The organism is Pseudomonas sp. TWR2-1-1 (assembly GCF_049897045.1).
Taxonomy (GTDB): Bacteria; Pseudomonadota; Gammaproteobacteria; order Pseudomonadales; family Pseudomonadaceae; genus Aquipseudomonas; species Aquipseudomonas versuta.
This window is the reverse complement of record NZ_JAFCVM010000008.1, coordinates 55356-110251: the sequence shown is the minus strand read 5'-3', so window position 1 is coordinate 110251 and position 54896 is coordinate 55356. Positions and strand designations below refer to the sequence as shown.

The window sequence follows — 54896 nt, the reverse complement described above, 5'->3', positions numbered from 1 at the left end:
ACGCGGATGCTGGTCGATGAATTGCTCAAGGCTGCCGATCGCGGGGTGCGGGTAAGAATCCTGCTCGACGACACGGCCAGCGATGGCCTGGACGATATTCTGGCCACCCTGGCAGCCCATCCCAATATTCAGATCCGCTTGTTCAACCCGCTGCAATTGGGGCGGGGTACGGGTGTGACCCGGGCGGTGGGACGGCTATTCAATCTTTCGCGCCAGCACCGGCGCATGCACAACAAACTGTGGGTGGCTGATAACAGCGTGGCAATTGTCGGCGGGCGTAATTTGGGCGATGAGTATTTCGATGCCCAGCCGGACCTGAATTTCACTGACATCGACCTGCTCTGCGTGGGACCGGTGGCGCAGCAGCTGGGATACAGCTTCGATCAATACTGGAACAGCGCCCTGAGCCAGCCCATTGGTGATTTTGTCTCTGCGCGCCTGTCCAGGGGGGAGCTGGCCAGGGCGCGTCAAACGCTCGAGGCGTCTCTCAAACTGGCGCAACAACGTAATAACACGCTGTACCAGCAACTGGCGTCGTATGAAACCAGCCCGCAGCTGGATACCTGGCGTAAAGAGCTGATCTGGGCCTGGGGTCAGGCATTGTGGGATGCCCCGAGCAAGGTGCTGGCCAAGGACGAGCCGGATTCGCATTTGCTGTTGACCACCCAACTGGCGCCGGAGCTGGCTGGCGTGAACAAAGAGCTGATCCTGGTCTCGGCCTACTTTGTGCCGGGTGAAACCGGGTTGGTGTACCTCACGGGCCGCGCGGATGCCGGGGTCGATGTACGTTTATTGACCAACTCCCTGGAGGCCACGGACGTGCCGGCGGTGCACGGCGGCTATGCCCCGTATCGCAAGGCGTTGCTGGAGCACGGGGTCAAGCTCTTTGAGCTGCGCCGCCAGCCCGGCAGTAACCCGGGCAGCGGTCCGCACCTGTTTAAACACGGGATGAGCAGCGATTCGAGCCTGCACAGCAAGGCGATGATTTTTGACGGGCAAAAGTCGTTTATCGGCTCGTTCAATTTTGACCCGCGTTCCGGCTTGTGGAACACCGAGGTCGGGGTGCTGGTGGACAGCCCGCAGCTGGCGGCCGAGGCTCGCAGGCTGGCGTTGCAAGGCATGTCCCCGGCACTGAGTTACGAGCCGAAACTGGACCAGGGCAAGATCGTCTGGGTGACCGAGGACAATGGCCGTTTGCATGCTCTGAGCCACGAGCCGGGCAATTGGTGGCGCCGGCTTAATGCATGGTTCAGCAAGAGTGTGGGGCTGGAGAAGATGTTGTAACCACCCTGCCCCTTTGCTCTGTAGGAGCGAGCTTGCCTCGCGATGATCAGGTTTGAGCGACTATCGCCAGGCAAGCTCGCTCCTACAGTTTTATGCGGCTGTTTGCTCTGCGCCAAAGGCGCCCTGGCGCAACACGAGAATCACCAGCACCAGCGCTCCGGCCGCCATAAACAGCGGCAAGGCATGCCCGCTGATCCACTGGCTGCCGGCGCCTGCGGCCAGCGGTCCGATGAGGCAGCCAATGCCCCATAGCTGGGCTATATGGGCGTTGGCCCGTACCAGCGCATCGTCGCGGTAGCGCTCGCCGATCAGAATCAATGACAAGGTAAACAGGCCGCCTGCGCTGGCGCCGAAAATCACCCACAGCGGCCAGATCAGCAGGGTATCGAGCAACAATGGGACCGCCAGACTCGACAACATCAGCAGCACCGCGCAACCGGTAAACAATGAGCGGCGCGATAGGCGGTCGGCCAGCGCGCCAATTGGCAGTTGCAGCAGGGCATCACCCACCACCACGGTGCTGACCATTGCCAGGGCGATGTCGGCGGTAAAACCCTGGCGCAGGCAATAGACCGGCAGCAGGGTCAGAATCATGGCTTCAAAGGCCGCAAATAGCCCTACAGCCCAGGCAATGGCCGGCAAGCCTCGACAGAACCCCAGCAGATCCTTGAAGGTCACGCTGTACGCTTCGGTGACGGGGGCACCCTCGCGGCCCATCAGCAGCAAGGGCGCCAGGGTCAGCAACGCCACGCCGATCCAGAATCCGTAGTCGCCTTCAGAGCCGACCAGGCCCAATAGCAGGGGCCCGGACAGTTGGCTCAAGGCATAGGCCGAGCCATACAGCGCCACCAGGCGGCCGCGCCATTGTTCGACCACCAGTTGGTTGATCCAGCTTTCACCGAGAATAAAAATGATCGTGAGCACCACACCGATCAGCAGTCGCAACGCCAGCCACACCGGGTAGCTGGGCAGTAACGCCAGCAGCCCGATGGATATCGCGCCACACCACAAACACAGACGCATCAGAGCTGGCGTGCCAAAGCGCGAGGCCAGTTTGCTGGCCAGGCTGGCACCCACCAGAACGCCGATTGCCGGCATGGCTGCCATCACGCCAATCGCGAACCCGCCATACCCCCAGCTTTCGAGCCGGAACGACACCAGCGGCATGCTCACGCCCAGCGCCAGGCCGACGCTGAGTACCGATGCCAGTACGGCGAAGTAGGTCGCCCAACGCATCTGTGTGCTCCTGTGGATAACTAAAAATAAAGGTTTAAAGCAAATGTGGGAGCGGGCTGCCCGCGATCAAAGCACCAAAGTCCATCAAGCAGACCGGGGTGCAATTATCGCGGGCAAGCCCGCTCCCACAGAGTGTTGCGTGTGCGCTGTTACAGCTTGATCCAGGTGGACTTCAGCTCGGTGTATTTATCGAACGCGTGCAGCGACTTGTCACGGCCGTTACCCGACTGTTTGAAGCCACCAAACGGCGCCGTCATGTCGCCGCCATCGTATTGGTTGACCCACACGCTGCCGGCGCGCAGGGCCTTAGCTGTGAGGTGAGCCTTGGAGATATCGGCGGTCCAGACCGCAGCCGCCAGGCCGTATGGCGTGTCGTTGGCAATCTGGATCGCCTCTGCGGCGGTGTCGAAGGAAATAACCGACAAGACCGGGCCAAAGATTTCTTCCTGGGCGATTTTCATCGCGTTGCTCACGCCGTCGAAAATAGTCGGTTCGACGTAGGTGCCGCCGGTTTCCTGCAGGATTCGATTACCACCGGCAACCAGTTTTGCGCCTTCGCTATGGCCGGACTCGATGTACGACAGCACGGTGTTCATTTGCTGAGTGTCGACCAGCGCGCCAACGGTAGTGGCCGGATCCAGCGGGTTGCCCGGCTTCCAGGCCTTGAGGGCTTCGATGACCAGTGGCAGGAACTTGTCCTTGATCGAGCGCTCGACCAGCAGGCGCGAACCTGCGGTACAGACTTCGCCCTGGTTGAAGGCGATGGCGCTGGCAGCGGATTCGGCAGCGGCTTGCAGGTCGGGAGCATCGGCGAAGACGATGTTCGGGCTCTTGCCGCCGGCTTCGAGCCAGATGCGTTTCATGTTGGATTCGCCGGAATAGATCATCAGCTGCTTGGCGATTTTGGTCGAGCCGGTAAATACCAGGGTGTCGACATCCATGTGCAAGGCCAGGGCTTTGCCGACAGTGTGACCGTAACCTGGCAGGACGTTCAGGACGCCAGCCGGAATGCCGGCTTCAACGGCCAGTGCAGCAATGCGGATGGCAGTCAGCGGCGATTTTTCGGACGGCTTGAGGATCACCGAGTTGCCGGTCGACAGCGCAGGGCCGAGCTTCCAGCAGGCCATCATCAACGGGAAGTTCCACGGCACGATGGCGGCGACTACGCCGACCGCTTCGCGGGTAACCAGGCCCAACTGGTCGTGCGGGGTGGCTGCAACCTCGTCGTAAATCTTGTCGATGGCTTCACCGCTCCAGCTCAGCGCACCGGCTGCACCGGGTACGTCAATGTGCAGTGAATCGCTGATCGGCTTGCCCATGTCCAGGGTTTCAAGCAGGGCCAGTTCTTCGGCGTTTTGCTTGAGCAGACCGGCAAAGCGGATCATGGCGGCTTTGCGCTTGGCCGGTGCCAGACGCGACCAGACGCCCGATTCAAAGGTCTTGCGTGCCACTTCTACGGCGCGTTGGGCGTCTGCTGCATCGCAGCTGGCAACTTTGCCCAGCAAGCGGCCGTCGACCGGGCTGAGACACTCGAACGTTTCATTGGAGACCGCGTCGGTGTATTCACCGTTGATGTAGGCGCGACCTTCGATTTTCAGCTGTTTGGCCCGTTGTTCCCAATCAGCACGCGTCAGGGTGGTCATTCGAGTGTCCTCCTCTTATTAAAAATAGAAGCGCTCAGGCTTTAGCATGGCGCGTCATGGATGCTGTCCGATCCACTAAAGTGATCGGTACGAGACTTGCGCCACCCTAAACCAGTGGCCCTGGAACTTTCAATATATTTGACACATGTGTCGCAAACGGCAAGGCTTGTTCGTTTTAATAAACATCGCCTTTTGCCTTTCTGACCACACACGCAGCAATTTCGGGGGTACAAAAAAAATGAGCATTGCCACTATTGTCGACTTCAGCACTGCCAAAACCCAGGCTGATCGCTTCAGCCCTGCACCGGAAAAAGTGCTCAAGGGGAACCCCGAGCAAGTTATCCACAACCATTACGACAGCCCTTGTGGGCAGATGAGCGCGGGGGTGTGGGAAGGCGCTGTGGGTCAGTGGACGGTCAATTACACCGAGCATGAATATTGCGAAATCCTGCAGGGCGTTTCAGTTCTGCGTGACAAGGAAGGTAATGCCAAGACTCTGCGGGCCGGTGACCGTTTTGTCATCCCTGCCGGCTTCAGTGGCACGTGGGAAGTGCTGGAGCCATGTCGCAAGGTGTACGTGGTGTTTGAGCAAAAGCCCTGAGCCGATAGTTGGCGGCCGGGCGATCGTGGCGCAGGCGGGGGGTGTGACCATGACGCTGGGTCAGATCGGGAAGTGGATGTGAGAGCGGTTTCACGTGCGACAGTCAGCACGCGGCAACAAAAAAGGCCCGTATCGTGAGATGCGGGCCTTTTTTGTAAGAAGTAAAACCAATTACTTGATTTTGGCTTCTTTGTAGATCACGTGCTTGCGAACCCGCGGATCGAATTTTTTGATTTCGATTTTGTCCGGAGTGGTGCGCTTGTTCTTATCTGTGGTGTAGAAATGGCCTGTACCAGCGCTCGACACCAAACGGATCAATTCACGCATGATTAGCTCCCTTAGATCTTGCCATCGCGGCGGATTTCGGCCAGCACGACAGTGATGCCACGCTTGTCGATGATGCGCATGCCTTTAGCAGATACGCGCAGACGAACAAAACGTTTCTCTTCTTCAACCCAGAAGCGGTGATGCTGCAGGTTCGGCAGGAAACGACGACGGGTTTTGTTATTTGCGTGGGAAATGTTATTCCCAGTCACCGGACCCTTACCGGTAACTTGACAGACTCTCGACATGCCTCAGCCCTCTAAAACCACATGCCCAACCCGGCATGGGTTGGCCGCTTAATCTCTCAGTCATGGCGCCAGGCGCCGCGTTTCTTTAAGGGTCTTACCGGCTACACCTACAAACGAAGGAACCGGGCCCCTAGAAAAGAGCGCTGCTTTATACCAGAAAGACTAAAGAGCAACAACACGAACTGTGGTTTGCTGTAATTAATTAAGCCGGCAGTCTAACGACAATTCACGCTAAAGCCCATGCCTGCTTGAGTTTTACCGCTCGTCGCGAGGTGAAAGGTTTCAGTGCGAATTTTGTGCTTTGACGCTGCTGTCGAAGGCCGCGATGAGGTCGGACGGGTCTTGATGTGGCCGAAAAAACGCCCGTTTCGTGCTCTGCAGGAGCCTTCGGCAGCCGCTGCAGGGAACGGAGCGTATTAAAAAGTAGTCATTTGTCTATCAGGTCACTAGGGTGAGTCTTTTCCAGACTGCGCCTGCAGATGGGCCACATCGACTTGCAAAGGAAACAGATCATGCGTCTCGCTGCCGCCCCCTTATTGCTCACCTTTTGCCTGAGCCCGCTGGTTCAGGCGGCCACCTTGAGTGTTTGCACCGAGGCCAGTCCCGAAGGGTTCGATGTGGTGCAGTACAACTCGCTCACGACCACCAATGCCTCGGCAGACGTGCTGATGAATCGCCTGGTGGATTTTGATGCCCGGGCGGCCAGGTTGGTGCCCAGCCTGGCGCAAAGCTGGTCAGTGTCCCCTGACGGCCTTGTGTACGACTTCAAATTACGGCCAGGCGTCAAATTTCACAGCACGCCCTATTTCACCCCGAGCCGGGAATTGAATGCCGATGACGTGCGTTTCAGCTTCGAGCGCATGCTTGACCCGAACAATCCTTGGCACAAAGTGGCGCAAAGCGGTTTCCCCCATGCGCAGTCCTTGCAGTTGCCGGATCTGATCAAAAAAATCGAAACCCCTGACCCGTTGACCGTGCGCTTTGCCCTCAGCCGTCCTGATTCAACGTTCCTGCCGGCGTTGAGCATGGGCTTTGCGTCGATCTATTCGGCCGAATATGCCGACAAACTGCTCAAGGCTGGTACGCCGCAGCTGATGAACAGTCAGCCGATCGGTACCGGGCCTTTTGTGTTCACGCGTTTTCAGAAAGATGCAGTGGTGCGTTACAAGGCCAACCCGGACTATTTCGCGGGCAAGCCGGCCATCGACGGGCTGATTTTTGCCATCACTCCGGACGCTAACGTGCGTCTGCAGAAATTACGCCGCAATGAATGCCAGATTGCGCTCTCCCCCAAGCCGCTGGATGTAGATGCCGCGACCAAGGACCCGGCACTGAGCGTTGCGCAAACCCCGGCCTTCATGACGGCCTTTGTGGCCATCAACAGTCAGCACCCACCGCTGGACAAGCCCGAAGTGCGTCAGGCGATCAATCTGGCATTCGATAAAGACACTTACCTGAAGGCGGTGTTCGAGAACAGTGCGCAGACTGCCAATGGCATTTATCCACCCACGACCTGGGGTTACGCCAAGGATTTGCCGGGTTATGCCCATGATCCGCAAAAAGCCAAAGAGCTATTGGCCAAGGCTGGTCTCAAGGACGGCTTCAAAACCACCATCTGGACCCGCCCTACCGGTAGCGTGCTGAACCCGAATCCGAGCCTGGGGGCGCAGTTGCTGCAGGCGGACCTGGACAAGGTAGGAATCAAGGCGGACATCCGGGTGATCGAGTGGGGCGAATTGATACGCCGCGCCAAAGCCGGAGAGCATGACCTGCTGTTTATGGGCTGGGCCGGCGATAACGGTGACCCGGACAACTTCCTGACCCCGCAGTTTTCATGTGCGGCAGTGAAGTCAGGGACTAACTTTGCGCGCTATTGCGACAAGACTCTGGATAGCCTGATCAGCGAGGGCAAAACCCTCACCGATCAGGACAAGCGCAGTGCGCTGTATCAAAAGGCCCAGGCATTGATTCAGCAGCAAGCGCTCTGGCTGCCACTGGCACATCCAACTGCCTACGCGCTTACCCGTAAAGACGTACAGGGCTATCAGGTGAGTCCATTCGGGCGTCAGGACTTTTCGACGGTCAGCATCAAACCCTGAGGGCTACATCCAGCCATGTTCGACCATTGAGAGGGGCTCACCGTCTCCGACGATAAAGTGATCCAGCACTCGCACTTCGATCAAGTCCAGGGCCTCGGTCAGGCGTTTGGTCAGAGTGCGGTCGGCCTGGCTGGGCTCAGTGATGCCAGAGGGGTGGTTGTGGCAAAAAATGACCGCCGCAGCGTTATGGGCAAGGGCGCGCTTGACCACTTGGCGCGGATATACGCTGGCGCTGTCGATGGAGCCCCTGAACAGCACCTCAAAGGCCAGCATCCGGTGTTTGGAGTCCATAAACAGGCAACCGAACACTTCGTGGAGTTCGTGGCGCAGCAACGACTTGAGATAGTCCCGAACGGCCTGCGGGCTCTCCAGTGCCGAGTCGCGGCGCAGGCGTTCTGCCAGGTGGCGGCGACCCATTTCCAGCACCGCCTGCAACTGGCTGAACTTGGCTGGCCCCAGCCCCAGCTGACAACAGAACGCAGCGACATCTGCTTCCAGCAAGGCCCTCAGGCTGCCGAATTCAGCGAGTAAATGCCGCGCCAGGTCGACCGCGCTTTTGCCTGAAACGCCGGTTCGCAGGAAGATTGCCAGCAGTTCGGCGTCCGAAAGACTGGATGATCCGTGTTCTAAAAGTTTCTCGCGCGGGCGCTCTGCCGCCGGCCAATCTCTAATGCTCATAACACCTCCATGTAAGTGGGCGCCGCTGTTCCCTGGCAGGCGCTGTGTTATCTTAGCCCATCATTTTTGCGTGGCATTTGGCCATTTACCGCGCAGTCATCATCGAACTAAAAGGCAGGCCTATGCAGCGGCTGTATCGAAAACGCATTGTTTTGGGCGTCGGCGGCGGCATCGCGGCTTACAAGAGTGCAGAGCTGGTTCGTCGTCTGCTGGATCAAGGCGCCGAAGTGCGGGTTGTCATGACGCGCGGCGGTAGCGAGTTCATCACCCCGCTGACCATGCAGGCCCTGTCCGGGCACCCCGTTCATCTGGACTTGCTCGACCCGGCGGCTGAAGCCGCAATGGGCCATATCGAGCTGGCCAAGTGGGCCGATCTGGTATTGATCGCGCCAGCGACGGCGGACTTGATCGCCCGTCTTGCTCAAGGTCTGGCCAATGATCTGCTGACCACGCTGGTGCTGGCCACTGACGCAACGGTCGCCATTGCGCCAGCGATGAATCAGGCCATGTGGCGTGACCCGGCTACCCAGGCCAACACCCGATTGCTTGAAACCCGCGGCCTGCGTGTGTTCGGCCCGGCCTCCGGGAGCCAGGCCTGTGGTGACGTGGGCTTTGGCCGCATGCTTGAAGCTGATGACCTGGTGCACTGCGCCGCCGAGTGTTTTCAGCGTCAGGTGTTGACCGGCAAGCATGTACTGATCACGGCGGGTCCGACTCAGGAAAACATCGATCCGGTGCGCTACATCACTAACCACAGCTCCGGGAAAATGGGCTTTGCCCTGGCAGAAGCCGCGGTTGAAGCCGGTGCCCGGGTGACCCTGATTACCGGTCCGGTGCACTTGCCGACCCCGGATCGGGTAAGCCGAATCGACGTGGTCAGTGCCCGCGACATGCTGGCGGCCTGTGAAGCAGCGATCCCCTGTGATGTATTTATTGCGTCTGCTGCGGTTGCGGATTACCGCCCTGAAGTCGTTGCCCCGCAGAAACTCAAGAAAGACCCTACCAAGGGTGACGGCCTGTTGCTGCAGATGGTGCGCAATCCAGACATTCTGGCCACCATCGCTTCGCGCCCTGACCGCCCTTTTAGTGTCGGCTTTGCCGCAGAGACCGAGCACTTGCTCGATTACGCCGCGCGCAAGCTCAAAGACAAAAACCTCGACCTGATTGTGGCCAACGATGTGGCTAACCCCAGCATCGGTTTCAACAGCGAAGAAAACGCGTGCAGCGTGATTGACCGTCAACTGCATGCCACTGTGTTTGCCCAGACCAGCAAGGGCAAGATTGCCCGCCAGCTGATCACTTTTATCGCCGAACGTCTGAACCAGGTTTAACTCGTATGCACGCTTTGCAAGCCAAAATCCTCGATCCACGCATTGGTAACGAATTCCCGCTGCCGCAGTACGCCACGCCTGGCTCCGCCGGCCTCGACCTGCGCGCCATGCTTAAACAGGACACCGTTCTTGAACCGGGCCAGACCCTGTTGATCCCGACCGGTCTGTCGGTCTACATCGGTGATCCGGGCCTGGCTGCCTTGATTCTGCCGCGCTCCGGGCTTGGTCATAAACACGGCATCGTGCTGGGTAATCTGGTAGGCCTGATCGACTCTGATTATCAGGGCGAGCTGATGGTTTCGTGCTGGAACCGTGGCCAGACCGCCTTCAACATCACTATTGGTGAGCGTATTGCTCAACTGGTGCTGGTACCGGTGGTACAGGCTCACTTTGAGCTGGTCGAAGAATTCGACGAAAGCCAGCGTGGCGCTGGCGGCTTCGGTCATTCCGGCAGCCTCTGATCCTACTCAGGTCAGGCGCCCTGCCTGACCTGGCCCGTTAGCGTGGTAATTCAGGATGAAGCTCGCGCCAATGTCGTCACTCTTTTTATCGCCTAAATCCATGGCAGCCTTGTGCCATACGCCCCGTAATGCCAATTGGCCTCACGAACTCTCGCGTCAAAAGGCCGTCCAAACCTGCAGCTTGCGCTCGACCGCACTCCGTAAACCGGGTATTGCCTGCCGTAGGGCAAGGTCGAACTTCGTGTGTCTGACAGCTTCAGTTCACAATCCAAATTTTCTGAAAATGGAGTACCCCTTGTAATGAGCAGTCCGGCATCGGTCGCACCGCAATTCCCTGACAGCATTTTTCGCGCCTATGACATTCGCGGTGTGGTGCCTGAAACGTTGACAGCTGAAACCGCCTACTGGATTGGCCGCGCCATTGGCGCTGAAAGCCTGGCCCAGGGCGAGCCCCATGTGTCTGTAGGTCGTGACGGGCGTTTGTCGGGTCCGGAACTGGTGGAGCGTTTGATTCAGGGTGTGGCTGACAGCGGTTGTCATGTCAGCGATGTGGGCCTGGTGCCGACGCCTGCCCTGTATTACGCGGCCAGCGTGCTGGCAGGCAAATCGGGGGTGATGCTCACGGGCAGCCATAACCCGTCCAATTACAACGGCTTCAAGATTGTGATCGCGGGCGACACTCTGGCCAATGAGCAAATTCAGGCGCTGCATACCCGTCTCAAGAGCAATGATCTGACCTGGGGTGAAGGCAGCATCACGCGGGTTGATATTCTGCCGCGCTACTTCGATGAAATTACCCGTGATATCAAGCTGGCCAAACGTCTCAAAGTGGTCGTTGATTGTGGTAACGGTGCGGCAGGCGTGATTGCTCCGCAATTGATCGAAGCGTTGAATTGCGAAGTGATCCCGTTGTTCTGCGATGTGGACGGTAACTTCCCCAACCACCACCCGGATCCGGGCAAGCCCGAGAATCTGGTGGATCTGATCGCCAAAGTTAGAGAAACCAATGCCGACCTCGGCCTGGCCTTTGATGGCGACGGCGACCGTGTCGGTGTCGTAACCAACACGGGCACCATGGTGTTCCCCGATCGTTTGTTGATGCTGTTCGCTCAGGATGTGCTGGAGCGTAACCCGGCTGCCGAGATCATTTTCGATGTGAAATGCAGCCGTCGTCTGGCGCCATGGATCGAGGAATGTGGCGGTCGGCCACTGATGTGGAAGACCGGTCATTCGTTAATCAAGAAGAAGATGAAGGAAACCAGTGCCTTGCTGGCTGGAGAAATGAGCGGGCATATCTTTTTCAAAGAGCGCTGGTTCGGTTTTGATGACGGTATTTACAGTGCTGCACGCCTGCTGGAGATCCTCAGCAAGCGCCAGGCGACAGCCGAAGAGCTGTTTGAGACCTTCCCGAACGATATTTCTACGCCAGAGATCAATATCGATGTGACGGATGAGAGCAAATTCAGCATCATTGACGCCCTGCACGATGCCCAATGGGGTGAAGCCGCCGAGCTGACGACCATTGATGGCGTGCGGGTCGACTATCCACACGGCTGGGGCCTGGTTCGCGCCTCCAACACCACTCCGGTGCTGGTGCTGCGATTCGAGGCAGAGACCGAGGCCGAACTGCAACGTATCAAGGATGTCTTTCACGCCCAATTGAAGCGTGTGGCGCCTGATCTCCAACTACCGTTTTGATCGATTTGTTCTACCGGAGCCCTGAATGACCCTCGAACGTGATGCTGCCTCCAACGTCGCCAAGGTTTTGTCCGAAGCGCTGCCCTACATTCGCCGTTACGTCGGCAAGACGCTGGTGATCAAGTACGGCGGCAACGCTATGGAAAACGATGAGCTGAAAACCGGTTTTGCCCGTGACATCGTGTTGATGAAGGCCGTGGGTATCAATCCGGTCGTGGTACATGGTGGCGGTCCGCAAATCGGTGATTTGCTCAAGCGCCTGTCCATCGAGAGTCATTTCATCGACGGTATGCGCGTCACTGACTCGCAAACCATGGATGTGGTTGAGATGGTGCTCGGCGGTCATGTGAACAAGGAGATCGTCAACCTCATCAACCGCCATGGCGGTAGTGCCATCGGCCTGACCGGCAAGGATGCGACGCTGATCCGGGCCAAGAAAATGGTGGTTACCCGTCAGACGCCAGAAATGACCAGCCCGGAAATCATCGATTTCGGGCATGTGGGTGAAGTGGTCGGGATCAACACGGACTTGCTGAACATGCTGACCAAGGGTGATTTCATCCCTGTGATCGCGCCGATTGGCGTGGGTGAAAACGGCGAGTCCTACAACATCAACGCGGATCTGGTGGCGGGTAAAGTCGCTGAAGCGCTGAAAGCTGAAAAGCTGATGTTGCTGACCAATATCGCGGGCCTGATGGACAAGCAGGGCAAGGTGTTGACCGGGCTGACCACGGCCCAGGTAGATGACCTGATTGCCGATGGCACCATCTACGGCGGCATGCTGCCCAAGATCCGTTGCGCGCTGGAAGCGGTGCAGGGCGGCGTGACCACGGCGCACATTGTCGACGGTCGTGTACCGAACGCGGTGCTGCTGGAAATCTTCACCGATACGGGTGTGGGTACGCTGATTACCAACAGCAAGCCGGCCTAAGCAGAACTGAAAAAGCCCCGCCCGGCGATTGCCGGGCGGGGCTTTTTTTTGCGCGGTGAGGGGGTTAGATCCCGTACTGCGCCCGGTAGGCCTCAACGGCCGGCAGGTATTGCTTGAGCGTTTCGTCTTCGGCCAGGTACTGCAGCACCTGGTTCAGCGAAACGATACTGACTACCGGAATACCGAAGTCGCGCTCGACTTCCTGGATGGCCGACAGCTCGCCATTGCCACGTTCCTGGCGGTTCAGGGCGATCAGCACGCCTGCGGCTTTGGCGCCCTGGGCCTGGATGATTTGCATGACTTCACGGATGGCGGTGCCGGCGGTGATCACGTCGTCGATGATCAGGATATTGCCTTCAAGTGGCGAGCCCACCAGGCTGCCGCCTTCGCCGTGGGCCTTGGCTTCCTTGCGGTTGAAGCACCATGGCAGGTCGCGGTCGTGGTGTTCAGCCAGCGCCACTGCAGTAGTTGCCGCCAGCGGAATACCTTTGTAGGCCGGGCCAAACAGCACGTCGAAGGAGATACCGCTGTCAACGATGGCGGCGGCATAGAAGCGCCCCAGTTGAGCCAGTGCGGAACCGGTGTTGAACAGGCCGGCGTTGAAGAAGTAAGGACTGGTGCGCCCGGACTTCAGGGTGAACTCACCGAAGCGCAAAACGCCGCGATCGATGGCAAAACGGATGAAGTCGCGCTGATACGCTTGCATGTAAAGGCCCCAGATGCCACGGATTTAGCTAATTAGTTAGACGGCGTGTATCATACACGCACGTGATTTTTGGGGCCATTTATGCGGATCATCAGTGTGAACGTCAATGGTATTCAGACGGCAGTCGAGCGCGGTTTGCTCAGTTGGCTGCAAGCTCAGAATGCCGACGTTATCTGCCTGCAGGACACCCGCGCCTCCGCCTTTGAACTGGACGATCCAGCCTACCAGCTGGATGGCTACTTTCTTTATGCCTGCGAAGCTGAAGTCCCTGCCCAAGGTGGTGTGGCTTTGTATTCGCGGTTGCAACCGAAAGCAGTCATCACTGGGCTTGGCTTCGAGACGGCCGATCGCTACGGGCGCTACCTGCAAGCCGATTTCGATAAGGTCAGCATCGCGACCTTGCTGCTCCCTTCGGGGCAGAACGGCGATGAAGACTTGAATCAAAAATTCAAGCTAATGGACGACTTTGCACGCTATCTGGATAAACAGCGTCGCAAGCGTCGTGAGTACATCTACTGCGGCTCGCTGTATGTGGCGCAGCAGAAACTCGACATTAAAAACTGGCGTGACAGCCAGCAATCTCCTGGTTTCCTGGCGCCTGAGCGGGCCTGGATGGACGAGATTGTAGGCAACATGGGTTATGTCGATGCCCTGCGTGAAGTCAGTCGTGAAGGCGATCAGTACAGCTGGTGGCCAGATAACGAACAGGCCGAGATGCTTAATCTGGGCTGGCGTTTCGACTACCAGTTGTTGACGCCGGGCCTGCGCCGCTTCGTACGAAGCGCTCGCTTGCCGCGTCAACCACGCTTCTCGCAACATGCGCCATTGATCGTGGACTACGACTGGACACTGACTATCTAAGTGTTTTTTCGAAGCAACAAAAAAGCCGACATCGCTGTCGGCTTTTTTGTGGATGCCGGTTTACTTGATCGCACGCCAGGTGAACGGATAGCGGTATACCACTCCGTCATTGGCCTTGACGCCAGCAATGACGACCAGCACTACCGCGCCGATCAGCACCAGGCCGAGCAAGGCGAAACCTATCAGAACGAACATCAGCACGTAGCAAATGGCAGAAGCAATCGCCACAGTGATCTGAAAGTTAAGGGCTTCCTTGCCCTGGTCATCAATGAACGGATCGCTTTCGCGTTTTACCTGCCACAGGATCAGCGGGCCGATCAGGCTGCCAAACGGAAACCACATCCCGAGGAAGGCCGAGAAGTGACAAAACATGGCCCATTTACGAGCGTCACGGCTCGGCTCGGGTTTTGAAAGGTCTAGCTCGCTCATGGCGTTCTCCAGATGATCGGGGACGGCCTGGCTATAAAACCAGACGGTTTTAGTCGGCCAGTGCTGCTTGCTGCAGGGCGAAAATTTCGGTCATGCCCTTCTGTGCCAATGCGAGCATGGCATTCAGCTCTTCAGGCTGGAATGGCGCGCCTTCGGCAGTGCCCTGAACTTCGATGAAGCCGCCGGTGCTGGTCATAACAACGTTCAGGTCGGTTTCGGCTGCCGAATCTTCAGGATAGTCGAGGTCGAGCACGGGCTCGCCTTGATACATGCCAACCGAGACCGCCGCGATCATTTGCTTGAGTGGATCGCCGCCCTTCAGGCCGCCGCGTTTCTTGATCAGTTTCAGCGCGTCGACCAGTGCAACCATGGCGCCGGTGATCGAGGCTGTGCGAGTGCCGCCGTCGGCCTGGATCACGTCGCAGTCGACGTACAGGGTAATGTCGCCCAGCTTGGACATGTCCAGTGCGGCGCGCAGCGAACGGCCGATCAGGCGCTGGATTTCAAGTGTGCGACCGCCTTGCTTGCCACGGCTGGCTTCGCGCTGGTTGCGGTCGCCGGTGGCGCGGGGCAGCATGCCGTATTCGGCGGTCAGCCAGCCCTGGCCCTGGCCTTTAAGGAAGCGCGGTACGCCGTTCTCGACGCTGACGGTGCAGATGACTTTGGTGTCACCGAACTCGACCAGTACAGAACCCTCTGCGTGTTTGGTGTAGTTGCGGGTGATGCGGATCGGGCGGAGCTGATCGGCAACGCGACCACTTGGACGTTTCATGTGGGATACCTGTACGAGACGGAAAACTGCCGAGCATTATAAAGGCCATGGTCCAACAGGACACGCCTAATAATTACGCGCCTGGCTCGTCGCTCCCGAGGGCGCGCCATGACACCGGGTACTTTTACGACAGACGTCATTTGGGGCCGCCAGCTGCACTGCGTTACAATCCGCCGCCTTAATAGCCTTCGGGCTTAATTCATTGAATCGCGAGGTACCGTCCATGGTGCATAGCATGACTGCCTTTGCCCGTGTCGAAAGTGCCGGCACTCAGGGCACCCTGAGCTGGGAGCTGCGCTCGGTCAATAGCCGTTACCTGGAGCCGCACCTGCGTCTGCCCGAGTCTTTCCGTGACCTCGAAGGTGCTGTGCGCGAAGCGCTGCGCCAGGGTATTTCACGCGGCAAGCTGGAATGCACGTTGCGTTTCACTGAAGAGTCCACGGGTAAACCGCTGCAGGTTGACCGTGAGCGCGCGGCGCAACTGGTGGCCGCTGCCGAGACCATCGCCAGCCTGATCAAGCAGCCGGCTGCGCTCGATCCGCTTAAAGTGCTGGCCTGGCCCGGTGTTCTGGTGGCTGATGCGAGTGATCCGCAAGCCCTGAACAGTCAGGCTCTGGAGCTGTTTAAACAAGCCCTGCAAGAGCTGAAAAATGGCCGTGAGCGTGAAGGTGCCGAGCTGGCTCGCCTGATCAGTGAGCGATTGACCGCGATTGAAGGTGATGTCGAGACTTTGCGTGAACTCGTACCGCAGATGCTGGCCACCCAGCGGCAAAAGGTGCTCGATCGCTTTGCTGACATGAAAGCCGAGCTCGATCCGCAGCGCCTTGAGCAGGAAATGGTCATGCTGGCGCAAAAAAGCGATGTAGCCGAAGAGCTCGACCGTCTCAGCACCCACATTCTTGAGGTGCGTCGCGTGCTCAAGTCCGGTGGTGCCGCCGGTCGGCGCCTCGACTTCCTGATGCAAGAACTTAACCGTGAGGCCAATACCCTCGGTTCCAAGGCATTCGATCCGCGCAGCACACAAGCAGCGGTCAACCTCAAAGTGTTGATCGAGCAGATGCGCGAACAAGTACAGAATATTGAGTAAGGCTCTCCCTGACATGACCCATAGCACCGGCACCCTTTATATCGTTTCTGCCCCTTCGGGCGCAGGCAAGACCAGCCTGGTCAAGGCATTGATCGACCTCGAGCCGCAGATTCGCGTTTCGGTTTCGCACACCACCCGCGCCATGCGTCCGGGCGAGGTCAACGGGGTGAACTATCACTTCGTCGAGCGCGAAGAGTTCGTGAAAATGATCGAGCACGGCGATTTCCTGGAGCGCGCCGAGGTCTTCGGCAACCTTTATGGCACTTCGCAGAGCCATTTGCAGCAGACGCTGGATGAAGGTCACGACCTGATTCTGGAAATCGACTGGCAAGGCGCCGAGCAAGTTCGCCAACTGATGCCGCAGGCGCGTTCGATCTTCATCCTGCCGCCAAGCCAGCAAGCGCTGCGTGAGCGTCTGGACAATCGCGGGCAGGATAGCGACGAAATCATTGACGGGCGCATGCGTGAAGCCGTGAGTGAAATGAGCCACTACGTCGACTATGACTACCTGATCATCAATGACGATTTTGCGCTGGCGCTTGAGGACTTGAAGGCGATTTTTCGCGCCAATCGTCTCCAGCAAAAACGTCAGCAGCAGCGTTTTGGCAAGTTATTGGCCGAATTGCTTGGTTAAAGAGCTCTTCCCAAAACCCCTGTAAGGGCTTTACATTGGCGCTTACAGAGGGTTTCGGGCAGTGCTTGAAAAATCAGCGCTTCCCTAATGGCTGGTGATTTTTTAAACTGTTGAGTCCGCTCGCCCATCCGGGCAGCGCGCATATTGCATTTGCTACGAGGAAGACCATGGCCCGCGTAACCGTTGAAGACTGTCTAGAACACGTGGATAACCGCTTTGAGCTGGTCATGCTCTCTACCAAGCGTGCCCGTCAACTGGCCACCGGCGGTAAAGAGCCTTTGGTTGAGTGGGAAAATGACAAGCCTACTGTTGTTGCCTTGCGTGAAATCGCTGCAGGCCTGATGAGCTACGAGTTTATCGCCAACGCTGAAATCGTCGAAGACGAACCGCTGTTCGCAGCGTTCGAGGACGAGTCCAACGAGGCGAACTAAGCCTATGCCCGGTCGACGTAGCACGGCGAAGGGTAAAAAGTTTTGGCAGGGGGTTCCCTCATGCCGAGCATAGACGCCCTCGCCGATCGCTTGTCGACTTACCTCAGTGCGGACCAGGTCAATCTGGTCCGACGAGCGTACTTCTACGCCGAACAAGCCCACGATGGCCAACGCCGACGTAGTGGCGAGCCTTATGTCACGCATCCGCTGGCAGTGGCCAATATTCTTGCCGACATGCATATGGACCATCAAAGCCTGATGGCAGCCATGCTGCATGACGTGATCGAAGACACCGGTATTGCCAAGGAAGCGCTTGTTGCGCAGTTCGGTGAAACCGTGGCCGAACTGGTCGATGGTGTCAGCAAGCTGACCCAGATGAACTTCGAGACCAAGGCCGAAGCCCAGGCTGAAAACTTCCAGAAAATGGCCATGGCCATGGCGCGGGATATCCGCGTGATTCTGGTCAAGCTGGCTGATCGTCTGCACAACATGCGAACCCTCGAAGTACTGTCCGGCGAAAAGCGCCGGCGGATTGCCAAGGAAACCCTGGAAATCTACGCACCCATTGCCAACCGGCTGGGTATGCACAGTATTCGTATCGAATTCGAAGATCTCGGTTTCAAGGCGATGTACCCGATGCGCTCTGCGCGCATCTATCAGGCGGTCAAGCGCGCCCGGGGCAATCGCAAGGAAATCGTCAACAAAATTGAAGAGTCGCTCAGCCACTGTTTAGCCGTAGACGGCATTCAGGGTGAAGTCAGCGGCCGTCAAAAGCACATTTACGGCATTTATAAAAAAATGCGCGGCAAGCGTCGGGCCTTCAACGAGATCATGGACGTTTATGCGTTCCGGATCATCGTTGACAAGGTCGACACCTGCTACCGGGTATTAGGTGCTGTACATAATTTGTACAAACCCCTGCCGGGTCGTTTTAAAGACTACATCGCCATTCCCAAAGCCAACGGCTATCAGTCGTTGCACACCACGCTGTTTGGCATGCATGGCGTACCGATCGAAATTCAGATCCGTACCCGTGAAATGGAAGAGATGGCCAACAACGGCATCGCCGCCCACTGGTTGTATAAGTCCAGTGGCGACGAACAGCACACGGGTACTCATGCCCGGGCGCGGCAATGGGTCAAGGGCGTGCTGGAGATGCAGCAGCGCGCCGGCAATTCCCTCGAATTTATCGAAAGCGTGAAGATCGACCTGTTTCCGGACGAGGTCTATGTGTTCACGCCTAAAGGCCGGATCATGGAGCTGCCCAAAGGCTCCACGGCAGTCGATTTCGCCTACGCGGTGCACACCGACGTCGGCAACAGCTGTATTGCCTGTCGCATCAACCGGCGTCTCGCTCCGCTGTCCGAGCCGCTGCAAAGTGGTTCCACGGTCGAGATTGTCAGCGCGCCAGGTGCCCGGCCAAACCCTGCGTGGCTGAATTTTGTCGTCACCGGCAAGGCCCGTACGCACATTCGTCATGCTCTCAAGTTGCAACGCCGTTCCGAGTCCGTGAATTTGGGCGAGCGCTTGCTGAACAAGGTGCTTAACGGTTTCAACAGTGCACTGGACAAGATTCCGGCCGATCGCGTGCAGGCAATGCTTCAGGAATACCGCCTGGAACAGGTTGAGGACTTGCTCGAAGATATTGGCCTGGGCAATCGCATGGCTTACGTGGTTGCCCGGCGCCTGATGGGTGAAGGTGAACAGCTGCCGAGCCCTGAAGGGCCACTGGCGATTCGCGGCACCGAAGGTTTGGTACTCAGTTACGCCAAATGCTGTACGCCGATCCCGGGCGACCCGATTGTGGGTCATTTATCTGCCGGTAAAGGCATGGTCGTGCACCTGGATAACTGCCGCAATATCAGCGAAATCCGGCATAACCCCGAAAAATGCGTCCAGCTTTCGTGGGCCAAGGACGTTACCGGCGAATTCAACGTCGAGTTGCGCGTCGAGCTGGAGCACCAGCGTGGCCTGATTGCATTGCTGGCCAGCAGCGTTAACGCCGCCGACGGCAACATCGAAAAAATCAGCATGGACGAACGCGATGGTCGTATCAGCGTGGTCCAACTGGTGGTCAGTGTGCACGACCGTGTGCATCTGGCCCGCGTAATCAAAAAACTGCGCGCCCTTAACGGGGTCATCCGCATCACTCGTATGCGTGCGTAGCCATCCAATTACAAGGAGTCACCCATGACCAAGACTGTTATCACCAGCGATAAGGCACCTGCTGCTATCGGTACTTATTCCCAGGCGATCAAAGCTGGCAATACTGTCTACATGTCCGGTCAGATCCCCCTGGACCCAAAAACCATGGAACTGGTTGAAGGCTTTGAGGCCCAGACCATTCAGGTATTCGAAAACCTGAAGTCGGTAGCTGAAGCGGCAGGCGGTTCGTTCAAGGACATCGTCAAGCTGAACATCTTCCTGACTGACCTGAGCCATTTCGCCAAGGTCAACGAAATCATGGGCAAATACTTCGAGCAGCCATACCCGGCTCGTGCTGCCATTGGTGTTGCCGCCCTGCCAAAGGGTTCGCAGGTTGAGATGGACGCTATTCTGGTAATTGAGTAACACCCCTCGGCGCAGCGCCTTCATGCTGCGCCAACCCCTCGCTTGCCCCGCTTTAAAAGGATTCCGCCATGCGCAAAGCGCTCGCATTCTCACTGCTCACCATTTTTCTGGGTGGCTGTGCCAGCGGCCCCGCCCATCGCGATATCAGTGGTGTCTGGATCAACCAGGCCGCAATAAATGAAGCCGCCAAAGGTGGCAATTTGCGTGAAGCCCTGCTTGCCAACGGTCCAAATCTTGAGTGGCAAATTGATGCCAAGCACGCCAAAGCCAACTACACCAATGGTTTTGAGTGGGTTGAAGGCAAGCTGATGCCGGAAAACGACGGCGTTTGGCAGGTCAATATCTATGGCAGCGTTGCCACAGACTTGAGCCTCAATGGTGACGAGTTGATACAGGCCGCAGGAGAGTCCGATCCGCAACAGTCCTTCGTACGCTCATCCATAAACTTGGCAAGTGATGCGCCTTTGGGTACCAACTTCGAGCACGCGCTCAAGTCTGCCTACCTGGGCGGTCAATGGCGTGTGGTCAGCGGTAAAGGGCAAGGCAATCAAGTGACCTTCTTTGCAGATGGCCGGATTACTGGCTTGCCCGATGCCAACGCCTACGCCCTGTGTCTGGCGGGCGACTGTGCATCGATGAGCGGCGAGTACGACAGCCTCTGGCTGGAGCAGGATGAGTCCGGTGCGGCGCACATTTTTGTACGTAATGGCCGCCAGTTGGAAATCTTCCAGGCGCTGGATTCTGCCAAGCCTGACGAAATGCCCCAGCTTTACCCGGGCAAGCGTGAATGGTTGCTGGAGAAGCAGCCTTAAGTCCAAGCCAGGCATCGCTTACCGCAGGAACGAGCAAGCTCGCTCCTGCGGTAGGTGTCAGTTCGCTAGCATCTCGCCGTACCCTTCGCGATAACTCGGATAACGCGGTTCCCAGCCCAAAGCTTTGGCCCGTGCGTTGCTGCAACGCTTGCTGCCAGCCCGGCGAACGCTGGCTTCGGCGGCCCATTCGGTTATACCCAGGCGTTCACGCAACCAGTCCACGACTTCAGCCAGGGGTACCGGTGCGTTATCTACGCCGATGTAGCAATCGTCCAGAGATTTGCCCTGCAGGTCGGCCTGGAGCAGGAAGGCTATAAGGCCGCCCGCGTCATCGGCGTGAATACGGTTGCCATACAACGGCGGATCTACAGCAACGCGGTAGCCCTTGCGTACTTGCCCCAGCATCCACTCGCGTCCTGGTCCGTAGATCCCTGTCAGGCGCACCACGCTTGCAGGAATGCCGCTGCGCAGTGCTACCTGCTCAGCCTCAAGCATGATTCGCCCCGAGTAACTCGAGGCTTCGGCGGGTGACGTCTCATCCACCCATTCGCCGCCTTTTTGCCCATAGACCCCACTGCTGGATACAAATATCAGGCGTTTTGGCTGCTGGTTGTGTTGCTTGAGCCAGTCGAGCGTGTGTTTGAGCCCGTCAACATAAGCCGCCTGATAGCCTGCTTCGTCGTGTTCTGTGGCAGCAGCGCTATACACCAGATAATCAATATTGCCCTTGGGCCATTGGTCTGGGCATTGCTCGCTGAACAGGTCGCCTGCTACACCAATGACACCAGCAGGCAGCCGGTCGATGGAGCGCCGCAGCCCATAGACCTGCCAGTCATTGGCCAGTAATTGAGTCGCGAGACGACTTCCGACATCACCGCAACCGGCGATCAGAACCGAGGCTTTGGGCATCTCAAAACTCCTAATATAAAGTTACAAAATTGCATGTTCAGACCCGACCAAGGTCGTGACTTTTTAAAAAAACAGATGCAATTGCTTTTGTTAACAAGAATTACTTGCAATAATAACCCATCATTTGCCCTGGGTCTCAAGACGCGTTGTAGGGCATAACCTTATTACTTTTCTCAGGTCCGGCTAGCATGACACGCAATCATCCCACCGCTTCGCCAACCCCGCTTTTGAGCCCCGCACGTGTATGGCGTGGGCTTGCGGCGCTGATGTTCAGCCTGTTGCTGGCGCCTGCTGCAGCGTTTGCCGACGAGCCTGCTGCGCCGGCCGTGCATTCTGCCACTGAGGTTGCAGCACCGGCACCTGTAGCTACGCCAGGGGCAACCGACCCGTCATTGGTCGAGGGTGCTGTTGCTCCGGCCGACGACGCTCCGCAAGTGCTTGAAGAAGACAACACTCTGGGCATGGCCCACGACCTGTCGCCTTGGGGCATGTACAAAAACGCAGACATCATCGTCAAGATCGTAATGATCGGCCTGGCTATTGCCTCGATCATCACCTGGACCATCTGGATTGCCAAAGGCTTTGAAGTCCTGGGCGCCAAGCGTCGTCTGCGGGTTGAAATCGCCAATCTGAAAAAAGCCGGCACCCTCAAGGAAGCCAGCGAGTCTGCTACCAAAAAAGGCACCCTGGCACACCTGCTGGTGCAGGACGCACTTGAAGAAATGCGTCTGTCGGCCAATAGCCGTGAAAAAGAAGGCATCAAAGAGCGCGTCAGCTTCCGCCTCGAGCGTCTGGTTGCCGCGTGCGGCCGCAACATGAGCAGCGGCACCGGCATCCTCGCCACCATCGGTTCCACCGCGCCGTTCGTAGGTCTGTTCGGTACCGTATGGGGGATCATGAACAGCTTTATCGGTATCGCCAAAACCCAGACCACCAACCTGGCCGTTGTAGCGCCGGGTATTGCCGAGGCCCTGCTGGCCACTGCACTGGGTCTGGTTGCTGCGATCCCTGCGGTAGTGATTTACAACGTCTTCGCCCGCTCTATCACTGGCTACAAGGCTCAAGTGGCAGACGCATCTGCAGAAGTGTTGCTGTTGGTTAGCCGTGACCTCGATCACCTGCCGCCCGAGCGCAGCTCGCAACCGCATATGGTGAAAGTGGGGTAATCGGCCATGGGCCTGCATTTAAAAGAAGGCGATGACGATCTCGCCGAGAACCACGAAATCAACGTCACCCCTTTTATTGACGTGATGCTGGTACTGCTGATCATCTTCATGGTGGCAGCACCGCTGGCCACTGTAGATATCAAGGTTGACCTGCCCGCTTCGACCGCCAAACCGGCGCCGCGCCCTGAGAAGCCTGTGTTCCTCAGCGTCAAGGCTGACCAGCGCCTGTACCTGGGTGAAGAGCCGGTCACCGTTGAAGCCCTGGGCCCGACCCTGGATGCCAGGACTCACAACAAAAAAGACACGACGATCTTCTTTCAGGCCGATAAAGGCGTGGACTACGGTGACTTGATGAGCGTGATGGATGCACTGCGCGCAGCCGGTTACTTGAAGGTGGGTCTGGTCGGACTAGAGACGGCAGCCAAGAAATGACCATAGCGCGCCAAAAGATGACGCGTTACGCAATCAGCCTGGTCGCGGTGTTGGCCATCCATGCAGTGGCAGTCATTCTTGCCATGCAATGGTCCAGCCCGCGGAACGTCGAACTTCCTCCGCAAGCGATGATGGTTGATCTGGCTCCGATGCCAGCACCGCCACCGCCAGCACCGCCGAAAGTGGTGACACCACCACAACCGCCGGCCCCTGTGGAAGAGTTGCCGATACCCAAGCTGGCCGAAGCGCCCAAGCCGAAGATTGCTGTCCCCAAGCCGGTCAAGCCCAAGCAGAAGCCACAACCGCCCAAGCCTGTGGAAAAACCTGACCCGGTTAAAGAGAAGCCTTCAGAAGAGAAACCGAGCGACGCCACACCGACCAAGGCGCCGAGCGAGAAGTCTGCTGCCCCGGCCCCTGGCCCGTCGGCACAACAGCTGGCCGCCAAAGCCAGTTGGGAAGGTACTTTGCTGGCCCACCTGGGCAAGTACAAAAAGTACCCGGCTTCTGCACAGTCGCGCGGCAAGGAGGGTCTGAACCGTCTGCGCTTCGTGGTGGATGCTGAGGGCAAGGTACTGTCCTATGAGTTGGTAGGACGCTCAGGCAACGCGGATCTGGACCGGGCTACCCTGGAAATGATTCGTCGGGCCCAGCCATTGCCCAAGCCACCGCCTGAAATGCTGACCAATGGCACCATCGAGATCGTGGCACCCTTCGTTTATTCCATCGATAAACGTCGGCGATAAAACCTTGGCTCGGATAAAAGCCCTGTAAGAGCTGGTTTGCCAGCGACAGCAACAGTGCAGTCTCCCGCAACACAGGGGCGGCTGCATCGCTGCTAAACCCGCTCTCGCAGTATTAAACCTCCTTTGCCTTGATTAGCGACTGTAGCTCTGAGGGTAATGTCTGATAACGTGCGTCTATCGATTGCAGCCGCTATGCTTGGCCCGCAACCACAGGGACGCCCGCTATGACGCTTACAGAATTACGCTACATCGTTACGCTCGCCCAAGAACAACACTTCGGCCACGCGGCTGAACGTTGCCACGTCAGCCAGCCGACCTTGTCGGTGGGTGTGAAAAAACTGGAAGACGAACTCGGTGTGCTGATTTTTGAGCGCAGCAAAAGTGCCGTGCGCCTTACCCCGGTAGGTGAAGGCATCGTCGCCCAGGCGCAAAAGGTACTGGAGCAGGCCCAGGGCATTCGCGAACTGGCCCAGGCCGGCAAGAACCAGCTGACCGCCCCGCTCAAGGTCGGTGCCATTTACACCGTCGGCCCGTACCTGTTTCCGCACCTGATTCCGCAACTGCACCGGGTCGCCCCGCAAATGCCGTTGTACATCGAAGAAAACTTCACCCATGTGCTGCGCGACAAGCTGCGCAATGGCGAACTGGACGCGATCATCATCGCTCTGCCGTTCAACGAAGCCGATGTACTGACCCTGCCGCTCTACGACGAGCCGTTCTATGTGTTGATGCCGAGCGAGCATCCATGGACGCAAAAAGAAACCATCGACGCCAGCCTGCTCAACGACAAGAGCCTGCTGTTGCTGGGCGAAGGTCACTGCTTCCGCGACCAGGTGCTGGAAGCCTGCCCGACCCTGGCCAAAGGCAAGGACGGATCGCAACACACCACGGTTGAATCCAGCTCGCTGGAAACTATCCGTCACATGGTGGCTTCAGGTCTGGGCATTTCGATCCTGCCATTGTCGGCCGTCGACAGTCATCACTATGCCCCGGGCATATTGGCTGTGCGCCCGCTGACTCCGCCGGTACCTTTTCGTACAGTCGCCATCGCCTGGCGTGCCAGCTTTCCTCGGCCCAAGGCGATTGAAATCCTCGCCGACTCGATCCGTCTGTGCTCGGTGGCCAAGCCGCCTGCCGCGAAGTAAGCCTGCCGATGACCGAGTTGTCGAAAGTGTCGGTCACCGCGCTCAAGGGCGTTGGCGAGGCCATGGCCGAGAAACTGGCCAAGGTGGGTCTGGAAAACCTGCAGGATGTGCTCTTCCATTTGCCGCTGCGCTATCAGGACCGCACTCGCGTGGTGCCCATCGGCGCCCTGCGCCCTGGTCAGGATGCAGTGGTCGAAGGCCGGGTCATCGGCGCGGACGTGGTCATGGGCAAGCGCCGCAGTTTGCTGGTGCGGATCAATGACGGTACCGGGGGCCTGAGCCTGCGGTTCTATCATTTCAGCAATGCGCAAAAAGAGAGCCTCAAGCGTGGCACTGAAGTGCGCTGCTATGGCGAGGCACGTCCCGGCGCGTCGGGGCTGGAGATCTACCATCCCGAATACCGTGCAATCACCGGTGATGAGCCACCTCCCGTCGATACCACGCTGACACCGATTTACCCTACAACCGAAGGTCTGACCCAGCAGCGTCTGCGCCAGCTCAGCCAGCAAAGCCTTGCCCTGCTTGGCCCGCGCAGCTTGCCTGACTGGTTACCCCCGGAGTTGGCCAAAGAGCACCAGCTAGCGCCGCTGGACGCAGCCATTCGCTATTTGCATCAGCCACCGGCCGATGCCGATGTCGAGGAGCTCGCCTTGGGTCATCACTGGGCACAACACCGCCTGGCGTTTGAGGAACTGCTCACCCATCAGCTCTCGCAGCAGCGATTGCGCGAGAGCCTGCGCTCCCAGCAGGCGCCGGCCTTGCCCAAAGCGCAAAAGCTGCCGGCGCAGTTTCTGGCCAACCTGGGCTTCCCGCCAACCGGCGCCCAGGTCAGAGTCGGCAACGAAGTGGCCTACGACCTCAGTCAGCCTGAACCCATGTTGCGTCTGATTCAGGGCGATGTGGGGGCAGGCAAGACCGTGGTGGCGGCGATGGCCGCTTTACAGGCGCTTGAGGCTGGCTATCAGGTGGCACTGATGGCACCGACGGAAATCCTTGCCGAGCAGCACTACATCAACTTCAAGCGTTGGCTGGAGCCGCTGGGGCTTGAAGTTGCGTGGCTGGCCGGCAAGCTCAAAGGCAAGGCCCGGGCCAGTGCGATGGAACAAATTGCCAATGGCGCACCGATGGTCGTCGGTACCCATGCCTTGTTTCAAGATCAGGTGCAGTTCAAGAACCTGGCCCTGGTGATCATCGATGAGCAACACCGTTTTGGCGTGCAGCAACGTCTGGCCCTGCGCAACAAGGGGGTTGGCGGGGTGATGTGCCCACACCAGTTGATCATGACGGCCACCCCGATTCCGCGGACCCTGGCCATGAGTGCATACGCCGATCTTGACACCTCGATTCTCGATGAGCTGCCGCCCGGCCGAACGCCGGTCAATACCGTACTGGTGGTCGACACACGGCGCATCGAAGTGATCGAGCGGGTGCGTGCCGCCTGTGCCGAAGGCCGGCAGGCCTACTGGGTATGCACCCTGATTGAAGAATCCGAAGAGATGACCTGTCAGGCCGCCGAGACCACCTTTGAGGACCTCTCAAGCGCTTTGGGTGAGTTGCGGGTAGGTCTGATTCACGGCCGTATGAAGGCGGCAGAAAAAGCCGCGGTCATGGCGCAGTTCAAGGCCGGTGAGTTGCAACTGCTGGTCGCAACCACGGTGATCGAGGTCGGCGTCGACGTACCCAATGCCAGTCTGATGATTATCGAAAACCCGGAGCGCCTGGGCCTGTCCCAGCTCCACCAGTTGCGTGGCCGTGTGGGTCGGGGCAGCGCCGCGAGTCATTGCGTGCTGCTGTATCACCCGCCGCTGTCGCAAATCGGGCGTCAGCGCCTGGGCATCATGCGTGAGACCAATGATGGTTTTGTGATCGCCGAAAAAGACCTCGAGCTGCGCGGCCCCGGCGAAATGCTGGGCACCCGGCAAACCGGCCTGCTGCAATTCAAGGTCGCCGACCTGATGCGCGATGCCGACCTGCTGCCTGCTGTGCGCGATGCTGCCCTGACACTGATTGAACGCTGGCCGGGCCACGTCAGTCCGCTGCTGGATCGCTGGCTACGCCACGGACAGCAATATGGGCAGGTGTAAAAATTCGTTCAGTAATCAGATTTGCGGCCGATCAATAGACGCTTACCAAATTTGAGTTGCAGGAATCGAATGCAGACCTTCAATGAAGTCGCCAGCGCTCCAACCGTTTTGAGCACACCGCTTGCAGTCCGGCGGCTGCTTGAAGATTTGGCCGTTACCTGGCGCGAAGTCCACGACCATCCGGGGCTCAACCCGGGCTGCAAGGTGCAGGCGGTGTTGCTCGATGACTCGGTTGGCGCCCTGATGGTGCTGTTTGCGCAGAGCCACCTGCTCGATCTCAATCGTCTCGCTGACTTGGTCGGGCGTCGCATGACGGCAATCGCGCCTGATCGCCTGCAGCAGATACTCGGCAGGCACAACTTGAGCGTGTTGCCGGGCTTGCCTGCATTCACCAATTCACCTTGCCTGTACGAAGAGCAATTACTCCAGCAACCCCTGTTGTTGATCGGTGCGGGTGAGCCCGGTTTGTGGCTGGAGATTAGCCTGGAAGATTTCAGGCGCCTGCTGATCAACGCCAGCGGGGGACGCTTTGGCGAGTCCCTGAGCGCTATCAGGCTTAACCTTGATCAAGCACAAGATGATGGCGAGGCGATCAACCGGGCAGTCCAGGCATTCACGGCGCGCCGTATCCAGCAACGGCTGGAAGGCACTATCGAGCTGCCGCCGCTGGCAGAAAGCGTGCGTAAAATCATGCGGTTGCGGGTCGATCCAAACGTCACCATCGATGAAATCACCAGTGTTGTCGAAACCGACCCGGCACTGGCGGCACAAGTCATGAGCTGGGCATCGTCGTCGTACTACGCTTCACAAAGCAAAATCCGCTCGGTTGAAGACGCTATTGTCCGGGTGCTGGGGGTTGATCTGGTGATTAACCTCGCCCTGAGTCTGGCGCTGGGCAAAAGCCTGAGCGTGCCCAAGGACTACCCGCACTCGAGTGCCCCTTACTGGCAGCAGTCGATCTACACCGCAGCGGTCATTGAGGGGTTGACCCGGGCCATGCCTCGGGCCGAGCGCCCGGAAGTCGGCCTAACCTACCTGGCCGGGCTGTTACACAACTTCGGGTATTTGTTGCTGGCTCATGTGTTCCCGCCGCACTTCTCGTTGATCTGCCGTCACCTTGAAGTCAACCCGCATGTCAGCCATAGCGTCATCGAACAGCATTTGCTGGGTATCAGCCGCGAGCAAATGGGAGCCTGGGTGCTGCGGTACTGGAGCATGCCGCCAGAGCTGGTGACGGCATTGCGTTTTCAGCACGATCCGCATTATAGCGGCGCCGATGCACAGTTCCCGAACCTGGTCTGTGTGGCACTGGGGTTGTTGCGTAGCCGGGCAATCGGCACCGGATCATGTGCGCCACTTCCAGACGCGGTGTTCGAACGTCTGGGGATCTCCCGCGAAAAGGCGGAAGACGTTGTCAGCAAAGTGCTGGAGGCGGAAGTGCTGCTTCGCGAAATGGCAGCGCAGTTTAGCCGGGCGTAGCCCGCCGTTACCTGTAGGAGCGAGCTTGCTCGCGAGCTCTTCTAAGCGTAAACAGCTCGCGAGCAAGCTCGCTCCTACAGTTGAAGTATCAGGCCGTGGGCTTTTTACGTGGCTTGAGGTACTTGGTCAGGCCCTGGAACCAGATCACCAGGGCCGGATTGCCTTTGATCTGAATCGATTTGTCCTGAATCCCGGTCATGAATGCCAGTTGCTTGTTCTTCGCTTGCAGCGTGGCGAAGCCGTAGGCTGCATCTTTGAAGGCGATCGAAAAGGCAGGCTCGGGGTACAGGCCCGAGTGGCTGGTGATGCGCTGATTTTTGACTTTGAAGTGACGGGCCACTTTGCCATCGAGGGTTTGCAGCTGGAAAACCAGGTCCTTGTCGACCAGTTGCTGCTGAAAAGCAGGGTTTTTACGGCTGGCTTTGCTCATCAAAAAGCCCAGCATCCAGAGCAGGAAACGAAATTTCATGTAGGCGGCCTCGGGAGAAATTAAATGGCCGGCGCAGTTTAACGATTTGAACGAAGAACGCCATATATGAGCATGGACTGGCGTAGATGGTGGGGGTTTTGCCGCTTATGGCCGCACGATTGTGTGGTCGGGTGTCAAGAACGGGCCGCTAGCCGAGCCAGCTTGCCCATTCTTCAAGGCCGTTGCGAGCAGCGGCCCATTCCGGACTTATGGATTGACGCTGTCTTTCAAGAACTTGCCCGGCTTGAAGGCTACGGTGTTGCTGGCCTTGATTTTTACCGGCTCGCCGGTTTGCGGGTTCTGTCCGGTGCGAGCACCACGATGGCGCTGAATAAAGGTGCCGAAGCCGACCAGCGTTACGCTGTCTTTGCGATGCAGGGCATTGGTGATTTCTTCAAGCACTGCGTTAAGGACGCGGCTGGCTTGCTCTTTGGTGAGGTCAGCCTTTTCAGCGATAGCGTTGGCGAGATCTGGTTTACGCATGATGAAGCCTCTTTGACGGTTTTTTGTTGTTATGTCCGTGCTGCTCTCTCTGGAGCAGCGCCAAGGCGCCGCAGGCTCTACTCTGCGGCAGACCGGTGTGAGGATGGCACGCGGCCAAGGCCGGCGCCAGCCTCTGGGCCGGCTTTGTTGTCTCAAGTTGGTGGTATAAGCGACAGAGTGGGCTGCATTTACGCCAAAAGTGCAGGCAGCTCTTTGTTCAGCGCCAGTTTTTCGCGAACCGCCTCACCTGTCAGGGCATAACCGAGCAATTTGCCTTCACTGTCCCTGCACAGTGCCTTGATATCTGCGCCTTGACCCTCCACGGTCCACACGCCTTCATGCCCACGCGGCACGGGGGACACTACAAGCGGGCAAACCGGGGTTTTGACGGTAATCGGCATCGCACCGTAGCTGACGGCCGTGGGGTTGCCTGCCAGGGTTTGCGCCAGGGCCCGGGCACAGCTCATCAGCGGCATGACATACAACAGGCTCAAGCCATCGACCTCGGCACAGTCGCCCAAGGCATAGATGTTGTCATGGGAGGTTTTGAGCTGGCGATTGACCTCGATTCCCCGATTGACCCGGATCCCCGCGGCAGCGGCCATATCGATGCGCGGGCGCAGACCAATGGCAGACACTACGACATCGCAGTCGATCACGCTGGCATCCGACAAATGCGCCTGGAGCCCATCTTCAGTGCGTTGCAGGCGAGTCAGTACCGGGCCCAGGTGCAAGCGCGCGCCCAGGCTCTCAAGGCCGGCCTTGACCGCTGCAGCGGCGGCGGGATGCAACAGGGTCGGCATGACCTGCTCGCAAGGTGCGACCAGATCAACTTCATAACCGCCTGCGATCAAGTCATTGGCAAACTCACAGCCGATCAGGCCTGCGCCCAGAATCAATACCCGGCGCTTGCCTGCGGCGGCGGCGCGAAAGCGGGCGTAGTCTTCCAGGTCGTTGATCGGGAAGATCGCGTCCTGGGCATCACCTTCTACCGGCACCTGCACCGTTTGCGCGCCCCACGCCAGAATCAGGTCGCGATAGGGAACGGCTTCTTCGCCGATCCACAGCTGCTTGTGACCCGGATCGATCCCGCTGATGCGGGTGTGGGTCCGTATCTGGGCGTTGAGCTGTTGCGCCATGGCGCCGGGCATCGCCATGCTCAGGCCGTCAGCTTCTTTATTCTTGCCAAAGCCGGTGGACAGCATCGGCTTGGAGTAGGAGCGGCCGTCATCAGCCGTGATCAGCAGCAGCGGTGTTTCGCTGTCCAGCTTGCGAAATTCCCGGGCCAGATTGTAGCCGGCCAGGCCGGTACCAACGATCACGACAGGTGCGTTCATTCCAATCTCCATGGGTGTGAGTCACTTTTTAAGGGGGTAGATCAGTTGATTTCGATCATCTCGAAATCCATCTTGCCAACGCCGCAGTCCGGGCACAGCCAGTCTTCAGGTACGTCTTGCCACAGCGTACCGGGGGCGATGCCGTCATCCGGCCAGCCGTCGGCTTCGTTATAAATCAGTCCACATACGATGCATTGCCACTTTTTCATGGGGTATTTCCTCAAGTTCAGGCTAATAGGAGGCCACAGGCTTTTTCAGATCAGCCAGGTCACTCGTCAATTCAGGGCGTTTTGTACTGATGCCTATCGATAGATGCAAGCACGATTACTGCCAAAAAATCCCCGGCCGCTCAATCAAAGATCCGCGTGATAAGCTCGCCGGCCTCAATGGCTGCCAATTATGACCCACTGTGCCGCACTTAACTTACCCGCTGATCTCCCCTGTCTGGCTTGAAAAAGACCAGCTTCCTGCATTGCCTGATGAACAAGTCCTCGACTGGCTGTTCGATCAAGGCTCCTTGACCCGTCGCCTGACTGCGCTTTCCCGTGGAGCCTTTAGCGTGCTGCCGCTTTTTGAGGGCTGGCAGGCCTTGCGCCCGGATGAGTGTGCGGCCCTGAGCCTGCCCGAAGGCAGCGAGGGCTGGGTGCGTGAAGTGTATTTGCACGGTCAGCAGCAGCCGTGGGTGTTTGCCCGCAGCGTGGCAGCTAAAAGCGCTCTGGAAGATGGTGCCTTGAACATGGACGAACTGGGCACCCGGTCACTGGGTGAACTGCTGTTTTGTGATCAGGCTTTTGAGCGCGGTGCTTTGCAAGTGTGCCACTACCCGCGTGCCTGGTTGCCTGCTGCCGATCAGGCAGATCTACTGTGGGGCCGCCGTTCGCGCTTTGTACGCGGAGCATTGAGCGTGCTGGTGGCCGAGGTGTTTTTACCAAAACTGTGGGCCGCCCTGAGTGCCCGGCCGGAGAACAACTGAATGTACGTGCGCCTGCTCAAGTCACTCAATCGCCTGAACCCTCGCGCCTGGGACTTCATCCAGCTGACCCGCATGGACAAGCCCATCGGCATTTACCTGCTGCTTTGGCCCACGCTGTGGGCGCTGTGGGTTGCCGCCAAGGGCGTGCCTTCGCTGAGCAACTTGCTGATCTTTGTCTTCGGGGTAATCCTGACCCGTGCCGGCGGTTGTGTCATTAACGACTTTGCCGATCGCAAAGTTGATGGCCACGTCAAACGTACAGAACAGCGGCCATTGGTCAGTGGAAAAATCAGCAGCAAAGAGGCATTGGTGTTTTTTGCGCTGCTGATGGGGATCAGTTTCCTGCTGGTGCTGTGCACTAATGCGCCGACCATCTGGCTGTCATTCGGCGGCCTGGCGCTGGCTGCAAGCTACCCGTTCATGAAGCGCTACACCTACTACCCGCAAGTGGTGCTGGGGGCGGCGTTCTCATGGGGCATGCCCATGGCATTCACCGCCGAGACCGGCAGCCTGCCTGCCGCTGCCTGGTTGTTGTACATCGCCAACCTGCTGTGGACCGTGGGCTACGACACCTACTACGCCATGACCGACCGCGAAGATGATTTGAAAATCGGAGTCAAATCCACCGCCATTCTGTTTGGCGATGCTGACCGCATGATCATCCTTACCCTGCAAGGCCTGGCGCTTGGCTGCCTGCTGCTGGCAGGTACGCACTTCGAACTGGGCGGCTGGTTCCACCTCGGCCTGCTAGTCGCGGCCGGGTGCTTCGTGTGGGAGTTCTGGTATACCCGCGACCGCGACCCGCAGCGCTGTTTCAAAGCCTTCCTGCACAACCACTGGGCCGGGTTGGCAATCTTTGTAGGCATCGTCCTGAATTACGCATTGGGATGAATAAACGGCCCCTGTAGGAGCGAGCTTGCTCGCGAGCTTTTCAATTCAACAGACAGCTCGCGAGCAAGCCCGCTCCTACGGTTGGTTGGGCACCAGGCGCAAGAGGCTGCGGGTATTGAGCTGGATTTCCGTCTCGTCGAGATGCGGGATGCTGTAGTCGCCTTCGATGTAGGACTGGGCCTGGTCGCTGTAGTGTCTGTCGAAGGGCACGCCGCTTTGCCCTACCGGGTTGATGGTCAGGCTGTGGGACGGATCGGCAAAGTCGATCAGGCGTCTGGTCGACGGACCGTAGGTCACTGCCCAGGGGGCGGGGCCGAGTTTGGCGCTGAGATTGTTTGGCACTTCATGGCTGCCGGGGGCCTCGAAGGGGCCGACGTTAAACAGCCAGTCCAGCGGTTTCTGTCGTCCCAACGGGTGGTCGTGGGTCAGGGTATGCGCCTTGCCCCAGCGCCATTGCGCCGGGTCATCACCCAGGGTGGCTTTCAACTGCGCGATGCTGGTTTGCCAGGCGACTTTGACCGTGTCGGCCCGGGTCTCTTTTTGCGCCGTATTGCGGTTGTCCCACCATGGCGAGTCCGGGCTTGCAGCGAGGCGTGGCAAGGCTTCGTCGATCACCCGGGTGGTCAGCAAGGTATCAAAAAAAGCATCGCCCAATTCATCATGCATCGCGGCGTCAGCCAGGCTGAACAGGAACTGGCTGAACAACGTGGCGGCCGTTGAATCCAGCGGGTAATCGCCCTGCCATTGCGCCAGTTGTTCTACCAGCTGGCGTTCAGCCGGATCGCTGACCACTTCACGCAACACCGGTAATAGCGGCTTGAGCACGCGCTGGGCGTAGTCGGTGCGGGTACCCAGTTGCAGCGCCTGGCTGTTTTTCAGGTTCCATTTCACGCCGGGGTCGCTGAGCTGGCGATTGAGCTGCTGGCCGCGATCCGCCAGGTTGTAGTAACCGGGTATCTCAATGCCGGCAGGCGACACCGGCTGGAAGTTGGCCGACACGATATAGCCCCGCGCCGGGTTCTCTTCCTGGGGGTTGGCGCTGAACGGGTAGAAACCGTCTTTGTCAGCCTGGCGGGTACTGCCATCCAGAATAAAAGCCGGATTGACCCCGGCCGGGCGTTTGGGCAATTGCGCTGCGGCCCACCAGCCGATGTCGCCCTTGGCGTTTGCCCACACCAGATTCAGGCCCGGTGCGTGGATGTAGGTGGCCGCCGTGCGGGCCTTGCTCAACGTGTCGGCACGGTTGAGTTGGTAAAAGCCTTCGAGGATCGGATCCCGGGTTTCCAGAAAGCCCCACCACATCGCGACCGGCGTGCTGCCGGCCGCAGACCCGAGTACATCGTTGATGATCGGGCCATGGGGTGACTGGCGCAGTGTGAGCGTCACCGGTGGCTGGCCTTTGACCGCTATTTGCTGCTCGCTGCTGCTCATGTCGACCCACTGACCGTGGTACCACACCTGATTCGGGTTGTCGGGATTGGTCTTCTCGGCAATCAGGTCCAGATCATCGTTCTGGAACATGGTCAGGCTCCAGCCAAAGTCGCGGTTGTTGCCCAGGAAGGCGAACGGTACCAGCGCCTGGTGGTAGCCGTAGAGCTCAAAATCGGGTGCCGAGAGTTGCGCCTCGTACCACACCGATGGGGTCGAGAAGCGAATGTGCGGGTCGCCTGCCAGCAGCGGCTTGCCACTTTCGGTGCGCTTGCCCGACACGACCCAGGCATTGCTGCCCTCAAACTGTGGCAGGCCGGCCTGACTCAAGGCCTGATCGCTCAGTTGGGCGAGGGAGCCGAGGTTTTTCCAGTCGTTGTTCGAGAGTGCCGGGGCCAATACGCCCCGGGGCTGCCAGTCGAGATCGAAGACTTGCAGGTAGTCGCTGCCCAACTGGTCACGGACGTAGGTCAGCAATGGCTCTGTGCGAAAGGCGGCTGCAAAGCTGTAGGCCATGTAACCGGCGACGCTGATCGTGTCTTCAGCGGTGAATGGCCTCGGGGTGATGCCCAGCACGTCAAACTCCACCGGTCTGGCGTGGGTGGCCTGGTACTGGTTGATCCCGTCCAGATAGGCTTGCAGCGCCAGCCAGGAAGGTGACTGATGATCCAGTTCGGCGACATAGCTGGCGGCACGTTCGCGAATGCGCAGGCTGCGAAACAGCTTGTCGGTATCGACCAGCTTGGGTCCGAGTACCTCGGCCAGTTCCCCTCGGGCCAGACGGCGCATTATTTCCATCTGAAACAGACGGTCTTGCGCCTGCACATAGCCGAGGGCGCGGTACATGTCGGTCTGGTTGCCTGCGCGGATATGCGGCACCCCGCGCTCGTCATAACGCACCGTGACCGGGCCTTGCAGTGCATTCAGCCCGACCTGCCCCTGGCGCATGGGCAACTTGCTTTGCACATACCAGATACCCCCGCCCGCGATGGCGGCAATAACGAGGGCGGTTACGGTCAGGCTGCGTTTCATGGTGCAACTCCTTGTAATTTTTCTGCACCGAAGCGCTTAGCGTGATGCGCCATCATCCTGCCATGGGCAATAGCAGCCAACGGCCATGGTGTGGGTGGCTTTTACCGGGCGGCCTTCGCTCAATGCCTGCAGGATGGGCTCGATAAAACTGTTGCTGGCATTACAGGTGGCGCCTTCACTGTAGGGGCCAAAGTAGGCCAGCTGGCCGCTGCGGTCCCAGATGGCTACAGCCGGGCTGGCGCTCAGGTGCTCGGCGCCGGGCAGGTTGGGCAATGGCTTTATCGCGCCAAGGGTGGCGGGCAACTGGCCGTGGGTGCCGGGCTTTTGCACGGAGTAGAACGCAACGCCCAGCGGTACATAATGCGCCAGCAGTTCGCGCAGGTGCTGCTGGTTGCCGACATTGCACGGGCAGGCCGGGTCCCAAAAATGCACCACGCGAATCGGCCCCGGGCCTGAAAGCTCGGCCGGCAGGCTCAGCACGTCCCCGGCGAACAGTGCGGTGCGGTCGCTGAAGGCGCGAATGTAGCGACCCTGAAACCAGTCGTAGGCCAGCCATAAACCCACGGCACATATCAGCGTCAGCAGGCAGGCAAGCAGGGTTTTTAAAGTGGGCACAGGCATGCAAATAGGTCCTCGAAGGCCGCGTAGCTTGCCATGCTTGAACTGACAGATGAATATTCCGGTCTATAAAGCCTGTTTTGCGCACATGCGCCCTGTCTGGAACCTCTTATGCCTGCCCCGTTTGCTCCCGATTCCTTGCGCGCCAGCTTGCAGCCTCTGCACGACGGCCAGCCATTGTCGCGGGAGGGGCTGGCGTACCAACAGTTCTACGGGCTGGATTTCCCGCAGCGGAAGGAGCCGGTGCGCCGACAATTGGGGCGCTTCAGTGCCGGCGGCTACGAGCTGGTCAGCCAGGTCTGGTGGCCAGAGTCCACCCCGGTGGCGACGCTCTTCGTCATCCATGGTTTTTACGATCACATGGGCTTGTATCGGCACGTCATTGAGTGGGGGTTGAATCGAGGATTCGTGGTCATTGCCTGCGACTTGCCCGGGCACGGGCTTTCGAGTGGCGCGCGGGCCAGCATTGACGATTTCGCGCAGTACCAGGCAGTGCTGCAAGGGCTGTTTATCGAGGCCCAATCCTTGGCACTGCCGCAACCCTGGCACCTGTGCGGGCAAAGTACCGGAGGCGCGATTGTGCTTGATCATGCGCTGCGTCAGGGCGATCAAAGCCCGGCACAAGGGCGGGTGATTCTGCTTGCGCCATTGATCAGGCCCAAGGACTGGCGTTGGTCGAAGTTCAGCTATTACCTGCTCAGGGGGTTCGTCAAAGGCATCGCCCGGCGTTTCAGCGAGAACTCCAACGATCCGCAATTTTTACCGTTCCTGCAGGCCGATCCGCTGCAGCCGGTGCGTCTGCCAACAGCATGGGTGGGTGCGCTGGCGCGCTGGATCCCGCGTATTGAGCGTGCAACACCCTGCTCGCGCCGGCCTCTGGTGATTCAGGGCGAAGCCGACAAGACAGTGGATTGGCAATATAACCTTGAGGTACTGAAGACTAAATTCGATCAGCCACAGGTGTTGTTGCTGCCAGAGGCCCGGCACCATCTGGCGAATGAAACGGCCGAGATTCGCGAGCGCTATTTCGCGTTTCTGAATAAACATCTGTAGGAGCGAGCAGTTTTCTATCCGGTACACCGTATTTAAGAGCTCGCGAGCAAGCCCGCTCCTGCGGGGCGCTGGTTATTGCGCCAGGCTGGAGGTGCTTTGGCCTACTGCCAGCCCGGCGCGGATCGCCGCCAGTGCCGCCAAGTAATAGGCTTTGCCGTCAGGCGATTCGGCGAAGGTGACGAACTCTTCCAGTTCCGGGTCAGACAGGTCGCGATACACGTAGAGCAACGTGTTATCCAGCTCACCCGCAATTTGCTCCATCAAGCGCTGGCGCTGGCCATCCAGCATGCCTTGGGCCTGTCCACCGCCGAGCAACCCCGGAATCATCGAACTCAAGCTGTCAGCGGCAACCCCGGCGATCGCCAGAGTGACTTCTGCGCCCGCTTCACGGGCCGGCAGTGCCCGTGACAAGTGGTTGATCAATAGCTGGCGGGTGGCGCTGGCTTCGATCCGGGGCAAGCCTTGTGCGTGCTTTGCCAACTGATCGCGGCGGGTGGCCAGCAGTTCTGCAGCCACAATCCGTCGGCCCAGCGGCGACTGGAAAAATGTCAGTGCAGGCACAGGGTCAGGCAGGGTGTTGCGCATTTTCTCTTTGGCACGCCGGTCCATCGCGTCGGGGGCAAAGCGCTGGTTGCTGTTATTGACCAGGGCTTGATAGACAGCAGGCGGCAGGTTGTTGCGATAGCGTTCCTGGGCGGCAGTAAGGGCATCAACAAAATGCGCGCGCTGTTCTGGCCACCCGGCAGTCGTGAACAGATCATCGAGGTTATCTGCCCATGCGGGTAACGTGCAAAACATCATCAACAGTAAAAACAAGCGGCGCATGAGGGACTCCTGTCTGCAGGGCGCTATTGTCCGGGTGTGGCGTAGGACTTGTCGAGAATTCGTCTCGCTCCAGGGGGCTTTAAATGCTCCGGTTAAATATTTCTACTCCGCCAGCTAGACGGAGCTGTCGGATTTTCAGACGTGTCGATATTATGCGCGGCATGCAAATACCATCTGATCACCCGCTGTTGCTTCGCATCGTCGACGACCTGTACGCGCAGGGGTGGTCACAGCAAAATATCTTTCTGCCCGAGGCTTTGACCCTCGAACTGGCGGCTGAGTGCCATAAACGTTCGGCTGAAGGTGAACTGACCCCGGCGGCGGTCGGGCGCGGTATTACCCAGGAGGTCCGCGAGGGGATACGCGGCGACCATATTCAATGGCTGGAGCCGGGAGAGGTTCTAGCCTGCGACAACTATCTGGGGTTAATGGAAAGCCTGCGAATCGCCATGAATCGCAGGCTTTTTTTGGGCCTTGAGGACTTTGAAAGTCACTTTGCCCTCTACCCGCCCGGAGCCTTCTACCTCAAGCATCTGGACCGCTTTCGCGATGATGACCGGCGCATGGTCTCGGCCGTGGTTTACCTCAACCAGGCCTGGCTGCCGGAACATGGCGGGCATTTGCGTATGTACCTGGACGATAACGTCGACTATGACGTACTGCCGGTCGGTGGTTGCCTGGTGGTATTTCTCTCGGGCGAGATCCCCCATGAAGTGATGCCCGCGACCCGTGACCGGCTGTCGTTGACCGGCTGGTTTCGCCGTCGCGCTACTGAGGTGTTTGTATGAGTCAAAAGGTGTTGGTCAGTCGTTGTCTGTTGGGCCATCGCGTGCGCTACGACGGCGGCGCCAGTGGTCCGTATGGGCAATTGGCACGGTGGCAGGATGAAGGGCGGATCATTGCCTTGTGCCCGGAAGTTGCGGGTGGCTTACCTACGCCGCGTGCACCGGCAGAAATTCCCGGTGGGCAAGGGCTCGATGTGCTTAACGGCAAAGCACCGGTGATGACCAGCGAAGGTGAAGACGTGACCGCGGCGTTTATGGACGGGGCACAACAGGCGCTGGCGCTGGTAAACCGGCACGGCATCCGGATTGCCATTCTCAAGGCCAATAGCCCGTCTTGCGGCAATGTGCAGACCTATGACGGCAGCTTCAGCGGGGTCAAGGTTGAGGGCCAGGGCGTGACAGCCGCATTGCTGGCAGGTGCAGGCGTTCAGGTGTTCAGCGAGTTGCAGCTGGATGACGCGGCACGGGCGCTGGCACGGCTTGAGGCCTGACGATCTCTGTGACAGCCGGCGCGCTCGCGCCGTCAGGGGCCTGTAGAGGCTGTAAATGAGTTCAGGTAATATCCGTTGCCACTTTGCCCTGGGGATCCATCATGACTGACAAGCCTAAACCACAGCCCTCGGCCGCGACTGAAAGTGCCGACTCTGCGCTGCACCATATCGTGGATGGTTTTTTGCACTTCCATCACGAAATCTTCCCCGAGCAGGAAGCCTTCTTCAAAAAACTCGCCACGGCTCAGAACCCGCGCGCGATGTTTATTGCCTGTGCCGATTCGCGCATCGTGCCTGAACTGATCACCCAAAGTGCCCCCGGTGATTTGTTTGTTACGCGTAACGTCGGCAACGTGGTGCCACCGTACGGCCAGATGAATGGCGGCGTTTCGACTGCAATCGAGTACGCGGTGCTGGCACTTGGCGTGCAGCACATCATCATTTGCGGACATTCGGATTGTGGCGCGATGCGCGCGGTGCTGAACCCCGCCAGCCTGAAAAAAATGCCTACGGTCAAAGCCTGGTTGCACCATGTTGAAGTGGCCAAAACCATGGTTCAGGACAACTGCAACTGTGCCAACGAAGCTGAAAGCATGCACGTGCTGACCGAAGAAAACGTAATTGCCCAGTTGCAGCACTTGCGCACACACCCGTCAGTGGCGTCGCGCATGGCCAACGGGCATCTGTTCATTCACGGCTGGGTCTACGACATCGAAACCAGTGAGATCAAGGCCTACGACGCCGATAAAGGCGCCTTCCTGCCTCTGGATGGCACCAGCCCGATTCCGAGTGCTACGCCCAAGGCCAGGTTTTAAGCGCTTGCAAGAGCGAGCTTGCTCGCGAGCTGTCCGCTTTCTTGGACACTGCACTGAAACGCTCGCGAACAAGCTCGCTCCTACAGAACAATCCTATACGTTCAGCCCAACGCCCAGTTGCCGGGACATGCACGGCCAGGTTTTCCAGGCAGCGCCTGTCTGCGGGCTGATCAGGTGCTGGCGGTATGCATTGACCGATTCCACGGCAAAGCTTTCATCGTTGAGCATCTCATCGACCGCATGGTGCACGGCTTCGTCCAGTTGATTGGCAAAGGTCTCGCCGATCAGTTGGTGGGCGATGAGGTTGGCTACCGTCATGTCCAGCGGGATCAACGGCTGGCCCAAGTGTTTGATGTAGAGATCGTTGACCTCTTCGACCAGCCGGTGCGCGAGATACGCTTCATCAAGCAGGCCTTCAAGCCCGGAATGACCCTCGAGCAGCTGCAGTGGCTGGGCAAAGTATTGCTCGGCAATTTTAAGTACCGGCTTGATTTGCGACCCGATGCCGGCCTCTTGGGCGACTGCATTGGCTGCATCGAGCAAGTCGGGCACCTGTTCAATGTAGGCGCTGACAAAGCGGCTCATCACTGCATTTTTATCTGTGTCAGGGAGCTCAATGGCGGCATGAAGATGCGGCAGTTGCGTGGCCAGATGCTGGGCCAGCAGGCCCGTTTTGGCCTCATGTTCTTGGGCACGCGAGATCTGCACGCGGATGGCGGCGGTGTTCATGGGAACTCCAGGGGGCAGCAAGACAGGAAAGTGCTTTAAAAGTAGACCTTTAAACTAAAAGGGCTTTTTTTCAGGGGAAGTATTGTTATTCATTTTGTGACCGGGCAGTGAGTGCCATTTGTCGATGTGGCCTTATTTCACTGTTTTGACCCCTTACATTGCGGGGTTGGTGCCGGTGTCTATACTCGATTTTGTAACCGAATTTGATGATGCCCGACTGCCTGAGCAGACGAGGCTAGGCGGTCCAGGTTCACAGGGTTTGAAAACCGCCCCCTTGTAACGCAGGTTGATACCGGCGCAATAACAAGAAAAATAAAGGGGAACCCGCAATGATGCGACATCCAAATCTATGGATGGGCCTGCTGTTGTGGTCGGTTTTCGGCAAGGCGCAAGGCGCTTGGACCGTGAACATGACGCCGGGCGCGACCGAAGTCAGCCACGCTGTCTTCGACCTGCACATGACCATTTTCTGGATCTGTGTGGTGATCGGCATCATCGTATTTGGTGCCATGTTTTGGTCGATGATCGTTCACCGCCGCTCTACCGGGCAGCAAGCCGCCAAATTCCACGAGAGCACCACGGTCGAAATCCTCTGGACGGTCGTGCCTCTGGTGATCCTCATCGTGATGGCCATCCCCGCAACCAAAACCCTGATTAACATCTATGACACCAGTGAATCGGATGTCGACATCCAGGTCACTGGCTACCAGTGGAAGTGGCATTACAAATACCTGGGACAGGACGTCGAATTCTTCAGCAACCTGGCCACCCCCGCCGAGCAAATCCATAACCAGGCCCCCAAGGGCGAACATTACTTGCTTGAAGTCGACGAGCCGCTGGTACTGCCGATCGGCGCCAAAGTGCGTTTTCTGGTGACCTCGGCTGACGTTATCCACTCCTGGTGGGTGCCTGCTTTCGCGGTCAAGCGCGACGCCATTCCGGGGTTTATCAACGAAGCCTGGACCCGTATCGAGAAGCCCGGCATCTATCGCGGCCAGTGCGCAGAACTGTGCGGCAAGGACCACGGTTTTATGCCCATCGTGGTGGATGTCAAAACCCGTGCGGACTACGACGCCTGGCTCGCCGATCGCAAGGCGCAGGCCGCGCAGCTCAAGGAATTGACCAGCAAAGACTGGACCCTGGACGAACTGGTGGCCCGTGGCGACAAGGTTTATCACACCACCTGCGTGGCCTGTCACCAGGCTGAGGGCCAGGGCTTGCCGCCGATGTTCCCTGCCCTCAAAGGCTCGCCGATTGTCACCGGTCCGGTCGCCGATCACCTGCATCGGGTGTTCTTCGGCAAACCGGGTACGGCCATGGCGGCCTTCGGCAAGCAGCTCTCGGAAGTTGATATAGCCGCGGTGGTGACTTACGAGCGTAACGCCTGGGGCAACAACAAGGGCGACATGGTCACCCCCAAAGATGTGCTGGCGCTCAAACAGGCACAAGGCAAATGAGCCGCCGGGGGATGTGCGTACGTAATGGCAGGGGGCCGCGGGCCGCCGGTTTTTTGGTCCATCCGTTTGCAGGAGTCAGGACATGAGTGCGGTTATTGATGACCACGGGCCTGCCCAAGATCATGCCCACGGCCCGGCCAAAGGCCTGATGCGCTGGGTGTTGACCACCAACCATAAAGACATCGGCACCTTGTACCTGTGGTTCAGCTTCTGCATGTTTTTGCTCGGTGGATCGTTCGCCATGGTGATTCGCGCCGAACTGTTCCAGCCGGGTTTACAGATCGTGGCGCCCGCCTTTTTCAACCAGATGACCACCATGCACGGGCTGATCATGGTGTTCGGTGCAGTCATGCCCGCATTTGTCGGGCTGGCCAACTGGATGATCCCGCTGATGATCGGCGCCCCGGACATGGCCTTGCCGAGGATGAACAACTTCAGCTTCTGGCTGCTGCCTGCCGCTTTCGCACTGCTGATCTCGACACTGTTCATGGCCGGTGGCGGGCCTAATTTTGGCTGGACCTTCTACGCGCCGCTGTCCACGACCTATGCACCCGAAAGCGTGACTTATTTTATTTTTGCCATCCACTTGATGGGCATCAGTTCGATCATGGGCGCGATCAACGTGATCGCCACCATCCTCAACTTACGTGCTCCCGGCATGACGTTGATGAAGATGCCGCTGTTCGTCTGGACCTGGCTGATTACGGCCTTCCTGTTGATAGCGGTGATGCCCGTGCTGGCAGGCGTGGTCACCATGATGTTGATGGACATCCACTTCGGCACCAGCTTCTTCAGTGCCGCGGGGGGCGGTGATCCGGTGTTGTTCCAGCATGTGTTCTGGTTCTTCGGTCACCCCGAGGTCTACATCATGATTCTGCCGGCCTTCGGCGCCATCAGCGCGATCATTCCGACCTTCTCGCGCAAACCGTTGTTCGGCTACACCTCGATGGTCTACGCCACGGCCAGCATCGCCTTCCTGTCATTCATCGTCTGGGCCCACCACATGTTTGTGGTCGGGATCCCCCTGGTCGGTGAACTGTTCTTTATGTACGCCACGCTGCTGATCGCAGTGCCGACCGGCGTCAAGGTGTTCAACTGGGTCAGCACCATGTGGCAAGGGTCATTGACCTTCGAGACGCCAATGCTGTTTGCCGTGGCCTTTGTGATTCTGTTCACCATCGGCGGGTTCTCCGGGCTGATGCTGGCCATCGCGCCGGCGGACTTCCAGTACCACGACACCTACTTCGTGGTGGCGCATTTCCACTACGTTCTGGTGCCGGGGGCGATTTTCGGAATCTTCGCCTCGACCTATTACTGGTTGCCGAAATGGACCGGCCACATGTACGACGAGACCCTCGGAAAACTGCACTTCTGGCTATCGTTTGTGGGCATGAACCTGACGTTCTTTCCGATGCATTTTGTCGGCCTGGCCGGCATGCCGCGTCGGGTGCCGGACTACAACCTGCAGTTTGCCGATTTCAACATGGTGTCCTCGATTGGCGGGTTCCTGTTCGGCACTACGCAGCTGTTGTTCCTGTTTATTGTCATCAAATGCATTCGCGGCGGCCCCAAAGCGCCCGCCAAGCCGTGGGACGGCGCCGAAGGTCTGGAGTGGAGCGTGCCCTCGCCCGCGCCGTATCACACCTTCACCACGCCGCCGGAAATCAAGTGACTATCGCATCCAGGGGCCTCGCACGCTTGAGCGCGCCAGCAATGCAGGCGGCCCATTCGCGGATGTCATCGCGAGCCAGCTCGCTCCTGAAGGACGCCGACTATGGCTAACTCAACGGCGGTCAAACGCCTGGTCCTGCGCCTGTTGCTGATGGTGGTGGTGATGTTTGCCTTTGGTTTTGCCCTGGTGCCGATTTACGACGTGATGTGCAAAGCCTTCGGTATCAACGGCAAGACTGCCGGGCAGTACGAGGGCGAGCAAGTGGTCGACCCGAGTCGCCAGGTGCGGGTGCAGTTTTTGTCGACCAATGCCATCGACATGGTGTGGGAGTTCTATCCCAAGGGCGATCAACTGGTGGTCAACCCCGGAGCGGTCAACGAAATGGTGTTTGTGGTCTCGAACCCCTCCGATCACCCGATGACGGCGCAGGCTGTGCCGAGTATTTCACCGGCCGAGGCCGCCCAGTATTTCCACAAGACCGAATGTTTTTGCTTTACCCAACAGGTGTTGCAACCGGGCCAGCGTCTGGAGATGCCGATGCGTTTTATCGTCGACCGTGACATGCCCAAGGATGTGAAACACCTGACGCTGGCCTACACGCTGTTCGATATCACCGCTCGCCATCCGCCTGTCGCCGCCAACGCCGGCAAGGACGACAACCGGCTTGCCCGATAAGGAGAACGCTCCATGGCAACTCACGATCGCTACTACGTCCCGCCTCAAAGCAAGTGGCCGATCATTGCCACGGTGGGCCTGCTGGTCACGGTGTACGGCCTGGGTACCTGGTTCAACGACCTCAAGGCTGCGCGGCCCGAGTCCCATGGCCCGCTGATTTTCTTTATCGGCGGCCTGATCGTGGCGTACATGCTGTTTGGCTGGTTCGGCGCAGTGATCAAGGAGAGCCGCGCCGGGCTCTATAGCGCGCAACTGGACCGCTCGTTTCGCTGGGGCATGACCTGGTTTATTTTTTCCGAGGTGATGTTCTTCATCGCGTTTTTTGGTGCGCTGTTTTATGTGCGCCATTTTTCCGGCCCATGGCTGGGTGGTGAGGGCAGCAAAGCGGTGGCGCACATGCTGTGGCCCGATTTTCAATTCGCCTGGCCGCTGCTGCACACCCCCGACCCTGCACTTTATCCGCCCCCCAAAGGCACCATCAGCCCGTGGGGCTTGCCACTGCTCAACACGGTGTTGCTGGTCAGCTCCAGCATCACTCTTACCATCGCTCACCACGCGCTGAGTAAAGGCCATCGTGGGGCACTCAAGTTCTGGCTGGGCCTTACGGTCTTGCTCGGGGTCGGGTTTTTGGGCTTTCAGGCCGAGGAGTACATCCACGCGTATAAAGAGCTGGGCCTGACCCTGGGCTCCGGGGTGTATGGCGCGACGTTCTTTATGCTCACCGGCTTTCACGGTGCCCACGTGACCATCGGCGCCCTGATATTGCTGGTGATGCTGATCCGGGTGATACGCGGGCATTTCAATGCCGAGCACCAGTTTGGCTTTCAGGCAGCGACCTGGTACTGGCACTTTGTGGATGTGGTGTGGCTCGGTTTATTCCTGTTCGTTTACGTGCTGTGAGCCGGCAACCATGACCCGCTTTCGACCCGGTATCGCGCCGACGCTGGTGGTGCTGGCATTACTGCCGCTGCTGGTGTTTTTGGGCTTTTGGCAGCTCAGTCGTGGCGAGCAGAAACGTGTACTGCTCGACAGCTACGCCGAACGTCAGGTCGCCGCGCCGCTGACCGCGGGGCAACTGTTGAATGTGGATCAACCGGCCTTTCGCCGCGTGCAATTGCGCGGACATTTAGACGGGCAGCACAGCCTGCTGCTGGACAACCGCGTGCGGGACGGCCAGGTCGGTGTCGAGCTGCTGCAACCTTTTCAGGATCAAGCCAGCGGTCAGTGGTTACTGCTCAATCGCGGCTGGCTGCCGTGGCCCAGCCGGCGCACGCCACCGGTCTTCGACACCCCCGAACAGACGCTGGATATCCAGGCCTGGGTTTATGAGTCCCCCGGCGCCACCTTTCAATTGCAGGCCGACCCGCAGAACGCACCCTGGCCGCGTCTCGTGACGACGGTTGCCCCCGCCAGGCTTTGGGCGGAACTAGGCCGCGAGGGCTTTGCCGACGAGGTTCGTATCGCCCCCGGCCCGGCTGCCTATAAGGCTGACTGGCCGCTGATTTCCACGGGCATGGGCCCGGAAAAACACACCGCCTATGCCGTGCAGTGGTTCGCCATGGCGCTGGCCCTGCTCGGTCTTTATCTGTACCTCGGTTGGCACAACGCTCGGGAGAAACGCCATGGGAACGGCCATCAATCCGCCTGATACAGCTCGCACTCCACCCCCTGCTACCCGGCGCCGCGGGCGCTTTCAGCTGATTCTGATTCTGTTGCTCACCGTCGGCCCGATGGTGCTGGCAACGGGCATGTACAAACTCAAATTCTGGGTACCTGACAGTCGCAGCTACCACGGTGAACTGCTGGGTAACGGGCAGAGCCGCGCGGCCCTTGGCGTGGTGTCCGATGAGTCGCGCTGGCAACTGCTGGTCACGGCGCCACAGGGCTGTGCAGCAGATTGCCAGCAGTTGGTGTATCTGGCGCGTCAGCTTCAGGTCGGGCTGGGCCGCGATGCGTCAAGGGCGACCCATGGGTTGGCCGTGGCACAGCCGGTAGACGCGCAGTACGCCGCCAAATTGCAAAGCGAATACCCGCAATTACAACGCTACACACTGGACCTGCCGACTTATACACAGGGCGCTGAGGGCAATGGCGCGGCGCAGCTGTGGATTATCGACCCGCACGGCAATCTGGTGTTGAGCTACGACCCGCAGGTCAACGGCAAGGACGTGCTCGACGACCTGCGCCATTTGCTGAAGCTGTCCAATATCGGATAGGGGCTATGTCATGGCCAAAGCTGGATTTCGTCTCGCCTTGTTGGCCACCTTGCTGGCGCTGGTGGTGGTGTTGCTCGGCGCCTATACCCGCCTGACCCATGCTGGGCTGGGCTGCCCGGACTGGCCCGGTTGCTACGGCTTTATCAGCGTGCCGCAAAGCGAGACGCAACTGGCCCATGCCGAGCTGCACTTTCCCGATGCCCCGGTGCAGGCCGACAAAGGCTGGAGCGAGATGGTGCACCGCTATTTCGCCGGCACGCTCGGGCTGTTGATTGTGCTGCTGGCGGCGCGCGCCTGGAGCCAGCGACGGTTGCCGGATCAGCCATTAAAACTGCCGCTGTTTATTCTGTTGGTGGTGATCGCGCAAGCCGCCTTTGGCATGTGGACGGTAACGCTCAAGTTGTGGCCACAGGTGGTGACGGGGCATTTACTGGGCGGGTTTGCGACCCTGAGTCTGTTGTTTTTGCTGACCTTGCGTCTGTCTGGCGTGCTGCCAGCCCTGGCTGTCCCCCGCCGCCTGCAGCGTTGGGCTACGGCCGGGCTGGTGCTGGCGATCATGCAAATTGCGCTGGGGGGCTGGGTCAGTTCCAACTACGCAGCGGTGGCCTGTGTCGACCTTCCCACGTGTCACGGTCAATGGTGGCCGCAAGCCGACTTCGCCAATGGCTTTCATTTGACTCAGCACATCGGCCCCAACTACCTGGGCGGGCAACTGGACAGTGACGCACGCACTGCAATTCACCTGACCCATCGATTCGGTGCCGTGTTGCTGACCCTGGTATTAGTGGGGCTTGCCTGGCAACTGCGCAGGGTCGGCATGACGCGGCTGGCAGGCTTGCTCCTGTTGGCGCTGGGGGTGCAAATCAGCCTGGGGGTGAGCAATGTACTGTTGGGCTTGCCACTGCCCGTCGCCGTGGCTCACAACGCCGGCGGCGCAGCATTGTTGCTGACCCTGGTGCTGGTCAACTACCACGCCCGAACGGTTTTGGTCAGGGTTAAAGCCCCCCGCTTCGCCCGCTGGATATTCAGCCCTCGGCGCCCCTCGGCCGGTCTTGTCACCCTTAAAGGGGAACTGCCATGGCGGCCCTGACTGGCGATCGGCCCCGTCAGGCGCTGTGGCGTGATTATCTGGAACTGACCAAGCCCCGGGTGGTGGTGATGATGCTGCTCACCTCGCTGGTGGGCATGTTTCTGGCCACCCGTGCGGGCGTGCCCTGGACGGTACTGGTATTTGGAAATCTGGGAATTGGCCTGTGCGCCGGCGGTGCGGCGGCGGTCAATCATGTGGTCGACCGGCGTATCGATGCGGTGATGGCCCGTACTCACAAACGTCCACTGGCCGAAGGCCGGGTCTCACCGCTGGCGGCGTTGTCATTCGCACTGCTGTTGTCGGTGTCGGGGCTGGCGCTGCTGCTGGTGTTTACCAATGCGCTGGCAGCCTGGCTGACGCTGGCTTCGCTGTTGGGTTACGCGATTATTTATACCGGCTTTCTAAAGCGGGCCACGCCGCAAAATATTGTAATTGGTGGGCTGGCCGGCGCGGCTCCGCCCTTGCTGGGCTGGGTGGCGGTCACGGGGCAGGTCACCGCTGAGCCGTTGCTACTGGCATTGATCATCTTTGCCTGGACCCCGCCGCACTTTTGGGCACTGGCGATCCACCGCAAGGAGGAATACGCCAAGGCGCAAATTCCGATGTTGCCCGTGACCCACGGCGAGCACTACACCAAGGTGCATATCCTGCTATACACATTCGCGCTGTTGGCAGTGAGCTTGCTGCCCTTTGTGATTCACATGAGCGGCCTGCTCTATCTGGCATGTGCACTGGGGTTGGGCGCGCGCTTTCTGCATTGGGCATGGGTGCTGTACCGTGGCGCTGCGCCGCACGCCGCGATCAACACCTTCAAGTACTCTATTTACTACTTGTTCCTGCTATTTATCGCGCTGCTTGTCGATCATTACTTAGTGTTGAACCTATGACTAAAACTCAAAAAACCGTTTATATCCTCGTCGCGCTGGTGGCATTGGTCATGGGCCTGACGTTTAACAAAATGATGTCGGGGAAAAGCCAGGGCGATAACACGTCCCTGATCGATGCCGGGATCATCCTGCTGCCGCAAAGCCGTCATTTGCCTGATGTGAAGATGACCAACCAGGACGGTCAGCCGGTGCTCATGAATGAGCTGAAAGACAAGTGGAGCATGCTGTTTTTCGGCTACACCTTCTGCCCGGACATCTGCCCGACCACCCTCGCCCAGCTGCGTCAGATCAAAAGTGAACTGCCCAAGGCCGTGCAGGACAAACTGCAGATCGTGCTGGTCAGTGTCGACCCGAACCGCGACACGCCGCAGCAGCTCAAACAATACCTGGGCTACTTCGACCCGCAGTTTGTAGGGCTGACGCCTGCTTCCATTGAAGACCTGCAAACACTGGCGAACGCGGTGAGCATCCCGTTCATTCCGGCTGACACCAGCAAGCCCAACTACACCGTTGACCACAGCGGCAATCTGGCGCTGATCGGTCCGGACGGCACCCAGCGCGGTTTCATTCGCGCACCGTTCAACACCGCCAAAATGGTTGCCCAATTGCCGGGGTTGGTAGAGCGTAAATAAAGGACGCGAGGGGGGAATCTGCAGGAGCCAGCTGGCTCCTGCAGAAAGATCAGCGGATCAGAACGCCGGAATGATGGCGCCTTTGTACTTCTCGTTGATGAACGCTTTCACTTCAGGGCTGTGCAGGGCAGCAACCAGCTTCTGCATGTCAGCCGAATCCTTGTCGTCCGGGCGAGCTACCAGGATGTTCACGTAAGGCGAGTCGCTGCCTTCGATCACCAGTGCATCTTTTTCCGGGTTCAGTTTGGCTTCCAGCGCGTAGTTGGTGTTGATCAGCGCCAGATCAACCTGGGTCAGCACGCGGGGAATGGTCGCGGCTTCCAGTTCGCGGAATTTCAGCTGTTTAGTGTTCTCGACGATGTCTTTAGGCGTCGACAGGATGTTGCTCGAGTCCTTGAGCTTGATCAGGCCCGCCTTGTCCAGCAGCAACAGCGCACGGCCGCCGTTGGTGGCGTCGTTAGGGATCACAACCGTTGCGCCCTCTGGCAGCTCAGCCAGCTTTTTGTACTTGCTGGAGTAAGCACCCAGCGGCTCAAGGTGTACGGCCGCAACGCTGACCAGATGGGTGCCCTTGGCCTTGTTGAACTCGTCCAGGTACGGCTGGTGCTGGAAGAAGTTGGCATCCAGGCGTTTTTCGGCCACTTGCACGTTTGGCTGGATGTAGTCAGTGAACACCTTGACCTTGAGGTTCACGCCCTCTTTGGCCAATGCCGGTTTCACGAATTCCAGAATCTCGGCGTGAGGCACCGGAGTGGCCGCGACCGACAGATCACCGGCGTGGGCCGAAAATGCGGCCACAGCGGCCACGGCAGCAAATAACTTCTTCATTCAGCAACTCCTTGTGAACACCTGACTTCAGGTGCCTGCCAGCCCTGGGCTGGCGGTTACGTTTATTAACGAGAGGTCGCGCTTACTTGCGCGAAAAGTGCACCACTAGCCGATCACCAACGGTTTGCAGAATCTGCACCAGGATCAGCAACAGCACCACCGTGACAATCATCACGTCAGTCTGGAAGCGCTGGTAGCCGAAACGAATCGCCAGATCGCCCAGGCCGCCCGCGCCGACCACGCCCGCCATCGCGGTGTAGGACACCAGCGTAATGGAGGTGACGGTTATCGCAGCAAAAATGCCGGGGCGCGCTTCAGGCAACAAGGCACTGGTAATGATCTGACGCGTGCTGGCACCCATTGCCTGAGTGGCTTCGATGATGCCGCGGTCCACTTCACGCAGTGCGGTCTCGACCAGACGGGCGAAGAACGGCGTGGCGCCGACCACCAAAGGCGGAATGGCGCCTGCTACGCCCAGCGATGTTCCGGTAATCAGAACGGTGAACGGGATCATCACAATCAGCAAAATGATAAATGGCAGCGAACGTAAAATATTCACCACCAGCGACAACAGGGCGTACACCGCCTTTTGCTCGAACAGTTGGCGCGGGCTGCACAGGAACAGCAATACGCCCAGCGGCAGGCCCAGGAGGATGGTGAACAGCAGCGAACCGCCGAGCATCATCATGGTGTCGCCGGTTGCCAGCCAGATTTCGAACCAGTCGATGTTGGCAAAGAAACTCAGTAGGGATTCCATTAGCGCAGCACCTCCATATGAACGTCAGCCGCAGTGAAACGTGCGAAAGCTGCGTCCATGTCGCCTCCGGTGATGGCCAGGGTCAACTGCCCGTAGGGGGTGTCTTTGATGCGGTCGATGCGACCGGCCAGGATGCTGTAGTCCACCCCCGTCTCGCGGGCGATAGTGCCCAGCAAAGGTGCGTAGGTGGCTTCGCCCTGGAAGGTCAGACGTACGATGCGGCCAGGAACATGGGCAAAATCGTCGCGCTGTTCGCTTTCGTCGATCTGCTCGTCTTCCTGGACAAAACGCTTGGTGGTCGGGTGCTTGGGGTGCAGGAACACTTGCGCAACCGGACCTTGCTCGACGATCACGCCTGCGTCCATCACTGCTACGTGGTCGCACACGCGACGGATGACATCCATCTCGTGTGTGATCAGCACGATGGTCAGTTTCAGTTCGCGGTTGATTTCAGCCAGCAACTGCAAGACCGACGCCGTAGTTTGCGGGTCCAGGGCACTGGTGGCTTCGTCGCACAGCAGCACTTTGGGTTTGGTGGCCAATGCGCGGGCAATGCCTACGCGCTGTTTCTGGCCGCCTGACAGCTGTGCCGGGTATTTTCTGGCGTGGTCGGACAGGCCTACCCGCTCCAGCAACTCAGCGACACGCAGGTCGATGTCTTTGCGCGACAGTTCACCGGCCAGCGTCAGCGGCATCGCGACGTTGTCGGCGACAGTTTTGGACGCCAGCAGGTTGAAGTGCTGGAAGATCATGCCGACTTGCTGGCGAAAGCGTCGCAGGCCGTTGGCGTCCATGGCCGTCACGTCCTCGTTGTCGACAATGATCTGGCCGCCACTCGGGGTTTCGAGGCGGTTGATCAGGCGCAGCAATGTACTTTTGCCCGCGCCGGAGTGGCCAATCAGGCCGAAAACCTGGCCGCTCTCAACACGCAAACTGGTGGAGTGCAACGCGGGGATGTCCTTACCGGAGACCCGGTAGGTTTTATGAACGTTATGGAACTCAATCACGTAGCGAACCTTGTGGGGCGCGAAAATAGAAGATCAGCGGTTAGCCGGGCGGGCATTTTAGCCTGTCCGTATAGAGGTTCTTAGCATTTATTTGCGTTGGAACCTTTGATTTGGCAATAAGACGACTGATGGTCTGAAATAAGGAACGACGGTAAACGCTAAAAGTCAGTACTAGGACCCGCCTCGGGAGATTAGTCCAGGAAGCCCGGCCCATCGGGCTTTCGCCAACAAGGAGTTTAGTCTGATGAGTAGCAAAAAACCGTCTTCCAACAAGAGCCAGATGGCCGGCACCGACACCTTGGATCGTGGCAACAGCAACGTCAAACTCGATAGCCTCGAAACTTTTCGTGATGACGCGACGGATCAGGCGTTGCGCACCAATCAGGGGGTGAAGATTGCGGACAATCAAAACACCCTGAAAGCCGGCGCCAGAGGCCCCTCGTTGCTCGAAGACTTCATCATGCGCGAGAAGATCACGCATTTTGACCACGAGCGAATTCCAGAGCGCATCGTTCACGCTCGCGGTACCGGTGCCCACGGTTACTTCCAGGCTTATAAATCTCACAGCGACCTGAGCAAGGCGGGTTTTCTGCAGGACCCGGGTAAAAAAACCCCGGTTTTTGTGCGTTTCTCGACCGTTCAGGGCCCGCGTGGCTCCGGGGATACCGTGCGCGATGTCCGCGGCTTTGCCGTGAAGTTTTTTACCGATGAGGGCAATTTCGATCTGGTCGGTAACAACATGCCTGTGTTTTTTATCCAGGACGCGATCAAGTTTCCTGACTTCGTGCATGCGGTAAAGCCTGAGCCACACAACGAAATTCCCACAGGTGGCTCAGCCCACGACACGTTTTGGGACTTCGTCTCGCTGGTGCCTGAATCTGCTCACATGGTGATTTGGGCAATGTCTGACCGCGCCATTCCTAAGAGCCTGCGCAGCATGCAGGGTTTCGGCGTGCATACGTTCCGTCTGATCAACGCTGAAGGCAAATCCAGCTTCGTCAAATTCCACTGGCGTCCGACTGTGGGTACTTGCTCGCTGGTGTGGGACGAAGCGCAAAAGCTGGCGGGCAAAGACACTGACTACCATCGCCGTGATCTGTGGGAGTCGATTGAAACCGGCGATTACCCTGAGTGGGAATTCGGCGTGCAGATCATTTCGGAGGAAGACGAGCATAAATTCGACTTCGATATCCTTGATCCAACCAAGCTGATCCCCGAAGAACTGGTGCCGATTACGCCTCTGGGCAAGATGGTGCTTAACCGCAACCCGGATAACTTCTTCGCGGAAACCGAGCAAGTAGCTTTTTGCCCGGGCCATATCGTGCCGGGTATCGACTTCTCCAATGACCCGTTGCTGCAAGGTCGGCTGTTTTCCTACACCGATACGCAAATCAGCCGTCTGGGCGGGCCGAACTTTCACGAAATCCCGATCAACCGCCCCGTTGCGCCGTTTCACAATAATCAGCGCGACGCGCAGCACCGCAGCACCATCAACAAAGGCCGGGCGTCTTACGAGCCGAATTCCATCGACGGTGGCTGGCCCAAAGAAACCCCGCCTGCGGCCCATGACGGGGGGTTTGAGTCGTACCCCGAGCGTATTGATGCCAACAAGATTCGTCAGCGCAGCGAGTCGTTCAGTGACCACTTCTCCCAGGCCCGGCTGTTTTTCCGCAGCATGAGCAAGCACGAGCAAGAACACATTATCGGCGCCTACAGTTTTGAGCTGGGCAAGGTGGAGCGCGAACACATCCGGGTGCGCCAGGTGAATGAAATCCTGGCCAATATCGACCTTCAGCTGGCCAAGCGAGTGGCTGAAAACCTGGGCCTGCCAGCACCGAAGGCCGGCACGGTCGCGGAGCGAAAAACCAGTGTCAGCCAGTCCCCGGCCTTGAGCCAGGCCAACCTGCTGGCGGGCAATATCAAAACCCGTAAAGTGGCAATTCTGGCGGCCAATGGTGTCGATGGTGCAGCGATTGAAAGCCTCAAACAGGCCCTCACGGCCCAAGGCGCACATGCCAAATTGCTGGGGCCTACGTCCGCGCCGGTGAAAACGGCAGACGGCAAGTTGTTGCCAGTGGATGCCTCCATGGAGGGCATGCCGTCGATTGCCTTTGATGCGGTGTTCGTACCGGGCGGTGCAGCGTCGATCAAGACTTTGAGTGGTGACGGCGTGGCGTTGCATTACCTGCTCGAAGCTTATAAACACCTGAAGGCGATTGCCTTGCAGGGTGACGCCAGCCAACTGCTGGATGTGCTGCATTTACAGGTAGATGAAGGATTGCTGGCGATCAAGGATGCCAAGGATGTGAAGGCGTTCTTTGCCGCGATTGCCCAGCATCGGGTCTGGGCACGGGAGCCGAAGGCCAAGGCCATTCCGGCGTAATTGCAGGGCTCTGCAGCAGCGAGCTTGTACGCGATGGGGTCGCCGATGACCCTGTCGCGAACAAGCGGCTTGCCGCAGGTTTACTTGAATTTACGGTTTGCTGGGGATCAGCACCATTTGCGCAGGCACATGGCGAATGATCTGGCGTTCCAGTTTCAGATCGAACGCAGGGTCGAGTTTTTTCACCCGTTTGCTGATCAGTGTGGACAGCCATGGAAAGTCCGCCGTGCGCGGAACCTGCAGGCTGACAGCGCACTGGTAATTGACGATGTCTTGCGCAATCAAGTCCAGTTGATGGCGAAGTTTGGCAATATCGTCGATGTTAAGCGTAACGGTCGTGCTCTCTGCTGCGGGGTCGATAACCTTGGCCGCAGGTCTGGCTTCGGCAGCCTTTAGCGCGGCCTCGGCCTTGTCCAGCTCAGCTTTGCGCGCATGGGCAATGGCGCTGTTGACGCCACCGGTCAGCGCCGGAGCTGTAGGCATCAAGGATCGGGCGCGGCTCAGTGCTGTGGCAGCAGCGTTGACATCACCTTTTTGCAGAACGATCTGGCTGCGTTGCAAGTAGGCT

The 54896-nt window shown here is 58.7% G+C and carries 56 protein-coding genes and 1 pseudogene (2 of these 57 cut by a window edge); 36 read left to right on the top strand and 21 right to left on the bottom strand.

What is annotated here, in order from left to right; genetic code table 11:
- Positions 1–1284, top strand: the 3' portion of a protein-coding gene (locus tag ACP7BO_RS19580; RefSeq protein ID WP_426212204.1) for a phospholipase D-like domain-containing protein. It extends 252 nt beyond the left edge of the window; only the last 1284 of its 1536 coding nucleotides appear in the window; its start codon lies off the left edge, out of view; the stop codon is at positions 1282–1284.
- Between the two features lie 90 nt (positions 1285–1374).
- On the opposite strand, the gene ACP7BO_RS19575 is transcribed toward ACP7BO_RS19580, so the two are convergent.
- The gene (locus ACP7BO_RS19575; protein ID WP_397455370.1) at positions 1375–2520 is read right to left on the bottom strand and encodes an MFS transporter; all 1146 of its coding nucleotides are present in this window, start codon (positions 2518–2520) and stop codon (positions 1375–1377) included.
- Positions 2521–2669: 149 nt separating this feature from the next.
- Complete coding sequence (locus tag ACP7BO_RS19570) at positions 2670–4163, bottom strand: aldehyde dehydrogenase (protein ID WP_060696418.1); 1494 nt, start codon at positions 4161–4163, stop codon at positions 2670–2672.
- A gap of 238 nt (positions 4164–4401) precedes the next feature.
- Between ACP7BO_RS19570 and ACP7BO_RS19565 the strand changes: the two genes are divergently transcribed.
- The gene (locus tag ACP7BO_RS19565; protein ID WP_060697003.1) at positions 4402–4764 is read left to right on the top strand and encodes a cupin domain-containing protein; all 363 of its coding nucleotides are present in this window, start codon (positions 4402–4404) and stop codon (positions 4762–4764) included.
- 171 nt (positions 4765–4935) lie between these two features.
- Here the strand turns inward: ACP7BO_RS19565 and rpmG are convergent, their stop codons facing one another.
- Positions 4936–5091: a 50S ribosomal protein L33 gene (gene rpmG / locus ACP7BO_RS19560; RefSeq protein WP_003437824.1), complete on the bottom strand. Its 156-nt coding sequence runs from the start codon at positions 5089–5091 to the stop codon at positions 4936–4938.
- 11 nt (positions 5092–5102) lie between these two features.
- Complete coding sequence (gene rpmB / locus ACP7BO_RS19555; RefSeq protein ID WP_003437823.1) at positions 5103–5336, bottom strand: 50S ribosomal protein L28; 234 nt, start codon at positions 5334–5336, stop codon at positions 5103–5105.
- Between the two features lie 512 nt (positions 5337–5848).
- On the opposite strand from rpmB, the gene ACP7BO_RS19550 reads away from it, so the two are divergent.
- Complete coding sequence (locus ACP7BO_RS19550) at positions 5849–7435, top strand: ABC transporter substrate-binding protein (RefSeq protein WP_426212201.1); 1587 nt, start codon at positions 5849–5851, stop codon at positions 7433–7435.
- 3 nt (positions 7436–7438) lie between these two features.
- On the opposite strand, the gene radC is transcribed toward ACP7BO_RS19550, so the two are convergent.
- The gene (gene radC / locus ACP7BO_RS19545; RefSeq protein ID WP_073509923.1) at positions 7439–8113 is read right to left on the bottom strand and encodes a RadC family protein; all 675 of its coding nucleotides are present in this window, start codon (positions 8111–8113) and stop codon (positions 7439–7441) included.
- A gap of 122 nt (positions 8114–8235) precedes the next feature.
- On the opposite strand from radC, the gene coaBC reads away from it, so the two are divergent.
- The 4 genes and pseudogenes from coaBC to argB all read left to right on the top strand — a co-directional run bounded on the left by coaBC (position 8236) and on the right by argB (position 12534).
- On the top strand, positions 8236–9444 hold the full coding sequence (gene coaBC, locus ACP7BO_RS19540; RefSeq protein ID WP_003437818.1) for a bifunctional phosphopantothenoylcysteine decarboxylase/phosphopantothenate--cysteine ligase CoaBC: 1209 nt from the start codon (positions 8236–8238) through the stop codon (positions 9442–9444).
- A 5-nt stretch (positions 9445–9449) separates the two neighbouring features.
- Positions 9450–9905 (top strand): dUTP diphosphatase, encoded by a 456-nt coding sequence (gene dut, locus ACP7BO_RS19535; protein WP_060696421.1) that lies wholly within the window; start codon positions 9450–9452, stop codon positions 9903–9905.
- Between the two features lie 321 nt (positions 9906–10226).
- A pseudogene (locus tag ACP7BO_RS19530) lies at positions 10227–11603 on the top strand (phosphomannomutase/phosphoglucomutase); the annotation flags it as partial.
- 25 nt (positions 11604–11628) lie between these two features.
- On the top strand, positions 11629–12534 hold the full coding sequence (gene argB / locus ACP7BO_RS19525) for an acetylglutamate kinase (RefSeq protein WP_060696423.1): 906 nt from the start codon (positions 11629–11631) through the stop codon (positions 12532–12534).
- A 64-nt stretch (positions 12535–12598) separates the two neighbouring features.
- On the opposite strand, the gene pyrE is transcribed toward argB, so the two are convergent.
- Complete coding sequence (pyrE, locus tag ACP7BO_RS19520) at positions 12599–13240, bottom strand: orotate phosphoribosyltransferase (protein ID WP_003437809.1); 642 nt, start codon at positions 13238–13240, stop codon at positions 12599–12601.
- A gap of 81 nt (positions 13241–13321) precedes the next feature.
- On the opposite strand from pyrE, the gene ACP7BO_RS19515 reads away from it, so the two are divergent.
- On the top strand, positions 13322–14101 hold the full coding sequence (locus ACP7BO_RS19515; protein WP_003437806.1) for an exodeoxyribonuclease III: 780 nt from the start codon (positions 13322–13324) through the stop codon (positions 14099–14101).
- A 60-nt stretch (positions 14102–14161) separates the two neighbouring features.
- Here the strand turns inward: ACP7BO_RS19515 and ACP7BO_RS19510 are convergent, their stop codons facing one another.
- Together ACP7BO_RS19510 and rph are read right to left on the bottom strand one after the other, a co-directional pair.
- Positions 14162–14530 carry a DUF4870 domain-containing protein gene (locus ACP7BO_RS19510; RefSeq protein ID WP_060696424.1) on the bottom strand — a complete coding sequence of 123 codons (369 nt, stop codon included), beginning with the start codon at positions 14528–14530 and terminating at the stop codon, positions 14162–14164.
- A gap of 49 nt (positions 14531–14579) precedes the next feature.
- Positions 14580–15302, bottom strand: a complete 723-nt coding sequence (gene rph / locus ACP7BO_RS19505; RefSeq protein WP_003437790.1) for a ribonuclease PH — start codon at positions 15300–15302, stop codon at positions 14580–14582.
- A 223-nt stretch (positions 15303–15525) separates the two neighbouring features.
- Here rph and ACP7BO_RS19500 point away from each other — a divergent pair, with 223 nt between their 5' ends.
- From ACP7BO_RS19500 to ACP7BO_RS19475, 6 genes are all read left to right on the top strand, one after another.
- Positions 15526–16389 (top strand): YicC/YloC family endoribonuclease, encoded by an 864-nt coding sequence (locus tag ACP7BO_RS19500; RefSeq protein WP_426212195.1) that lies wholly within the window; start codon positions 15526–15528, stop codon positions 16387–16389.
- 13 nt (positions 16390–16402) lie between these two features.
- Positions 16403–17023: a guanylate kinase gene (gene gmk / locus ACP7BO_RS19495; RefSeq protein ID WP_060696426.1), complete on the top strand. Its 621-nt coding sequence runs from the start codon at positions 16403–16405 to the stop codon at positions 17021–17023.
- 167 nt (positions 17024–17190) lie between these two features.
- A complete protein-coding gene (rpoZ, locus tag ACP7BO_RS19490) occupies positions 17191–17454 on the top strand; it encodes a DNA-directed RNA polymerase subunit omega (protein WP_003437783.1) in 264 nt (87 codons plus the stop codon).
- Positions 17455–17514: 60 nt separating this feature from the next.
- A complete protein-coding gene (spoT, locus tag ACP7BO_RS19485) occupies positions 17515–19620 on the top strand; it encodes a bifunctional GTP diphosphokinase/guanosine-3',5'-bis pyrophosphate 3'-pyrophosphohydrolase (protein ID WP_060696427.1) in 2106 nt (701 codons plus the stop codon).
- 24 nt (positions 19621–19644) lie between these two features.
- Positions 19645–20025, top strand: a complete 381-nt coding sequence (locus ACP7BO_RS19480; protein ID WP_003437778.1) for a RidA family protein — start codon at positions 19645–19647, stop codon at positions 20023–20025.
- Between the two features lie 68 nt (positions 20026–20093).
- Positions 20094–20837: a hypothetical protein gene (locus tag ACP7BO_RS19475; protein ID WP_397455374.1), complete on the top strand. Its 744-nt coding sequence runs from the start codon at positions 20094–20096 to the stop codon at positions 20835–20837.
- 57 nt (positions 20838–20894) lie between these two features.
- Here the strand turns inward: ACP7BO_RS19475 and ACP7BO_RS19470 are convergent, their stop codons facing one another.
- Positions 20895–21746: an SDR family oxidoreductase gene (locus tag ACP7BO_RS19470; protein ID WP_426212191.1), complete on the bottom strand. Its 852-nt coding sequence runs from the start codon at positions 21744–21746 to the stop codon at positions 20895–20897.
- A 188-nt stretch (positions 21747–21934) separates the two neighbouring features.
- On the opposite strand from ACP7BO_RS19470, the gene exbB reads away from it, so the two are divergent.
- The 6 genes from exbB to ACP7BO_RS19440 all read left to right on the top strand — a co-directional run bounded on the left by exbB (position 21935) and on the right by ACP7BO_RS19440 (position 28795).
- Positions 21935–22912: a tonB-system energizer ExbB gene (gene exbB, locus ACP7BO_RS19465; protein ID WP_060696430.1), complete on the top strand. Its 978-nt coding sequence runs from the start codon at positions 21935–21937 to the stop codon at positions 22910–22912.
- Positions 22913–22918: 6 nt separating this feature from the next.
- Positions 22919–23344, top strand: a complete 426-nt coding sequence (gene exbD, locus ACP7BO_RS19460) for a TonB system transport protein ExbD (protein WP_060696431.1) — start codon at positions 22919–22921, stop codon at positions 23342–23344.
- Entirely contained in the window at positions 23341–24087 is a 747-nt protein-coding gene (locus tag ACP7BO_RS19455; RefSeq protein WP_060696432.1) for a TonB family protein, read from the top strand. The genes exbD and ACP7BO_RS19455 overlap by 4 nt, the downstream gene beginning before the upstream one ends.
- Before the next feature lie 224 nt (positions 24088–24311).
- Positions 24312–25232 carry a hydrogen peroxide-inducible genes activator gene (locus ACP7BO_RS19450; protein WP_003437762.1) on the top strand — a complete coding sequence of 307 codons (921 nt, stop codon included), beginning with the start codon at positions 24312–24314 and terminating at the stop codon, positions 25230–25232.
- Between the two features lie 8 nt (positions 25233–25240).
- On the top strand, positions 25241–27316 hold the full coding sequence (gene recG / locus ACP7BO_RS19445; RefSeq protein WP_060697004.1) for an ATP-dependent DNA helicase RecG: 2076 nt from the start codon (positions 25241–25243) through the stop codon (positions 27314–27316).
- Between the two features lie 69 nt (positions 27317–27385).
- The gene (locus ACP7BO_RS19440; protein ID WP_426212188.1) at positions 27386–28795 is read left to right on the top strand and encodes an aminoacyl-tRNA deacylase and HDOD domain-containing protein; all 1410 of its coding nucleotides are present in this window, start codon (positions 27386–27388) and stop codon (positions 28793–28795) included.
- Positions 28796–28883: 88 nt separating this feature from the next.
- Here the strand turns inward: ACP7BO_RS19440 and ACP7BO_RS19435 are convergent, their stop codons facing one another.
- The 4 genes from ACP7BO_RS19435 to ACP7BO_RS19420 form a co-directional block, all read right to left on the bottom strand.
- Complete coding sequence (locus ACP7BO_RS19435; RefSeq protein ID WP_060696434.1) at positions 28884–29264, bottom strand: hypothetical protein; 381 nt, start codon at positions 29262–29264, stop codon at positions 28884–28886.
- 207 nt (positions 29265–29471) lie between these two features.
- Entirely contained in the window at positions 29472–29747 is a 276-nt protein-coding gene (locus ACP7BO_RS19430; RefSeq protein WP_019410306.1) for an HU family DNA-binding protein, read from the bottom strand.
- 188 nt (positions 29748–29935) lie between these two features.
- A complete protein-coding gene (locus ACP7BO_RS19425; protein WP_397455377.1) occupies positions 29936–31084 on the bottom strand; it encodes an NAD(P)/FAD-dependent oxidoreductase in 1149 nt (382 codons plus the stop codon).
- Between the two features lie 41 nt (positions 31085–31125).
- A complete protein-coding gene (locus ACP7BO_RS19420) occupies positions 31126–31293 on the bottom strand; it encodes a rubredoxin (RefSeq protein ID WP_003437744.1) in 168 nt (55 codons plus the stop codon).
- A gap of 200 nt (positions 31294–31493) precedes the next feature.
- On the opposite strand from ACP7BO_RS19420, the gene ACP7BO_RS19415 reads away from it, so the two are divergent.
- Both ACP7BO_RS19415 and ubiA read left to right on the top strand, forming a co-directional pair.
- On the top strand, positions 31494–32057 hold the full coding sequence (locus ACP7BO_RS19415) for a chorismate--pyruvate lyase family protein (RefSeq protein WP_060696436.1): 564 nt from the start codon (positions 31494–31496) through the stop codon (positions 32055–32057).
- Positions 32058–32948, top strand: coding sequence for a 4-hydroxybenzoate octaprenyltransferase (gene ubiA / locus ACP7BO_RS19410; protein ID WP_060696437.1), 891 nt, complete (start codon positions 32058–32060; stop codon positions 32946–32948).
- 75 nt (positions 32949–33023) lie between these two features.
- Here ubiA and ACP7BO_RS19405 read toward each other — a convergent pair whose 3' ends face one another.
- Together ACP7BO_RS19405 and ACP7BO_RS19400 are read right to left on the bottom strand one after the other, a co-directional pair.
- The gene (locus ACP7BO_RS19405) at positions 33024–35408 is read right to left on the bottom strand and encodes a penicillin acylase family protein (protein ID WP_426212184.1); all 2385 of its coding nucleotides are present in this window, start codon (positions 35406–35408) and stop codon (positions 33024–33026) included.
- 36 nt (positions 35409–35444) lie between these two features.
- Entirely contained in the window at positions 35445–36029 is a 585-nt protein-coding gene (locus tag ACP7BO_RS19400; RefSeq protein WP_426212182.1) for a DUF6436 domain-containing protein, read from the bottom strand.
- 108 nt (positions 36030–36137) lie between these two features.
- Between ACP7BO_RS19400 and ACP7BO_RS19395 the strand changes: the two genes are divergently transcribed.
- Positions 36138–37079 carry an alpha/beta hydrolase gene (locus tag ACP7BO_RS19395; protein WP_426212180.1) on the top strand — a complete coding sequence of 314 codons (942 nt, stop codon included), beginning with the start codon at positions 36138–36140 and terminating at the stop codon, positions 37077–37079.
- A 72-nt stretch (positions 37080–37151) separates the two neighbouring features.
- Here the strand turns inward: ACP7BO_RS19395 and ACP7BO_RS19390 are convergent, their stop codons facing one another.
- Complete coding sequence (locus tag ACP7BO_RS19390; protein ID WP_060696441.1) at positions 37152–37904, bottom strand: DUF2059 domain-containing protein; 753 nt, start codon at positions 37902–37904, stop codon at positions 37152–37154.
- 152 nt (positions 37905–38056) lie between these two features.
- Here ACP7BO_RS19390 and ACP7BO_RS19385 point away from each other — a divergent pair, with 152 nt between their 5' ends.
- The 3 genes from ACP7BO_RS19385 to ACP7BO_RS19375 all read left to right on the top strand — a co-directional run bounded on the left by ACP7BO_RS19385 (position 38057) and on the right by ACP7BO_RS19375 (position 39995).
- Positions 38057–38692 (top strand): 2OG-Fe(II) oxygenase, encoded by a 636-nt coding sequence (locus ACP7BO_RS19385; RefSeq protein ID WP_397455382.1) that lies wholly within the window; start codon positions 38057–38059, stop codon positions 38690–38692.
- The gene (locus ACP7BO_RS19380; RefSeq protein ID WP_426212177.1) at positions 38689–39180 is read left to right on the top strand and encodes a DUF523 domain-containing protein; all 492 of its coding nucleotides are present in this window, start codon (positions 38689–38691) and stop codon (positions 39178–39180) included. Before ACP7BO_RS19385 ends, ACP7BO_RS19380 begins: the two co-directional genes overlap by 4 nt.
- Positions 39181–39281: 101 nt before the next feature.
- Positions 39282–39995 carry a carbonic anhydrase gene (locus ACP7BO_RS19375; protein WP_060696444.1) on the top strand — a complete coding sequence of 238 codons (714 nt, stop codon included), beginning with the start codon at positions 39282–39284 and terminating at the stop codon, positions 39993–39995.
- Positions 39996–40088: 93 nt separating this feature from the next.
- Here the strand turns inward: ACP7BO_RS19375 and ACP7BO_RS19370 are convergent, their stop codons facing one another.
- Complete coding sequence (locus ACP7BO_RS19370) at positions 40089–40724, bottom strand: hypothetical protein (protein ID WP_426212175.1); 636 nt, start codon at positions 40722–40724, stop codon at positions 40089–40091.
- A 329-nt stretch (positions 40725–41053) separates the two neighbouring features.
- On the opposite strand from ACP7BO_RS19370, the gene coxB reads away from it, so the two are divergent.
- The 9 genes from coxB (at position 41054) to ACP7BO_RS19325 (ending at position 49353) form a co-directional block, all read left to right on the top strand.
- Positions 41054–42181, top strand: a complete 1128-nt coding sequence (coxB, locus tag ACP7BO_RS19365) for a cytochrome c oxidase subunit II (RefSeq protein ID WP_426212172.1) — start codon at positions 41054–41056, stop codon at positions 42179–42181.
- 82 nt (positions 42182–42263) lie between these two features.
- Positions 42264–43853 (top strand): cytochrome c oxidase subunit I, encoded by a 1590-nt coding sequence (ctaD, locus tag ACP7BO_RS19360; RefSeq protein ID WP_060696447.1) that lies wholly within the window; start codon positions 42264–42266, stop codon positions 43851–43853.
- 102 nt (positions 43854–43955) lie between these two features.
- Positions 43956–44528, top strand: a complete 573-nt coding sequence (locus tag ACP7BO_RS19355; RefSeq protein ID WP_060696448.1) for a cytochrome c oxidase assembly protein — start codon at positions 43956–43958, stop codon at positions 44526–44528.
- A 12-nt stretch (positions 44529–44540) separates the two neighbouring features.
- Positions 44541–45428 carry a cytochrome c oxidase subunit 3 gene (locus tag ACP7BO_RS19350; RefSeq protein WP_060696449.1) on the top strand — a complete coding sequence of 296 codons (888 nt, stop codon included), beginning with the start codon at positions 44541–44543 and terminating at the stop codon, positions 45426–45428.
- 10 nt (positions 45429–45438) lie between these two features.
- Positions 45439–46176: an SURF1 family protein gene (locus ACP7BO_RS19345; protein WP_426212168.1), complete on the top strand. Its 738-nt coding sequence runs from the start codon at positions 45439–45441 to the stop codon at positions 46174–46176.
- Complete coding sequence (locus ACP7BO_RS19340) at positions 46151–46744, top strand: hypothetical protein (RefSeq protein ID WP_426212166.1); 594 nt, start codon at positions 46151–46153, stop codon at positions 46742–46744. The genes ACP7BO_RS19345 and ACP7BO_RS19340 overlap by 26 nt, the downstream gene beginning before the upstream one ends.
- A gap of 10 nt (positions 46745–46754) precedes the next feature.
- A complete protein-coding gene (locus ACP7BO_RS19335) occupies positions 46755–47834 on the top strand; it encodes a COX15/CtaA family protein (protein ID WP_426212163.1) in 1080 nt (359 codons plus the stop codon).
- Complete coding sequence (cyoE, locus tag ACP7BO_RS19330; protein ID WP_397455390.1) at positions 47822–48721, top strand: heme o synthase; 900 nt, start codon at positions 47822–47824, stop codon at positions 48719–48721. The genes ACP7BO_RS19335 and cyoE overlap by 13 nt, the downstream gene beginning before the upstream one ends.
- Positions 48718–49353, top strand: a complete 636-nt coding sequence (locus ACP7BO_RS19325) for an SCO family protein (protein WP_060696454.1) — start codon at positions 48718–48720, stop codon at positions 49351–49353. Before cyoE ends, ACP7BO_RS19325 begins: the two co-directional genes overlap by 4 nt.
- 57 nt (positions 49354–49410) lie before the next feature.
- Here ACP7BO_RS19325 and ACP7BO_RS19320 read toward each other — a convergent pair whose 3' ends face one another.
- From ACP7BO_RS19320 to ACP7BO_RS19310, 3 genes are all read right to left on the bottom strand, one after another.
- Positions 49411–50181: a MetQ/NlpA family ABC transporter substrate-binding protein gene (locus ACP7BO_RS19320; protein ID WP_426212158.1), complete on the bottom strand. Its 771-nt coding sequence runs from the start codon at positions 50179–50181 to the stop codon at positions 49411–49413.
- Positions 50182–50263: 82 nt separating this feature from the next.
- Entirely contained in the window at positions 50264–50938 is a 675-nt protein-coding gene (locus ACP7BO_RS19315; protein ID WP_060696456.1) for a methionine ABC transporter permease, read from the bottom strand.
- A complete protein-coding gene (locus ACP7BO_RS19310) occupies positions 50938–51945 on the bottom strand; it encodes a methionine ABC transporter ATP-binding protein (protein WP_060696457.1) in 1008 nt (335 codons plus the stop codon). The genes ACP7BO_RS19315 and ACP7BO_RS19310 overlap by 1 nt, the downstream gene beginning before the upstream one ends.
- 190 nt (positions 51946–52135) lie before the next feature.
- Between ACP7BO_RS19310 and katE the strand changes: the two genes are divergently transcribed.
- Positions 52136–54328, top strand: a complete 2193-nt coding sequence (katE, locus tag ACP7BO_RS19305) for a catalase HPII (protein ID WP_426212355.1) — start codon at positions 52136–52138, stop codon at positions 54326–54328.
- A gap of 90 nt (positions 54329–54418) precedes the next feature.
- Here the strand turns inward: katE and ACP7BO_RS19300 are convergent, their stop codons facing one another.
- A protein-coding gene (locus tag ACP7BO_RS19300; RefSeq protein WP_397455393.1) for a PA5502 family lipoprotein crosses the window boundary here: on the bottom strand, positions 54419–54896 show its 3' portion. It continues 239 nt past the right edge of the window; the window shows 478 of its 717 coding nt (coding positions 240–717); its start codon lies beyond the right edge, outside the window; the stop codon is at positions 54419–54421.

What these genes read in the sequence shown, in the direction of transcription:
- ACP7BO_RS19430 (WP_019410306.1), bottom strand. Translation starts at nt 29,747, where the DNA reads ATGCGTAAACCAGATCTCGCCAACGCTATCGCTGAAAAGGCTGACCTC.
- spoT (WP_060696427.1), top strand. Translation starts at nt 17,515, where the DNA reads ATGCCGAGCATAGACGCCCTCGCCGATCGCTTGTCGACTTACCTCAGT.
- ACP7BO_RS19510 (WP_060696424.1), bottom strand. Translation starts at nt 14,530, where the DNA reads ATGAGCGAGCTAGACCTTTCAAAACCCGAGCCGAGCCGTGACGCTCGT.
- ACP7BO_RS19515 (WP_003437806.1), top strand. Translation starts at nt 13,322, where the DNA reads ATGCGGATCATCAGTGTGAACGTCAATGGTATTCAGACGGCAGTCGAG.
- dut (WP_060696421.1), top strand. Translation starts at nt 9,450, where the DNA reads ATGCACGCTTTGCAAGCCAAAATCCTCGATCCACGCATTGGTAACGAA.
- recG (WP_060697004.1), top strand. Translation starts at nt 25,241, where the DNA reads ATGACCGAGTTGTCGAAAGTGTCGGTCACCGCGCTCAAGGGCGTTGGC.
- ACP7BO_RS19345 (WP_426212168.1), top strand. Translation starts at nt 45,439, where the DNA reads ATGACCCGCTTTCGACCCGGTATCGCGCCGACGCTGGTGGTGCTGGCA.
- ACP7BO_RS19575 (WP_397455370.1), bottom strand. Translation starts at nt 2,520, where the DNA reads ATGCGTTGGGCGACCTACTTCGCCGTACTGGCATCGGTACTCAGCGTC.
- ACP7BO_RS19425 (WP_397455377.1), bottom strand. Translation starts at nt 31,084, where the DNA reads ATGAACGCACCTGTCGTGATCGTTGGTACCGGCCTGGCCGGCTACAAT.
- ACP7BO_RS19500 (WP_426212195.1), top strand. Translation starts at nt 15,526, where the DNA reads ATGGTGCATAGCATGACTGCCTTTGCCCGTGTCGAAAGTGCCGGCACT.
- rpmB (WP_003437823.1), bottom strand. Translation starts at nt 5,336, where the DNA reads ATGTCGAGAGTCTGTCAAGTTACCGGTAAGGGTCCGGTGACTGGGAAT.
- rpoZ (WP_003437783.1), top strand. Translation starts at nt 17,191, where the DNA reads ATGGCCCGCGTAACCGTTGAAGACTGTCTAGAACACGTGGATAACCGC.
- ACP7BO_RS19405 (WP_426212184.1), bottom strand. Translation starts at nt 35,408, where the DNA reads ATGAAACGCAGCCTGACCGTAACCGCCCTCGTTATTGCCGCCATCGCG.
- ACP7BO_RS19435 (WP_060696434.1), bottom strand. Translation starts at nt 29,264, where the DNA reads ATGAAATTTCGTTTCCTGCTCTGGATGCTGGGCTTTTTGATGAGCAAA.
- ACP7BO_RS19320 (WP_426212158.1), bottom strand. Translation starts at nt 50,181, where the DNA reads ATGAAGAAGTTATTTGCTGCCGTGGCCGCTGTGGCCGCATTTTCGGCC.
- ACP7BO_RS19370 (WP_426212175.1), bottom strand. Translation starts at nt 40,724, where the DNA reads ATGAACACCGCCGCCATCCGCGTGCAGATCTCGCGTGCCCAAGAACAT.
- exbB (WP_060696430.1), top strand. Translation starts at nt 21,935, where the DNA reads ATGACACGCAATCATCCCACCGCTTCGCCAACCCCGCTTTTGAGCCCC.
- ACP7BO_RS19440 (WP_426212188.1), top strand. Translation starts at nt 27,386, where the DNA reads ATGCAGACCTTCAATGAAGTCGCCAGCGCTCCAACCGTTTTGAGCACA.
- ACP7BO_RS19385 (WP_397455382.1), top strand. Translation starts at nt 38,057, where the DNA reads ATGCGCGGCATGCAAATACCATCTGATCACCCGCTGTTGCTTCGCATC.
- ACP7BO_RS19570 (WP_060696418.1), bottom strand. Translation starts at nt 4,163, where the DNA reads ATGACCACCCTGACGCGTGCTGATTGGGAACAACGGGCCAAACAGCTG.
- ACP7BO_RS19340 (WP_426212166.1), top strand. Translation starts at nt 46,151, where the DNA reads ATGGGAACGGCCATCAATCCGCCTGATACAGCTCGCACTCCACCCCCT.
- radC (WP_073509923.1), bottom strand. Translation starts at nt 8,113, where the DNA reads ATGAGCATTAGAGATTGGCCGGCGGCAGAGCGCCCGCGCGAGAAACTT.
- ACP7BO_RS19375 (WP_060696444.1), top strand. Translation starts at nt 39,282, where the DNA reads ATGACTGACAAGCCTAAACCACAGCCCTCGGCCGCGACTGAAAGTGCC.
- rph (WP_003437790.1), bottom strand. Translation starts at nt 15,302, where the DNA reads ATGAAACGTCCAAGTGGTCGCGTTGCCGATCAGCTCCGCCCGATCCGC.
- ACP7BO_RS19475 (WP_397455374.1), top strand. Translation starts at nt 20,094, where the DNA reads ATGCGCAAAGCGCTCGCATTCTCACTGCTCACCATTTTTCTGGGTGGC.
- cyoE (WP_397455390.1), top strand. Translation starts at nt 47,822, where the DNA reads ATGGCGGCCCTGACTGGCGATCGGCCCCGTCAGGCGCTGTGGCGTGAT.
- ACP7BO_RS19380 (WP_426212177.1), top strand. Translation starts at nt 38,689, where the DNA reads ATGAGTCAAAAGGTGTTGGTCAGTCGTTGTCTGTTGGGCCATCGCGTG.
- ACP7BO_RS19335 (WP_426212163.1), top strand. Translation starts at nt 46,755, where the DNA reads ATGGCCAAAGCTGGATTTCGTCTCGCCTTGTTGGCCACCTTGCTGGCG.
- exbD (WP_060696431.1), top strand. Translation starts at nt 22,919, where the DNA reads ATGGGCCTGCATTTAAAAGAAGGCGATGACGATCTCGCCGAGAACCAC.
- ACP7BO_RS19350 (WP_060696449.1), top strand. Translation starts at nt 44,541, where the DNA reads ATGGCAACTCACGATCGCTACTACGTCCCGCCTCAAAGCAAGTGGCCG.
- ACP7BO_RS19470 (WP_426212191.1), bottom strand. Translation starts at nt 21,746, where the DNA reads ATGCCCAAAGCCTCGGTTCTGATCGCCGGTTGCGGTGATGTCGGAAGT.
- ACP7BO_RS19400 (WP_426212182.1), bottom strand. Translation starts at nt 36,029, where the DNA reads ATGCCTGTGCCCACTTTAAAAACCCTGCTTGCCTGCCTGCTGACGCTG.
- ACP7BO_RS19315 (WP_060696456.1), bottom strand. Translation starts at nt 50,938, where the DNA reads ATGGAATCCCTACTGAGTTTCTTTGCCAACATCGACTGGTTCGAAATC.
- ACP7BO_RS19395 (WP_426212180.1), top strand. Translation starts at nt 36,138, where the DNA reads ATGCCTGCCCCGTTTGCTCCCGATTCCTTGCGCGCCAGCTTGCAGCCT.
- ACP7BO_RS19390 (WP_060696441.1), bottom strand. Translation starts at nt 37,904, where the DNA reads ATGCGCCGCTTGTTTTTACTGTTGATGATGTTTTGCACGTTACCCGCA.
- coaBC (WP_003437818.1), top strand. Translation starts at nt 8,236, where the DNA reads ATGCAGCGGCTGTATCGAAAACGCATTGTTTTGGGCGTCGGCGGCGGC.
- ACP7BO_RS19480 (WP_003437778.1), top strand. Translation starts at nt 19,645, where the DNA reads ATGACCAAGACTGTTATCACCAGCGATAAGGCACCTGCTGCTATCGGT.
- coxB (WP_426212172.1), top strand. Translation starts at nt 41,054, where the DNA reads ATGATGCGACATCCAAATCTATGGATGGGCCTGCTGTTGTGGTCGGTT.
- ACP7BO_RS19565 (WP_060697003.1), top strand. Translation starts at nt 4,402, where the DNA reads ATGAGCATTGCCACTATTGTCGACTTCAGCACTGCCAAAACCCAGGCT.
- ACP7BO_RS19455 (WP_060696432.1), top strand. Translation starts at nt 23,341, where the DNA reads ATGACCATAGCGCGCCAAAAGATGACGCGTTACGCAATCAGCCTGGTC.
- ACP7BO_RS19420 (WP_003437744.1), bottom strand. Translation starts at nt 31,293, where the DNA reads ATGAAAAAGTGGCAATGCATCGTATGTGGACTGATTTATAACGAAGCC.
- ACP7BO_RS19355 (WP_060696448.1), top strand. Translation starts at nt 43,956, where the DNA reads ATGGCTAACTCAACGGCGGTCAAACGCCTGGTCCTGCGCCTGTTGCTG.
- ubiA (WP_060696437.1), top strand. Translation starts at nt 32,058, where the DNA reads ATGTACGTGCGCCTGCTCAAGTCACTCAATCGCCTGAACCCTCGCGCC.
- ACP7BO_RS19325 (WP_060696454.1), top strand. Translation starts at nt 48,718, where the DNA reads ATGACTAAAACTCAAAAAACCGTTTATATCCTCGTCGCGCTGGTGGCA.
- rpmG (WP_003437824.1), bottom strand. Translation starts at nt 5,091, where the DNA reads ATGCGTGAATTGATCCGTTTGGTGTCGAGCGCTGGTACAGGCCATTTC.
- ACP7BO_RS19550 (WP_426212201.1), top strand. Translation starts at nt 5,849, where the DNA reads ATGCGTCTCGCTGCCGCCCCCTTATTGCTCACCTTTTGCCTGAGCCCG.
- gmk (WP_060696426.1), top strand. Translation starts at nt 16,403, where the DNA reads ATGACCCATAGCACCGGCACCCTTTATATCGTTTCTGCCCCTTCGGGC.
- ctaD (WP_060696447.1), top strand. Translation starts at nt 42,264, where the DNA reads ATGAGTGCGGTTATTGATGACCACGGGCCTGCCCAAGATCATGCCCAC.
- ACP7BO_RS19450 (WP_003437762.1), top strand. Translation starts at nt 24,312, where the DNA reads ATGACGCTTACAGAATTACGCTACATCGTTACGCTCGCCCAAGAACAA.
- argB (WP_060696423.1), top strand. Translation starts at nt 11,629, where the DNA reads ATGACCCTCGAACGTGATGCTGCCTCCAACGTCGCCAAGGTTTTGTCC.
- pyrE (WP_003437809.1), bottom strand. Translation starts at nt 13,240, where the DNA reads ATGCAAGCGTATCAGCGCGACTTCATCCGTTTTGCCATCGATCGCGGC.